The sequence below is a fragment of the Terriglobales bacterium genome, assembly GCA_035651655.1.
GTDB lineage: Bacteria > Acidobacteriota > Terriglobia > Terriglobales > Acidobacteriaceae > DASRFG01.
The window spans coordinates 57672-115342 of sequence record DASRFG010000035.1 but is presented as its reverse complement, the minus strand read 5'-3'; the positions used below and the strand labels follow the sequence as shown (position 1 = coordinate 115342).

At 56.0% G+C, this 57671-nt stretch carries 51 protein-coding genes and 1 tRNA gene (2 of these 52 cut by a window edge); 24 read left to right on the top strand and 28 right to left on the bottom strand.

The annotated features are described in order from the left end of the window. From VFA76_16980 to VFA76_16965, 4 genes are all read right to left on the bottom strand, one after another. A protein-coding gene (locus tag VFA76_16980; protein HZR33541.1) for an FG-GAP-like repeat-containing protein crosses the window boundary here: on the bottom strand, nucleotides 1-902 show its 5' portion. Its footprint begins 2605 nt before the window's first position; only the first 902 of its 3507 coding nucleotides appear in the window; the start codon lies at nucleotides 900-902; the stop codon falls past the left edge of the window. Nucleotides 903-956: 54 nt separating this feature from the next. Then, nucleotides 957-2897, bottom strand: coding sequence for a CRTAC1 family protein (locus VFA76_16975; GenBank protein HZR33540.1), 1941 nt, complete (start codon nucleotides 2895-2897; stop codon nucleotides 957-959). Then, nucleotides 2894-5761 carry a tetratricopeptide repeat protein gene (locus VFA76_16970; GenBank protein HZR33539.1) on the bottom strand — a complete coding sequence of 956 codons (2868 nt, stop codon included), beginning with the start codon at nucleotides 5759-5761 and terminating at the stop codon, nucleotides 2894-2896. The genes VFA76_16975 and VFA76_16970 overlap by 4 nt, the downstream gene beginning before the upstream one ends. Nucleotides 5762-5901: 140 nt before the next feature. Then, nucleotides 5902-6642, bottom strand: coding sequence for a PilZ domain-containing protein (locus tag VFA76_16965; protein HZR33538.1), 741 nt, complete (start codon nucleotides 6640-6642; stop codon nucleotides 5902-5904). 437 nt (nucleotides 6643-7079) lie between these two features. Between VFA76_16965 and dinB the strand changes: the two genes are divergently transcribed. Then, nucleotides 7080-8333 carry a DNA polymerase IV gene (gene dinB, locus VFA76_16960; GenBank protein ID HZR33537.1) on the top strand — a complete coding sequence of 418 codons (1254 nt, stop codon included), beginning with the start codon at nucleotides 7080-7082 and terminating at the stop codon, nucleotides 8331-8333. A gap of 210 nt (nucleotides 8334-8543) precedes the next feature. Next, nucleotides 8544-8882 carry a PilZ domain-containing protein gene (locus VFA76_16955; GenBank protein HZR33536.1) on the top strand — a complete coding sequence of 113 codons (339 nt, stop codon included), beginning with the start codon at nucleotides 8544-8546 and terminating at the stop codon, nucleotides 8880-8882. 146 nt (nucleotides 8883-9028) lie between these two features. On the opposite strand, the gene VFA76_16950 is transcribed toward VFA76_16955, so the two are convergent. The 3 genes from VFA76_16950 to VFA76_16940 all read right to left on the bottom strand — a co-directional run bounded on the left by VFA76_16950 (nucleotide 9029) and on the right by VFA76_16940 (nucleotide 13387). Further along, nucleotides 9029-9373, bottom strand: a complete 345-nt coding sequence (locus VFA76_16950) for a hypothetical protein (protein ID HZR33535.1) — start codon at nucleotides 9371-9373, stop codon at nucleotides 9029-9031. 283 nt (nucleotides 9374-9656) lie between these two features. After that, complete coding sequence (locus VFA76_16945) at nucleotides 9657-12761, bottom strand: type ISP restriction/modification enzyme (protein HZR33534.1); 3105 nt, start codon at nucleotides 12759-12761, stop codon at nucleotides 9657-9659. 230 nt (nucleotides 12762-12991) lie between these two features. Continuing rightward, the gene (locus VFA76_16940; protein ID HZR33533.1) at nucleotides 12992-13387 is read right to left on the bottom strand and encodes a hypothetical protein; all 396 of its coding nucleotides are present in this window, start codon (nucleotides 13385-13387) and stop codon (nucleotides 12992-12994) included. Between the two features lie 286 nt (nucleotides 13388-13673). Between VFA76_16940 and VFA76_16935 the strand changes: the two genes are divergently transcribed. Both VFA76_16935 and VFA76_16930 read left to right on the top strand, forming a co-directional pair. Continuing rightward, complete coding sequence (locus VFA76_16935) at nucleotides 13674-14171, top strand: hypothetical protein (GenBank protein HZR33532.1); 498 nt, start codon at nucleotides 13674-13676, stop codon at nucleotides 14169-14171. Between the two features lie 84 nt (nucleotides 14172-14255). Then, a complete protein-coding gene (locus tag VFA76_16930) occupies nucleotides 14256-15221 on the top strand; it encodes an aldo/keto reductase (GenBank protein ID HZR33531.1) in 966 nt (321 codons plus the stop codon). Here VFA76_16930 and VFA76_16925 read toward each other — a convergent pair. Both VFA76_16925 and VFA76_16920 read right to left on the bottom strand, forming a co-directional pair. Next, entirely contained in the window at nucleotides 15202-16005 is an 804-nt protein-coding gene (locus tag VFA76_16925) for a pseudouridine synthase (protein ID HZR33530.1), read from the bottom strand. The two genes, VFA76_16930 and VFA76_16925, sit on opposite strands and share 20 nt — an antisense overlap. A 9-nt stretch (nucleotides 16006-16014) precedes the next feature. Next, the gene (locus VFA76_16920) at nucleotides 16015-17220 is read right to left on the bottom strand and encodes a glycosyltransferase (protein HZR33529.1); all 1206 of its coding nucleotides are present in this window, start codon (nucleotides 17218-17220) and stop codon (nucleotides 16015-16017) included. A gap of 130 nt (nucleotides 17221-17350) precedes the next feature. Between VFA76_16920 and VFA76_16915 the strand changes: the two genes are divergently transcribed. The 3 genes from VFA76_16915 to VFA76_16905 all read left to right on the top strand — a co-directional run bounded on the left by VFA76_16915 (nucleotide 17351) and on the right by VFA76_16905 (nucleotide 19732). Beyond that, a complete protein-coding gene (locus VFA76_16915; GenBank protein ID HZR33528.1) occupies nucleotides 17351-17974 on the top strand; it encodes a response regulator in 624 nt (207 codons plus the stop codon). A 181-nt stretch (nucleotides 17975-18155) separates the two neighbouring features. Then, complete coding sequence (locus VFA76_16910) at nucleotides 18156-18932, top strand: class I SAM-dependent methyltransferase (protein HZR33527.1); 777 nt, start codon at nucleotides 18156-18158, stop codon at nucleotides 18930-18932. Further along, nucleotides 18929-19732 carry a glycosyltransferase family 2 protein gene (locus VFA76_16905; protein ID HZR33526.1) on the top strand — a complete coding sequence of 268 codons (804 nt, stop codon included), beginning with the start codon at nucleotides 18929-18931 and terminating at the stop codon, nucleotides 19730-19732. Before VFA76_16910 ends, VFA76_16905 begins: the two co-directional genes overlap by 4 nt. A 31-nt stretch (nucleotides 19733-19763) precedes the next feature. Here the strand turns inward: VFA76_16905 and rfbD are convergent, their stop codons facing one another. From rfbD to VFA76_16885, 4 genes are all read right to left on the bottom strand, one after another. Then, the gene (gene rfbD / locus VFA76_16900) at nucleotides 19764-20639 is read right to left on the bottom strand and encodes a dTDP-4-dehydrorhamnose reductase (protein ID HZR33525.1); all 876 of its coding nucleotides are present in this window, start codon (nucleotides 20637-20639) and stop codon (nucleotides 19764-19766) included. A gap of 31 nt (nucleotides 20640-20670) precedes the next feature. Next, entirely contained in the window at nucleotides 20671-21237 is a 567-nt protein-coding gene (gene rfbC / locus VFA76_16895; GenBank protein ID HZR33524.1) for a dTDP-4-dehydrorhamnose 3,5-epimerase, read from the bottom strand. Nucleotides 21238-21331: 94 nt separating this feature from the next. After that, complete coding sequence (locus VFA76_16890; protein ID HZR33523.1) at nucleotides 21332-22828, bottom strand: pyridoxal-dependent decarboxylase; 1497 nt, start codon at nucleotides 22826-22828, stop codon at nucleotides 21332-21334. Beyond that, nucleotides 22825-23172 carry an antibiotic biosynthesis monooxygenase gene (locus VFA76_16885; protein ID HZR33522.1) on the bottom strand — a complete coding sequence of 116 codons (348 nt, stop codon included), beginning with the start codon at nucleotides 23170-23172 and terminating at the stop codon, nucleotides 22825-22827. Before VFA76_16885 ends, VFA76_16890 begins: the two co-directional genes overlap by 4 nt. Before the next feature lie 85 nt (nucleotides 23173-23257). On the opposite strand from VFA76_16885, the gene VFA76_16880 reads away from it, so the two are divergent. The 3 genes from VFA76_16880 to VFA76_16870 all read left to right on the top strand — a co-directional run bounded on the left by VFA76_16880 (nucleotide 23258) and on the right by VFA76_16870 (nucleotide 26777). After that, on the top strand, nucleotides 23258-24715 hold the full coding sequence (locus VFA76_16880) for a PLP-dependent aminotransferase family protein (protein ID HZR33521.1): 1458 nt from the start codon (nucleotides 23258-23260) through the stop codon (nucleotides 24713-24715). Between the two features lie 156 nt (nucleotides 24716-24871). After that, nucleotides 24872-26251 carry a TonB family protein gene (locus VFA76_16875; GenBank protein ID HZR33520.1) on the top strand — a complete coding sequence of 460 codons (1380 nt, stop codon included), beginning with the start codon at nucleotides 24872-24874 and terminating at the stop codon, nucleotides 26249-26251. A gap of 118 nt (nucleotides 26252-26369) precedes the next feature. Continuing rightward, nucleotides 26370-26777: a hypothetical protein gene (locus VFA76_16870; protein HZR33519.1), complete on the top strand. Its 408-nt coding sequence runs from the start codon at nucleotides 26370-26372 to the stop codon at nucleotides 26775-26777. A 42-nt stretch (nucleotides 26778-26819) separates the two neighbouring features. On the opposite strand, the gene VFA76_16865 is transcribed toward VFA76_16870, so the two are convergent. The 3 genes from VFA76_16865 to VFA76_16855 form a co-directional block, all read right to left on the bottom strand. Then, nucleotides 26820-29045, bottom strand: coding sequence for a DUF6600 domain-containing protein (locus VFA76_16865; protein HZR33518.1), 2226 nt, complete (start codon nucleotides 29043-29045; stop codon nucleotides 26820-26822). A gap of 279 nt (nucleotides 29046-29324) precedes the next feature. Further along, nucleotides 29325-29981, bottom strand: coding sequence for a response regulator transcription factor (locus VFA76_16860; GenBank protein ID HZR33517.1), 657 nt, complete (start codon nucleotides 29979-29981; stop codon nucleotides 29325-29327). Next, nucleotides 29960-31456: an MHYT domain-containing protein gene (locus VFA76_16855; GenBank protein ID HZR33516.1), complete on the bottom strand. Its 1497-nt coding sequence runs from the start codon at nucleotides 31454-31456 to the stop codon at nucleotides 29960-29962. The genes VFA76_16860 and VFA76_16855 overlap by 22 nt, the downstream gene beginning before the upstream one ends. A gap of 196 nt (nucleotides 31457-31652) precedes the next feature. On the opposite strand from VFA76_16855, the gene VFA76_16850 reads away from it, so the two are divergent. The 7 genes from VFA76_16850 to VFA76_16820 all read left to right on the top strand — a co-directional run bounded on the left by VFA76_16850 (nucleotide 31653) and on the right by VFA76_16820 (nucleotide 37187). Then, complete coding sequence (locus VFA76_16850) at nucleotides 31653-32489, top strand: Crp/Fnr family transcriptional regulator (protein ID HZR33515.1); 837 nt, start codon at nucleotides 31653-31655, stop codon at nucleotides 32487-32489. Nucleotides 32490-32502: 13 nt separating this feature from the next. Then, nucleotides 32503-32922, top strand: coding sequence for a hypothetical protein (locus VFA76_16845; protein ID HZR33514.1), 420 nt, complete (start codon nucleotides 32503-32505; stop codon nucleotides 32920-32922). A 298-nt stretch (nucleotides 32923-33220) separates the two neighbouring features. Continuing rightward, nucleotides 33221-34714 (top strand): DegQ family serine endoprotease, encoded by a 1494-nt coding sequence (locus VFA76_16840; protein HZR33513.1) that lies wholly within the window; start codon nucleotides 33221-33223, stop codon nucleotides 34712-34714. A gap of 34 nt (nucleotides 34715-34748) precedes the next feature. Beyond that, nucleotides 34749-34970: a hypothetical protein gene (locus tag VFA76_16835; protein HZR33512.1), complete on the top strand. Its 222-nt coding sequence runs from the start codon at nucleotides 34749-34751 to the stop codon at nucleotides 34968-34970. A gap of 72 nt (nucleotides 34971-35042) precedes the next feature. After that, entirely contained in the window at nucleotides 35043-35648 is a 606-nt protein-coding gene (locus tag VFA76_16830; GenBank protein ID HZR33511.1) for a hypothetical protein, read from the top strand. Between the two features lie 31 nt (nucleotides 35649-35679). Continuing rightward, nucleotides 35680-36198 (top strand): PRC-barrel domain-containing protein, encoded by a 519-nt coding sequence (locus tag VFA76_16825; protein HZR33510.1) that lies wholly within the window; start codon nucleotides 35680-35682, stop codon nucleotides 36196-36198. A 275-nt stretch (nucleotides 36199-36473) separates the two neighbouring features. Next, complete coding sequence (locus VFA76_16820; protein HZR33509.1) at nucleotides 36474-37187, top strand: response regulator; 714 nt, start codon at nucleotides 36474-36476, stop codon at nucleotides 37185-37187. Nucleotides 37188-37455: 268 nt separating this feature from the next. Here the strand turns inward: VFA76_16820 and VFA76_16815 are convergent, their stop codons facing one another. The 5 genes from VFA76_16815 to trxA all read right to left on the bottom strand — a co-directional run bounded on the left by VFA76_16815 (nucleotide 37456) and on the right by trxA (nucleotide 39955). Beyond that, nucleotides 37456-37638, bottom strand: a complete 183-nt coding sequence (locus VFA76_16815; GenBank protein HZR33508.1) for a hypothetical protein — start codon at nucleotides 37636-37638, stop codon at nucleotides 37456-37458. 141 nt (nucleotides 37639-37779) lie between these two features. Continuing rightward, the gene (locus tag VFA76_16810) at nucleotides 37780-38490 is read right to left on the bottom strand and encodes a hypothetical protein (GenBank protein HZR33507.1); all 711 of its coding nucleotides are present in this window, start codon (nucleotides 38488-38490) and stop codon (nucleotides 37780-37782) included. A 39-nt stretch (nucleotides 38491-38529) separates the two neighbouring features. Next, nucleotides 38530-38853: a co-chaperone GroES gene (locus VFA76_16805; protein HZR33506.1), complete on the bottom strand. Its 324-nt coding sequence runs from the start codon at nucleotides 38851-38853 to the stop codon at nucleotides 38530-38532. A gap of 133 nt (nucleotides 38854-38986) precedes the next feature. Further along, the gene (locus VFA76_16800) at nucleotides 38987-39352 is read right to left on the bottom strand and encodes a hypothetical protein (protein HZR33505.1); all 366 of its coding nucleotides are present in this window, start codon (nucleotides 39350-39352) and stop codon (nucleotides 38987-38989) included. Between the two features lie 156 nt (nucleotides 39353-39508). Beyond that, nucleotides 39509-39955 (bottom strand): thioredoxin, encoded by a 447-nt coding sequence (gene trxA, locus VFA76_16795; protein ID HZR33504.1) that lies wholly within the window; start codon nucleotides 39953-39955, stop codon nucleotides 39509-39511. 274 nt (nucleotides 39956-40229) lie between these two features. On the opposite strand from trxA, the gene VFA76_16790 reads away from it, so the two are divergent. Next, nucleotides 40230-40814, top strand: a complete 585-nt coding sequence (locus tag VFA76_16790) for an HdeD family acid-resistance protein (protein ID HZR33503.1) — start codon at nucleotides 40230-40232, stop codon at nucleotides 40812-40814. A 13-nt stretch (nucleotides 40815-40827) separates the two neighbouring features. Further along, the gene (grpE, locus tag VFA76_16785; GenBank protein HZR33502.1) at nucleotides 40828-41397 is read left to right on the top strand and encodes a nucleotide exchange factor GrpE; all 570 of its coding nucleotides are present in this window, start codon (nucleotides 40828-40830) and stop codon (nucleotides 41395-41397) included. A gap of 47 nt (nucleotides 41398-41444) precedes the next feature. Here grpE and VFA76_16780 read toward each other — a convergent pair whose 3' ends face one another. Continuing rightward, nucleotides 41445-42089, bottom strand: a complete 645-nt coding sequence (locus tag VFA76_16780) for a sensor histidine kinase (protein HZR33501.1) — start codon at nucleotides 42087-42089, stop codon at nucleotides 41445-41447. A gap of 146 nt (nucleotides 42090-42235) precedes the next feature. Then, nucleotides 42236-43027, bottom strand: a complete 792-nt coding sequence (locus tag VFA76_16775) for a response regulator transcription factor (GenBank protein ID HZR33500.1) — start codon at nucleotides 43025-43027, stop codon at nucleotides 42236-42238. Between the two features lie 439 nt (nucleotides 43028-43466). Here VFA76_16775 and VFA76_16770 point away from each other — a divergent pair, with 439 nt between their 5' ends. Next, nucleotides 43467-44108 carry a DUF308 domain-containing protein gene (locus VFA76_16770; GenBank protein ID HZR33499.1) on the top strand — a complete coding sequence of 214 codons (642 nt, stop codon included), beginning with the start codon at nucleotides 43467-43469 and terminating at the stop codon, nucleotides 44106-44108. Nucleotides 44109-44148: 40 nt separating this feature from the next. Continuing rightward, a complete protein-coding gene (locus VFA76_16765; GenBank protein HZR33498.1) occupies nucleotides 44149-44814 on the top strand; it encodes an Hsp20/alpha crystallin family protein in 666 nt (221 codons plus the stop codon). 494 nt (nucleotides 44815-45308) lie between these two features. Here VFA76_16765 and VFA76_16760 read toward each other — a convergent pair whose 3' ends face one another. Genes VFA76_16760 through VFA76_16750 form a run of 3 tightly spaced genes read right to left on the bottom strand, consistent with a single transcriptional unit; the run spans nucleotide 45309 to nucleotide 51296 of the window. After that, the gene (locus VFA76_16760; GenBank protein ID HZR33497.1) at nucleotides 45309-48470 is read right to left on the bottom strand and encodes a TonB-dependent receptor; all 3162 of its coding nucleotides are present in this window, start codon (nucleotides 48468-48470) and stop codon (nucleotides 45309-45311) included. A gap of 58 nt (nucleotides 48471-48528) precedes the next feature. Beyond that, nucleotides 48529-49869, bottom strand: a complete 1341-nt coding sequence (locus VFA76_16755; GenBank protein ID HZR33496.1) for an amidohydrolase family protein — start codon at nucleotides 49867-49869, stop codon at nucleotides 48529-48531. Nucleotides 49870-49904: 35 nt separating this feature from the next. After that, nucleotides 49905-51296, bottom strand: coding sequence for an amidohydrolase family protein (locus tag VFA76_16750; protein ID HZR33495.1), 1392 nt, complete (start codon nucleotides 51294-51296; stop codon nucleotides 49905-49907). 319 nt (nucleotides 51297-51615) lie between these two features. On the opposite strand from VFA76_16750, the gene VFA76_16745 reads away from it, so the two are divergent. Beyond that, complete coding sequence (locus VFA76_16745) at nucleotides 51616-52452, top strand: MurR/RpiR family transcriptional regulator (protein HZR33494.1); 837 nt, start codon at nucleotides 51616-51618, stop codon at nucleotides 52450-52452. 134 nt (nucleotides 52453-52586) lie between these two features. On the opposite strand, the gene VFA76_16740 is transcribed toward VFA76_16745, so the two are convergent. Then, on the bottom strand, nucleotides 52587-55904 hold the full coding sequence (locus tag VFA76_16740) for a carboxypeptidase-like regulatory domain-containing protein (protein HZR33493.1): 3318 nt from the start codon (nucleotides 55902-55904) through the stop codon (nucleotides 52587-52589). A gap of 179 nt (nucleotides 55905-56083) precedes the next feature. Between VFA76_16740 and VFA76_16735 the strand changes: the two genes are divergently transcribed. Next, nucleotides 56084-56524: a TOBE domain-containing protein gene (locus VFA76_16735; protein HZR33492.1), complete on the top strand. Its 441-nt coding sequence runs from the start codon at nucleotides 56084-56086 to the stop codon at nucleotides 56522-56524. A gap of 212 nt (nucleotides 56525-56736) precedes the next feature. Here the strand turns inward: VFA76_16735 and VFA76_16730 are convergent. Beyond that, nucleotides 56737-56812: transfer RNA gene (locus VFA76_16730), tRNA-Lys, on the bottom strand. Between the two features lie 786 nt (nucleotides 56813-57598). Here VFA76_16730 and VFA76_16725 point away from each other — a divergent pair. Then, nucleotides 57599-57671, top strand: the start of a protein-coding gene (locus tag VFA76_16725) for a response regulator (protein HZR33491.1). Its footprint extends 353 nt past the window's final position; only the first 73 of its 426 coding nucleotides appear in the window; the start codon lies at nucleotides 57599-57601; the stop codon falls past the right edge of the window.

The following is a 57671-nucleotide window of genomic DNA, read 5'->3' as shown; positions in this document are numbered from 1 at the left end:
TCGGGATGGCCGTCGCCGTCGAAGTCAAAAACACACGCTCCCGGCGGCAGAAAAGTTGAAGCACGGTCGAGGCTTGGTTTTTCCTGGCCGGCAGATGAACTCCCCAAACCGGCATGGGCGCTGACATCAACGAGGCGGACCGGGATGGCGGGCGGGACGGGCTCGGGAGTCGCTGAAGAAGTGGCTGCCAGCGACAGTGGGCCTTGTTCGCCATAGGCCACGCTCATCGGAGTTCCCAGTTTTATTTTCGTGATCTGCTGGAAGCGCGCCAGGTGCTCGCGGGCGTGCGCCAGATCTCCGGATTGCTGGTACGCCCGTGCAAGGCCGAACTCCGCCGAGGCATGATAAGTATTCAGCTTCAGCGCTTGCTGGAAAGCGGCGATCGCCTGTGGATACTGTTTCAACTGCATGCGCACGGAACCGAGAAAATAGAAGGAGTCGGCGTCGGTACGATCGAGTTTCGTGACGTGCTCAAAGGCATCTGCCGCGGGCTCTGCCTGGCCTTCACTCTTGTAGAGCAGGCCCAGGTTGTACCAGGCGCGGACGTTTTGCGGATCGTGTTTCACGATGTCCAGCAGGATGGCGGTGGCTTGTTCCATGCGTTGCAAATTCAACAGAGCGATTGCTTGATTGAGGCGTGCGATGGTTAATCGAGGCTGCAGCGCATACGCCCGCCGAAAATATCCGAGCGCCTTTTCGAACTGCTGCTGGTTCATATATCCGACGCCGAGATTATTCAGGCTATCGGCTTGAGCGGCTCGCGATGTGGCGGGGGAGGTTGACGCGGATTGTTTGGGTATTTTTGGGGAGGCACGTTTAGTTTGGCCGACAAGGGTCAGTGCGGCTAGCGCAAAAAGAACCATCAGCACCAGAAGAAAAGCAACGCGTCGCGGGGATTTCAAATTCACCATGAGCCGTGGATATTTCGTTCGAGGTGAGCGGCAACAGCTTACCAACTATTGCGATCTTTTGGAAAAAGATCGTGATGCGCTGAGACCTTTGCCTTCCTGAATGGTGACCGTCTGATCGGCGGCCACGTTCGTGAGCTTGTCAACCTGTCCGCTCGGCCAAGTCACCTCTATCGAATCAACCTTGGTTCGCGTCCCCAAGCCGAAAGTCAAAACCAGCTCACTTTGCGAGAGATAACTGGAGCCGCTGCGCAACATTTGCCACTGCTTCTCATCCCCGGCAACAATCCGCACAACTGCACCAATACCGTCGCGGTTGGATTTTGTCCCTGTTAGGCGGATGCGCAAACTGTGGTTCGTGGCCCCGTCGTTACGGAACAAGTAGGTGCGGCCGCCGTTAGTCGTCATGAGAAGGTCGAGGTCACCGTCATTGTCAATATCGGCATACGCGGCCGCACGACCGACTTTGGGAGAGCTGAATGCTGGTCCGAGAGAACTGGTCACCTCCTCGAACCGGTGGTTTCCAAGATTGCGAAAAAGATGTGGCGGCTCGGCGTATTTCACACGCTTCTGCACGCGCTCAATTTCATTCTCAATGTGGCCGTCGGCGACGAAGATGTCGGGCCAGCCGTCGAGGTCGTAGTCGAAGAAGAAGCATCCGAAACCCAGGGTGAGCAACGAGGCGCGACCGACTTCCGATCGCGGCGCTTCGTCCACGAACAGGCCATTTCCTTCGTTGTGATAAAGAGAAACCATTTGGTTGGCAAAGTTGGTGATGAGAATACTCGGCCGCCCGGAGCGGTCGTAGTCGGCGGCATCTGCCCCCATGCCAGCACGCGCCACACCGTCTTCGCTGAAGGCCACGCCGGCAGGCAGTGCGCGTTCTTCGAAACTACCGTTCTGCTTGTTCAGGTAGAGCTTGTTGGGTTGCGTGTCGTTGGCGATCAGAATATCCGGCCAGCCATCCTGGTTGTAATCAAGAATGGCCAAGCCAAGGCTCTTCGACGTGGGATCAAAAAAGCCCGCCTTCTGGGTAGCGTCTTCAAACTTGCCATTCCCGAGGTTGTGCCAGAGGCGGACGGAGTCGCCCTTGTACGACTCCGGCGTGCAATAGGACTTGTGAGTGCCATCAAGAGTACAGAACAAATCGTTCTGCTGCGACCACTGGACGTAGTTCGCGACAACCAGGTCGAGCCGCCCGTCGCGATCATAATCCACCCATGCCGCGCTGGTGCTGAATTGGTTCGGGCCCAACAATCCGGCGGCCTTGGTTGCGTCCGTGAAAGTGCCATTGCCGTTGTTGTGAAACAACCGGCTCTGGCCAAGGGCGGTGACAAAAATATCGTCATAGCCGTCGTTGTCGTAATCGCCGATCGCAACCCCCATGCCGAACATCTCGACTGCCAGGCCGGCCTTCGCAGTGACGTCGGTAAACGTACCGTTGTGGTTGTTGTGAAAGAGCTTCAGCGTGGAATGGTGAATATGGTGGCCGGGCCAATCCTGGCCGTTGATCAGGAGAATGTCCGGCCAGCCGTCGTTGTCGTAATCAATGAACGCGCATCCCGGACCCATTGTCTCCGGCAGATATTTCTTTCCGAAGGCGCCGTTGTTGTGGGTGAAGTGAATGCCCGCGGCTTGGGTGATATCGTGAAAGCGGATGTTGGAGTTCTGGGCAACGAGGGGAGTGGCAAGCGTAAAGATTGCAAGCCCCAATAGAACGACCCCCGATGCCGATCGTGCCACCGTGGAAGCGCACGGCTTCAGCCGTGCGATAAGCCGCCCCAAATCTTGGGCTTTAGCCCCTGACGATGAAAAAGAAGATTGGGCCTGCTCGTTCTCTTCCCGATATTTCCTCCGGCCAGCCCCCGATACCGATTGCACCACCGTGGAAGCGCACGGCTTCATCGCACCCCCGTGGAGGCGCACGGCTTCAGCCGTGCGATAAAGCCGCCCCAAATGTTGGGCTTTAGCCCCTGAGAAGAAAATCACCGGCCCGCTCCTGATGCGGCCGACGTTCTCAACCCACCTGGTTTTGCTTTTAAAGCCGCTAGCGGCACCGAGACATGCTCGTGAATCGGCTGCCGCTCGTTGTTGTCTTCCGGGTGCAAGCGCCGATAGGGTCCGGTGATTGTCTGCGCAGCCTCGTCTGCCTTGAAGCGCAGATAGCGTAGCTGGTGCTCGCGTGCCTGTTTGGCGTCACCCATTCCCGTGTAACAAAGCATTAGGTTGTAGTGCGCCTGCAAATCCTCGGGATCAACCGACAACACTGCCTGGAACTGCTTCACCGCGTCGCCATAGCGGCGTTGTAGAAACAAAATTCGCCCCAAGTCATTGCGCGCGACGCGGTCACGCGGATATTGCTCGAGCACGGTCCGTAGATGCTGGGCTGCTTCTTCATAGCGACCATCATTTCGCAGCACCTTGGCGTAAAAGAAGTTTGCGCGTGCGAGATTGGGAGCAAGGGCGAGTGCTTTCTCGAGCACCACTCGGGCACGTTCCATGTCGCCTTCCTGCTGGGCCACTCTTCCGATGTTGACCCAACCGTCTGGATTTTTAGGATCAATCTGCGTGATTTTCTCGAACCCGGCGGCAGCGCCTTTCAAATCTCCTTGCAGCAGTAGGCCGATCCCGTAATCGTTCCAGCGCGTCCAATCTGCTGCCTGGAGTTCTACCTTGGGCTGCGGCGTGGGTGCTGCCCGGGGCGCGACCTGCAACGTAACTTCGTCTTCGGCCACGGGCACGATGGGCAGGTCAGGAATTTCCTGTTGTTTGGCGGAGACGTCTCGCACCGGGCCTTTGATCGAATAGTGTGTGTCGTCGTATTCAGGCGTGGTAAGCGGGTGTTGCGGATCAGAGACTTTGGACTGCTTGGGATCGGGCACACCAGCAAACGCGAATTGCGTGTTCCACCAGGCGAACTTGCGATAGCACAGCCGGGCCTGCAGTTTGATCTTGTCGCCCGCATTATCAGGAATGTGTAGGCGAAAGTGAGCGGTATCAGCCGCGCCCGGCGGAATCAAGTGGACGTAAACCAGCGACCTGGTGGCCCAGGCATTACGCTTATTGATGGGATTGCCGTGCGCGTCCACCTGCAAGGAGCGATAGAAGTGCGCTCCAGCTTCGACCGGGCCCTTGCCGTTGTCTTCCACCATCCCGCTCCAGAACAGCGTCTGCCCGCGATCATCGGTGGCCTTCAGTTCCAGCCAGACATCGTAAGCATCAACCGTTCCGCCGGGGAAAAAGTGTCCCACCTTGCGCGTGCGGACCACCGTGTCCACCAGCACATCATCGCCGCGGCGAACCACCGCCTGAACGCGGTTAAGCGGCGCAGTAACCGGAGCGGCGGCGCCTGACTCACCTTTGGTTGGCTTGGCCTCCGCTTCCTCACCTACTGCAAAAGTTGTCGCCAGTTCGGCCTGGGGAGCCATGGTCGCTTCGGCTTTGGAGCGCGCGGGCGAGACTGCGAAGATATCCACGCTCATGGCGTTGTTTTTCAGGAAATTTTCTGTGAGCTTGAGCTGTGCGGCATCTTCATTGGCGGTGGGAAGCGCAGTGTTGGCGGCAGGAAATCGGTGGGAGTGCACAAACCCAGCGATATTGCCCGCGTCCTTGGAGGCGGCGAGCGGCATATGGCAATCGGCGCATTGCTGCGGCTTGGCGGGATAGTAAAACGACCGGGCTCCCTGGCCGGAGACGCCGCTGGCCTGCCAATTGTCGTACTCGTTGAAGCCGCGGATCCAGCGATAATGATTCACCGGCACGTCGAGATGGACTTTGTGGCAACTAGAGCAGAATTCGGCGGTCTGCTGCCGCATAAATGGCTTCAGAAACACTCTGCGGTGCGGTTCCGGATTCAAGTTGACCAGGAAATCATGGACACGGCGAGCGAGCGGATTCTTCGTAGCCGCCAGTTCGTGAAGCTTGGGGTATTCCAAGTAGAAGTCGCCCTGACCCATGGTGCTTTTGACCTGCGCGATGGAGTGGCACATCATGCAGCCCAGTCCTGCCTGGGCTTCCGGAGTATGGATGATCTGCCGGATCGGCGTATCCATCATCCCGCTGTAGAGCACCGCCGGGTCATGGCAGCCGCCGCACCACTTTGAAGGCCGCGTGCCGACTACGTCCTGCATATATTCAATGCTCTTGCGATACCACTGATTGTTGAAGGAAGAAAAATGGTGGGCCGAGCTGTACCACTGGTTGTAGATATCTTCATGGCAGCGCTTGCAGGAATCCGACTCCATGAAGAACTTGCTGGGAATCTTTCCCCCACCCTTGACCTGGGCTGAACTGGGAAAGAAGGCACCCTGGGGGCCGTCGCCCTCAGCGTCCATGCTGGCGGGAGGAATGTCCGGATTCTGAATCCGCGCGCTCCGCTGCCAGACCGCTGTGCGGGTGTACCAAGCCGCAGCGCCCAGCCCAGCGAGCAACGCGAGCACCGCGATACTGCGTACCACTGTTGCTGCCGGAACATTACGTAGCCAGCCGCGACGGCCGCCCCAATCAGCCAGCAGAAAGCCCACTCCCGCGGTGCACAGCACAATGTGGAGATACAGCCGGTTCCAGTCGCTGCGTGGGGTGCCGGTATAAATAAGGACCAAACCCAGCGCAGCGCCAGCCACAAGCAGCGCCCAGCCAAGCCGAGCAATCGCGGTTTCCTGACGCAACTTCCGCCACACCGTAATAGCCAGGACAATGCTGGTCAGCAGTCCCACCACGACGTGCAAGACCACGACTCCGGCATAAAAGATGTTGGGCTGCGGCCACGCAAAGAGATAAACCGCCGAACAGAACAGTAGAGCGAGGAGTACGGTCAGCAGTTTGTGAAAGCGAGGCCTCTCGGGGAGTGACATTGGACCAGATAAACTTAAATGGCTTACACCCAACTTGCTCCGCGCCTTCTGGATGTTGGGGAGACGGGACAGCTTAGCTGTTTTGAGGTGGTTGTGTCGAGGGCCGGGGTGGCTGGCCACCGGCAGGAATGTGGTTCAGCCTAACGGTATCCGCCCTGCTTGGCCGCCATTGCGCGGGCTTTCGTACGATGCCCATTGGCAGGAACCGTCCGTCCCTTCTCGGATTGAGTGGTTACCCAGTTCTTCAGTTCGCGACGGTCGCGTGGCGCAAGCTCCAGGAGTTGAATGCCAGCCCGGCCTTGGGTATCAGCCCAAGTAATTTCGCCTTTAGCTTCGATCAAGGTTCCTGGAAAAAGAAGTCGTACCTGCACGGGACCGGCTGCAGAGATTGGGCCAGCGGCCTGGATCGCCACTCCCCTTTCATTCACGTCGATAAGCAGGGCGGGAGAGGGCGACTCTTTGTCCCAACTGATATATGCCAGCGCCTCCATGCGATGGCGCGCCAACTCGCGGCGCTCCGGACGCATGAACCCGCGTGCCGCGCGCAAAGCTCGGCCTACCTGTTCCCCGGTCAGCGGTTTGTAAAGCACAAAGTTGGCGCCTAATTCGAAAGCGCTGCCGGTTGCGGTGCAGCGGCTGATGGCGGCAAAGATTACTGATTTCTGATGGGTTGATGTCATACGAGCTGACGCCAACAGTTGGGCCGCGCCGCGGGTATCGAAATCGAGCACGACTGCGCCGAAATGGCGGCGCTCCATCTGATCCAGTGCGTGTTGCGGCTCGGAGCAGATTTCGCTGGCAATGTGCAACTCCTCAAGCACCGCGCCCAAGGCGCGAATCGAAGGCTGGTGCCGCGAGACCACTAAACATTCAAGAGGCATGATTGCGCTCGACATGATGGCGCAACAGTACGGCCCTTCGCGATTACGGTAAAGTCTCGTAGGTAATAAGGCGAGGTTACGCGCCGCGTGGCGTTGTGGAACGCTCTCCCTGCGACTAACAGAAGATGGCTTGCAGAAACTACCTATTACCTCCGTTACCTTGCCTGAAATTTGAGCGACCGCTAGGATTCGCTGCAGTGGACGGGCTGGAATGCCAGTGATTGGCGTCAGCGCCTCTGGATTTGAGGCTACCGTCATCGAGAATTCGAGAGTTGAAGTCAACGAGTTTGGCGAGTACCTCGGGGGAGGGTGCGAGCCAAGGGGAGCGACGGGCAACCGTCGCTCCCCTCTTAATTTCTGCGCCAAATTTCACTGCCGATGCGCGGTTGTAGCAAACCATTTTTGCGATAAGCTAACCTCCACGGTCCGGAAGTCCCATGTCCTCCCCTGCCTTTACGCGCACCATTTTCCACCTGGACATGGACGCCTTCTTTGTCTCGGTTGAGGAGCTGTTTGATCCCGGGTTGAAGGGCAAAGCGGTCGTTGTGGGGGGTCAGCGGGACGAACGCGGCGTGGTCTCTGCGGCGTCGTACGAGGCGCGCAAGTTCGGAGTGCATTCGGCCATGCCGTTGCGCACGGCCGCGCGGCTCGCGCCCCATGCCATCTTTGTTGATGGCCATCCCCAGAGGTATCGCGAATACTCCGACCGAGTTTACGGCGTGCTGCAGCACTTCTCCCCCAAAGTAGAGATGGTCTCGATTGATGAGGCCTATCTCGACATGACCGGCACCGAACGTCTTCATGGACCGCCTTTGCGGGCGGCGGCGAACCTGCATCAGGCGATTCAGGCGGAAACAAAATTGAACTGCTCGATTGGCATCGCAACCTCCCGACTGGTGGCAAAGGTCTCTTCCGATCAAGCCAAGCCCAACGGTGTGCTCTGGGTCTTGCCCGAAAACGAGGCGCGCTTTCTGTCGCCACTGGAGATTCGGCGTATCCCGGGAGTCGGCAAGGTAACGGAGCAAAGCCTGCATGGGCTTGGCATTCGCACCGTCGGCGATCTCAGTCGCTTCGATGAAAATTTTCTGCAAGAGCGCTTTGGCAAATGGGGATTGGCACTGGCCGGCAAGGCGCGCGGCGAAGACGCCGGAGGCTGGTTCGATTCCGAGGTGGGCGCCGACGAAGATCCCAAATCTATCAGCCACGAACATACCTTCTCTGTGGATACCGCCGATCCGCAGGTTTTGGAATCCACCCTGGCACGCTTGACGGAGATGGTGGCGCGACGGCTGCGCGAGGCAAAGCTGCACGCTCGAACCATTCAACTCAAGTTGCGTTACTCCGACTTCAGCACCTATACGCGGGCGCATTCTTTGCCGCACTCGACGCAACTTGATACAGAAATTCTCGAGCAGGTGCGCGGGCTTTTCCGTGCAAACTGGCGAAAGGGAGCGGCGGTGCGGCTCCTGGGAGTGCAGGTCTCTTCCTTCGGCGACTCTGAAGGCCAGCTGGACCTGCTCGATGGCGAGCGCAATCAGCGCTGGCGGCAAGCACTCTCCGCCGCGGACCACCTGCGCGATAAATATGGCGAATCGGCGGTGTCGCTTGGCGGCGGCCTGAAGGCGCGTTTCCGCGAGCGTGTGCACGAGAACCCTGCGGGTTTGCCCGGCAAAAAACCGAAAGGCCAATGAACACCCGGACGAGCGTGGCCTGGCGAAGCACTCGCTTGACACTCTCTGTCATTCCGCAAACCGCATTTCGCTCACGTTACCAACGGCAGAAACAGTCGACCTCCGAGAAGCTCATCCAATCAGTCACTTACGCCCTCCCGGAGATTGGTACCCCAACTGCACTCTCCACTTCCGGTGTAAGTCGTTGAGTACTTCGGAGCGAGGAACCAAATGTCCGCGTTGCAATCCGTGCAGCAATACTCCACTACTCGTCGTTTCCCGCGCTACGTGGTTGATCGGTCCGTGAGCGCGCTGCTGCAGTGGGAAGGCTCTCCCTATCTGACGCTTGCCGGACGCTGCCGGGTGATGAGCGAAGGCGGCATGGGAATCGTACTGCCGCAGCAGCTGAACATTGGACAAGTAGTGTTTCTGGAGTTGGCAAATGCACTGCGCGTCTATGGGGCAGTTCGCAATCTGCATGGATTCACCCACGGCTTCGAATTCGTTCTGCTGCGAGATGCGCAGCGGAGCTCGATTCGACGCCTGTGCGGCTCGTGGAGCACATTGTAAGGCCGCGTAATTGCGGAATCGGGTAATTTGACAGCCGATGTCATCCACCCCAGCCCCGCAGGGGCGGAACAGAATTTAGCCCAGCGCGTAAGCGCTGGGTAGACCGCCACAATTAACCCGAGCCCCGGAGGGGCGACACCCAACCGCTACTTCGCCTCGGCGCGTCGCTCGGCGCGCATATCACGCTTATTCATGCAGGCGATCTGGAGCGCGAAGAGCATGAGCGAGGCGGTTTTCGGATTCAGCTTGTTTCTAAGGAGCTCCCGCAGGATCTGCATCAGCGCAAACTGGATAGAAATGGCGTCCTCCAGGATGGGAAATTCAGTCATCTCCTCCAACGTGCGAAACCCGCGTGCACGGGCGGAGCGGGTAAACGAGCCCCGGCCGGGGTCGTGGAAGTAGCAGAATTTCTTGGTACGGAGCGCGGGCGAGCCGCACGGCACGCCATTGGGCTTGATGTGCTGGCAACTGGGAATTACGACCTCTGGCATAGTCTCCTTCTTTCTTCCTTCAAGCATTTACTTCAAGCAAAAAAAACAGAGGGCACGATCGACGGGCAGGCGGTTGGGAATGGCAACCAACGTGTGACGCATACCCCCCACCCCCCTCCCCTGTCGCCGCAGTGGAATCAAAGATTTGGAGCATGGTCGGGGTGTAAATCTTTGGATCGAGAGCGCTTGCTGGAAAACCTTGAGCGACAAGCAGTTAGTCTTTTCCAAAAATAGGTACACGAGCAACGTAGCGATTTGCGTGGATATTGTGCAAGGGAAAACTTCACTGAACAGTTTGCGCTTGAGCTTTATCTTCGGCGGGGAGTCCCAAATCGGGAAGGCCCTTGACAACCTTCATGGTTTCCAAGCTGATAGTGATCACTTGGCCGATCAAGCGGACGATATATTCGGGATCATCAACTCGGTTCGGGTCATTCACAATGCCGCTACGCTGGTCGGTGCTGACCTGATACTGATCAATGATCCATTCCAAGGCTGAGCGGTTTCCGAGGCGGTACTCGAACGCTTCCGAAGGAATACCCCTCAAAGTCAGGAACCGGTTGTAGAAGACAGATGTTTTGTCGCGACTTAGCCGCATTTTTTCAACACGCCAGTCGAGTTTTTCTCCTGGCTTTTCCATCTTTTCTAGCGGATATTCTTTCTGCTTTTGGTAATTAATATGCAGGCCAGCCAGGCGCTCGCCTGCATTGGAGAAGGCATTGAAGTCAGGCGCAAAGGGGATATGGGGCAGTTCTCGTTTTAGATTCGCTTGGTAGCGCTCGCGATATGCTGGATGATGCAGAATGGCATAAACATAATAAAAGATTTGCCATTTGTTGATTGAAGCGTTGTAGTGGGAACGGAACTGGTCCAGTGCCCAGTCCGTGATGTTCTCCCGGCGGTTACCGCCACTTTCAGCATAGGTATAGAAGGGAAAGCACTGTGCTTTCTCGAATGCGAAATCTAGTGCCGGAATGCGAGCCGTTACAAAACAGCTGTATCCCATACGGTTGCCAATGCCGGGCAAACAGATAGCCCGGTTCTCTTGCTCCGAGTTCTCGTCAGGAAAAATGGTCGGGAACTGATAGACACTGTTGTTGAGTAACCTGTCAAAATAGAAGGTGCATTCGGTGAAAGGGCGGTACAATGCCCTCCTGATCCGAGTCGTAGTGTACTCAGCAAGCTCGCCGCGCTTAGCAGCAGCTTTTAGATCCCCACTCCAACCGATGCGTCTTGGATCGGGGTCCAGAAACTCATCGATATTCTTTGGTTGAGGATTCGCATGGCGGAGCCGAATGACTTCCCGATTATAGTTTTCGACCATGCGCTGCATGTTTGCTTCTAGATTACTACGCGAAAAATTGTAGACCCACGCGTCGCGGTTGGTTTTTACGCCGTTGCTAAATACGCCATATATTGTGCGCCCTTCGTCGGAAAATTTGGTTTCTTTATTTCCGAGGGGCAGGAACAAGCCGAACTCTTTCCGCAGCCCGGTCGTAAGCCAGTTGAACTTCGAGTCCGGTACAATTCGGCTCCAGTCAATGCGTGCCCTGGCTCCTGCGGCATCGAGAAAATTGTATTTTTGCTCTTTACGCCACCATTCGTCCACTCGGGCGTACCATAATTCATGTTCCTGACTCGCGGACATTTTGTGTCGTATGAACAAGCTAATTCCTACACCGACCTGGATTCCGAACACGTTGTTTATCGTTCCCGAGAGCTTGGGGTTCTTTCTAACGTTTCCGCCCAAGTCAAGAAGATATATCGAGCTGAAATCCTGGGCCAGGTGTTTGCGCATTCCATCAAAGGCAGCTTGATCTATGAAGCTGTTATTGGTCACAAATGCCACGATCCCCTCTTCGCCGATGCGGTCAGATGCCCAGCGTATTGCCTTTACATATGGGTCATTGACCGCGATGGTAAGACCTGCCTTGGAATCTTTCCGGTACGTGGAAGATATTTTGGCATCCAGCGTGCGATATTTTCTATTTTTGTTGTTATCGTTTTCGTCCACCTGCCAGGCGTTATAAGGCGGATTGCCCAGAATGACAAAAATCGGAGATTCTTTCTGTCGCCTCACGCGTACTGCATTTTCGGCGGTCATAAATCCGAGCGATGGCTGCTCTGGCTCAGCAAGCTCGAATGTGTCCACAAGACAGATTCCAGGAAATGGCTTGTACTCACCTATGCGCTCCAAATATTCGTGTTCGATATTCATGCTGGCAAGATAGTAAGGCAAAAGCATGACCTCATTGCAGTGGAGTTCATTTCCGTACTTATGCGGCAGGGCGGAGGTCTTAATTTCCTTCATCACGCGCATGATGAAATTGCCAGTGCCCACGAATGGGTCGAGAATATGTACTTCCTTGTCGCTTAAGGAGCGGCCAAATTCCTTCTGCAGGATTTCCTCGACACTACGCACCATAAAATTAACGATGGGTTGCGGCGTATAGACAATTCCATGGGTATCTGCTTCTTTAGGCGAATAGCCCTGGAAAAAGCGCTCGTAGACCGTGTTCAAGAACGTTTGTTTTTCCGAGTAGTCCTTGGCATCTTGGGCGTTTAGTTCGATGGCCTTGTAAAAACGATCAAGGTCGCGCAGGAATGCATCCCGGTTGAAAGCCCGCGCGGTGAGGGTGTATATGACTTTTTCAATCTCGACGGCGATGACATTGCGGCGCGTAAAATCAGGATTATCGAAAATTTTGCGGAAGATGCGTTCCGTGAGAAGGTGCTGGATGAGCATTCCTTCAACTGCATCTTTGCTGAGGTTGGGATTGATTGTTTGGCGGCAGAGTTCATAAAAAGCATCAAAGCTCTCGACGAACGCTAGATTGGTACGCCTTTCCCTTTCGATGAGTGCTTTTGCAGCGTCTCCAATCTCAGGCAGCCGAGATGAAAAATCTTGAACCGCGTCCTCCCATTCCTGATGGTGGGGCTCGCGGTAGTCGAAGAACTGTTTAAGAACATCGACCAACGCCTGCGGACGTGATATATCTTCGTCGAGTTTGCGAACACCGCCCTGCCAGAGAATGGCGCGCTCGGGCGCTTGGAATAGCATGTTTGTTCGTGGGTAACCGAGCTCGAGCTTCCTTTGCGCCTCCTTGGCGAGGTCGTCATGTTCGTCCTTGGCTTCCCAGTAGCCACGGGCAAGACGGAATGTGTCGAGCAGGGCGCCGTCAACCCGAAGCGGTGACGCCTTTGGCCGCTTGAATAAGTATTCCGGAACTAGTGTCCAGTCAAACTGACGGGCGCACTTCTCCAGTAGGGCACCGAAGGCGGAGCGAACTGCCATTTCGTGGTCGACGTACAGATGTCCATATTGACCAAGGGCGGCGTAATAATCTTTAACCGGCTTGTGGTTGGGCTTGAGATTCAGGTGTTGCATATTAGATGGTGGGCACAGTCTAGCATTGGAATAGGGCGCGGGGGTTGTTTTAAGGATTCCGTTCCGGTTCTAGTGGTCAGGTGTTAGCTGGGCGGCTCGTTGGAGCTAAACGCAAGGTCCTGACGTTCGGCGCTCTTCTTTTTTAGTCGCGCCTCACTCAGGATGACAGGGTGTTAGCAGTTGGGCAAAACGCGTGCAGAAGTCCGTAACCGGAGGACTTACGTGTATCGCTAGTCACCGGCTCTTGCCTGTGGCTGCCAGTCGGCAAACACCCTAGCCACTTCTTCAGCCCAGCACTTCTCAGGGTCATCTACGTTCCGCCCGAGCTCCCGTGCTAGCGCGAAAAATCCTCGACCGGGATGGCCGTCCGACTTGTGAACTACAATCGCAGTTATCATGCCACGGCCCGCAGCATCTTCCTCGAACGACAACTGTCCGAGAAAGTTTCGAAACTCCGTACCGTGCGGGTCGAAGGAGATACGGTGCAGCTCAGCAGCGAATTCACCGTATTGGATCATAACGCCGCCGCGCGCTCTGAGGATGAGAATCGCGAGGCCTTCCTTCTTGGCAGCGTCCCACAATTCTCTTGGGTACCCAAACGTTGCATTTAGATCCGATGTAATCATGCGATCACCGGGTGACTTCGACGGATGTCGCCACCATCCTGATGCCAAATTATCTTACTCCTAGCTCGGGCGGCTTGCGAGAAAGGGCTGCGATCCTCCGCTGCTTTTTGTAAACCGTAGGTGTAGGTCCCTGGACGGGCGTTGCCCAGCTGGAATTTCCCTCTCCACTCCACTTTCCCCTTGCTTAATATCCCGCGATTTCTCCAGACTACTTCTGTGCTCTGCTTGCGAGCACCGTCAGTTTTCTAGACCACTTTTTTGTAGACCACAGGGGATAGGTTCCGCAATGCAATTGCCAAAGTCGGTGCCACGTTGTTCTCACAAACACATCAATGGACTGCGCTGCGGGTCGCCCGCGATGCGCGGCAAACTCTACTGCCACTTCCACCAGAGTTTCCGCCAACGTCCGCGCCGTCGCACGAGCGCTCGTCCTGTAGGCACTATTCAGCACCCCATTATTCAGCACCCCATTGCACTGCCGCCGCTGGAGGACGCTGCCGCCGTCCAGGTCAGCCTGATGCGCGTGCTCGAAGCCATCACCACCGATGCCCTCACCGAGCGCAAAGCCGGCCTCATGCTTTACGCCCTGCAAACTGCTGCCCACAATCTGAAGCAGATCCAGCCCGACGTCGCCGAAGCCTTGGTTCGCCAGGACTATCCTGAGACTGCTGGTGAGCTGCTCTCCATCAAGCAACACGAAGAGTTGAACGCCAACGGCGGTAGCCTGGTTTCCGTCCTGCTCAAACGCCTCGACTTGGTGGAGGAGGACGACCCGCCGATCTAGCCTTGGAGCAGAGGCCCCCAACCGCCTGCGATAAACTACAGGCGCGCCCGCGCTGGTATGAGCGGCGGACGCTGAGAGCGAGCGATGAAATATCGGCAACTGGGCAGGACGGGGCTCGAGGTGAGCGAGATTGGTTACGGCGCCTGGGGAATTGGGAAGAGCGAGTGGATGGGCGCCGAGGATGAAGTCTCCCTCAAGTCGCTGAAAGCGGCGCGCGATGCCGGGGTGAATTTTTTCGACACGGCACTGGCCTATGGCATGGGCCACAGCGAACAACTTCTGGCGCGTGCATTCGGAAAATCCAAGGACGTGGTTATTGCCAGCAAAGTGCCGCCCAAGAATTTCGTCTGGCCGGCACAACGAGGCACCCCGCTGGAGGAAGTTTTTCCAAAAGAGTACGTCCTCTCCTGCCTGGATAAGACCCTAAAGAACCTGGGACGCGAACACGTGGATGTGTACCAATTCCACGTGTGGACCGACGAGTGGGCGAAAGAACAAGAGTGGCTGGACACGGCCCGCGAGATCAAGAGCTCGGGCAAGGCCAGGTTCGTAGGGATATCCATCAATGATCACCAGCCCGACAACTCGCTGAAAGGTCTTGAGACCGGACTCCTTGATACGGTGCAGGTGATTTACAACATTTTCGATCAGGCTCCTGAAGACAAGCTGCTTCCCTACTGCCAAAAGAACAAGATTGGGGTGATCGCCCGTGTGCCCTTCGACGAGGGCAGCCTAACGGGCAAGATTCGGCCGGAGACGAAGTTTCCGGAGGGCGACTTTCGGCACCAGTATTTTGGGGGAGACCGCAAGCAACAAGTATGGGAGCGCGTGCAGCGGCTGACGAAAGATCTTGGTATTACTCCGGAGCAGCTGCCGGAGATCGCGTTGCGCTTCTGTCTGAGCCACCCGGCGGTTTCGACGGTGATACCGGGAATGCGTACGCCGGCTCACGTGGGCCCGAATGCCGCGGCGTCGGATGCGGGGCCGCTGCCGCCCGCGGTGCTCCAGAAGGTCCGAAAGTATCGCTGGATCAGGAACTTCTACGAGTAGGGGCGCGGGCGACTGACGACGAGCTTCGGCTGCGTTCCCGAGGTGCGAGAGCCATGGCCTCATCCAGAGCCCGCTTCTCGCCGGCGGTAAGCAATCGAGAGCCGCGCTTGGGTAGGTCTCCCAATTGAAGTGGTCCGACGGCGATGCGCACCAGCCGCAGAACGTCGACGCTGAGATGCGCCAGCAGGCGGCGGATGTGGCGGTTCTTGCCCTCATCGAGCACAATCTCGAGCCAGGTATTGCGCTGGCCGATGCGAATCATACGGGCAGCTTTGACGCGGAGAAAGTCGCGTTGATCGCTGACGCCCTGGCGCAGAGTCGTGAGCAGCCTGGCGTCTGCTATGCCGGCGATCTGCACGTGATAGGTCTTTTCGAGGTGACTCTCCGGCGAGGTGATGCGCGCCGCCCACTCTGAATCGTTGGTCAGCAACAGCAGACCTTCGCTGGCTTTGTCCAGGCGGCCCACGGGCGCGAGCCATGGCAGGTTCGGGGAGAGGAGTGAATAGACGGTGTCGCGGCCTTTTTCGTCGGAAGCGGTCGTGACGACGTTACGGGGTTTGTTAAGCATGAGGTAAGTCTTGGGGCCGGCAGCGATCGGCTGGCCGTCTACTTCGATTGCGTCGTCTTGCAGGTTGACGGGAGTTTCCGGGTCGTGACGGACGGCGTGGTTGAGCTTGACCTTGCCATCGCGAATTAATCGCGCGGCCTGGGCGCGGGAGCAATAACCAAGTTTCGAGATGGCCCGGGCCAGGCCGATCCGTCGCTGAGTGTGGGGGCGCGGCATAGGGTTCCGCTAGAGTGGATTCAGGCTTCGCTTCTCCAGTGAGTCGGTTATTTTCTGGTCCTGTACTCTTCCCTTCCACTGACCTCCGCGGCCCCTCCAAAAACTCACGGCAGAATGCAGGGTGGCGGCCATGTAGAACAGAGCGGTCACGGGCAGCGTCAATGCCCAGAGCGGATGCAGCCGGTAAAACCTTACGAGCGGAAAATATGTGATTGTCATCAGCGCCCACGCTACGGCCGCGAGCAACGCGGGAAGCGGCCGGGTCGCGAATAGCAACGCCGGAGGAAGAAGGTAGGTGATGGTGAGTCCAAGTAGCGCAACCGCGAGCAGCAGAGTCGAATGCCGCAGTTGGCTGAAGGCGTTGCGCGAGATCATGCGGCCGATCGTGCGAAACGAATCATAGGGGCGGATACTTCTGGCAGAATCTGTGAGCCCCAGCCACACCTTGCTGCCGCTGCCTTTTACGGCTCTGGCGAGAGAACAATCGTCAATAATTTCATTGCGAATGGCTTCGAGTCCTCCGGCGCGAGCCAGGGCTTCAGGGCGGATGAGGAGACATCCCCCGGCGGCTCCGGCGGTGGAGCGCTTGGGATCGGCAATCCAAGAAGGCGGGTAAAGCTGAAAGAAAAAATATACGAATGCAGGAATTAGAAGCTTCTCCGCGAAGCTTTGGCAATGCAATTTCACCATGAACGATGCGAGGTCGTAGCCTCCGGCCTGAGCGATCGCCACCAGAGCAGCTACGTTTTCCGGGCGATACACAATGTCGGCATCGGAAAACATGAAGAATGTGGGATTGAGCCGGCAAGCCGCTTCGATTCCCTGCTGCATGGCCCACAACTTTCCCGACCATCCCGGCGGAAGCGGCTGGCCTTGAATGAGGTTGAACGATGCCGGGCCGCCTCCCTGGCTTACAATTTTTTGAGTTGCCTGGCGAGCAATGTGGACGGTGGCGTCAGTGCTGCCATCATCAACCAACAAAATGTGAAGCGAGCGGTTGCAGGTTTGTTCCAGTAACGATACAAGGTTTGGCTCGATGAAGGCGGCTTCATTCCTTGCCGGGATGATGACCGCAACACTAGCTTTGAGTTCCCCGACTCTTTCTGGTGCTTCTACGCCGACCCGCCAGAATCTTCCGCGCCCAACCAGCAGGTAAATCCACATCAGGCAAACCAGCGTTGCTGCTGCCAGGGCGGCCGGCGTAAAAGGTTGCATGGCGAAAAATTACCACGTTTGCAGCGTTGGGACGGCGGCTTACAACTCCGCTCTCAGCGGGAGCAACCTACTTTATAAGACATAACTGGTGCGGTTACGACGCATTTGCAAGGGATTCAGAGACGGAAAAATGAAGAAAAAGAAAAACCATCGAGGCCTGACACCGCAAGCATTCGGGTTATTCAAAGGAGTGTACAGCCGCGTAGCACGACAACTTGGGGTCGACCGTTCGTATGTAAGCCGCGTGGCACAGGGTGAGCGGCGCTCACAGCGGGTGGAAGATGCCCTGAAGGCAGAGCTGCGGCGCATTCAAAAAGAGCTCCGGGTAGTCGGAAAACCGACGACACGCGGGACCAACGGTCACAAACAGAGCGTGCTGGTAGTGGATGATGAGCAAAATATCGCCAATACTATTGCGCAGATTCTTGATGAACACGGATTTAAGACCCAGGTCGCTTATGGCGGGCGGGAGGCGATCCGGCTGGTACTGCAGGATTGTCCAGACACCGTTCTCGCCGATGTGCTCATGCCACAGATGAACGGAATTGAGACCGCAAAGGCGATCCATGAGATGTGTCCCGACGCGCGAATATTGCTGTTTTCGGGCCAATCGGTTACCAGTGAGTTGCTGAAGACGGCGCTGGCACAGGGATATTCCTTTGAGCTGCTACCAAAGCCGATCGAGCCGGACGTGCTTGTGGGCAAGCTACGGGAGTCTTCGTCTGACGCGTCTTCAGTACTGCTGCCAAGCTGAGGTAACCTCTTCATTCACAGCTCTGAACATTCACCGCTCTGAACCAGCGTTGCAGCGGGTATCGGTGCAGTGACTTTTCGTCGAGCGTCATGTTAGAGTCGCAAGACAAACGTCATTAAGAACTATTGCGCACACACAAGTGCGACTTCCGTTAGTTTTTTAGCGGAATGTGGTGTGAAGCATGGGCTCTCACCCAATTTCTGGCGACCAAGGTCCAAGCTGGATGGGAAACGCGCTACCAACCTCGGAGTCGGCCGCACTCCACTCAAGCTGGGCAGCAGTGCCGTATCCGGTAAAGAAGGACCGGCATTCCAGCCACTCTGTGATCGTTGCGCTGCTCGGGGAGGGAAAGGGCCAGCGTCTGCTCGACGTGGGCGCCGCGCAGGGCGATATGGCGCAGGTGCTTACTACACATGGATACGAAGTGACCGCTCTTGAAGGGGATCCGACCCTGGCAGAAATGGCGCGCCGAAAGTGCCATAAGGTTATTGTGGCTGATCTAGACTATTCACTTCCGAATCTGGAGGGACCATTTGACGTGGTGCTGTGCGCGGACGTGCTGGAGCATTTGAAGAATCCGTTGCGGGTGCTTGTAGATTTGCGGCAACAGCTTAAACCGGAAGGGGTTGCAGTGGTTTCCGTGCCCAACGCCGCGCATCTCTGGGTGCGCCTGCAACTCTGCCTGGGAAGATTCGATTATGCGGAAAGAGGCGTGCTCGACCGCACGCACCTGCGCTTTTTCACACTATCTTCATTTAGACGGCTGTTGCGGGAAGCTGGATTGACAGTCCTCAAGCTAACCACGACACCGGCCCCACTGCCTTTAGTAGTGCCCGAACGTTATCATGGGAGAATGTTAGACACGGTGCATGGCATGAGCGCATTTGTGGCCCGACGCTGGAAGACAATGTTCGCCTATCAATTCGTCGCCCTGACGCGCAAGGGAGCCGCGCAATGAATCCGAAGGTTGTGGTGGTGATGCCGGCATACAACGCGGGCCGCACGCTCCGGATGACTTACGAGGAACTCCCCAAAGACCAGGTGCACCTTGTGATCCTGGTGGATGACGGATCAACTGATTCAACGCTGGACATCGCAAGCAAGCTGAATCTGGAAGTTTTTGTCCACAATCGTAATTACGGTTACGGGGCCAATCAGAAGACCTGTTACACAGAAGCCCTCAACGCTGGCGCTGAAATCGTGGTGATGGTGCATCCGGATTATCAGTATGATCCAACGCTTTTGCCGCAAATCATAGACCCAATTTTGAGCGGCAATGCCGATTTGGTGTTGGGGTCGCGACTCAAGCAGGGATCTGCCGTCGGCCAGGGAATGCCTTGGTGGAAGTACATTGCCAACCGCTTTCTGACGAATTTAGAGAACTGGGCGTTTGGACTCAATCATAGCGAGTATCACACCGGATATCGTGCATTCCGACGCGACGTGCTGGAGACGGTGAATTTCCAGATGAACTCGGATGGGTTTGTTTTCGATCAGGAAATCATTGCGCAGGCAGTGGCGGGACAGTTCCGCATTGGCGAGATTGCCGTGCCGGTGCGCTACTTTGCGGAAGCCTCATCGGCCAGCTTTTTTCAGAGCACGATATATGGTCTGAAGATTCTATGGTTGCTGTTTCGTTTTATGCTCCATCGCTCGGGATTACATCGTTCCCGGCAATTCGAAAGCCTTAGGGCGCGTTATCGCCGGCTGTCCAGTGAGGATCCGGCGGCCGCCGCGATGGGGTCTGCGCCGAAATAATCTGAAAACCCGATAAGCTGCGGGAACTTGATCAGACCGGCGTAGCTTTTTTTTGTCTCCGTGCGGCCAGGTATCGCCGCAGGCCCTCTTCCCAGGCCGACATTTTAATTCCGAGTCGAGAGACCTTTTCCTTGCTCAGAACGGAATAGCTGGGACGGCGCACCGGACTGGCGAACTCGGAACTCGAAACCGGCGAGAGCTTGGGCCGCAGCCCTTCCAGTTCGAATATTTTTTGGGCGAACTGGTGCCAGGAACATTCGCCTTCGGCGGTCACGTGGTAGAGCCCATAGGCATCGGTCTTAATAAGCTGGGCCACGGCTTCGGCCAGATCGCCGGTGAAGGTCGGCGTGAGCACCTGATCGCTCACCACACGGATTTCCTCGGCAGCTGCACCTTTCTTCAGCATAGTTTCGACGAAGTTTCCGCCTTTTCCGGCGCTGCCCGCCACGCCATATAAACCGCATGTACGAACTATGAAGTGGCGCTCCCAAGTGAGCGCCAGCATGTACTCGCCCGCCAGCTTGGAGACGCCATACACATTCAGGGGAGAGGGCCGGTCTTCTTCCAGGTAGGGCTGGCGTTTGGCGCCATCGAAAACATAATCAGTGCTGAAGTTGACCAGCACCGCATTGTGGCGGCGGCAAGCGAGCGCCAGATTGCGGGGAGCGATGGAGTTCACAGAAAACGAAGTCTCTGGTTCGGTCTCGCAAACTTCGACTTTGTGGAAGGCGGCGGTGCTGATCACCGCGTCTGGCTGGGCGGAAGAAATCACGTTCTCGATCTTCCCGGTGTCGCGGACGTCGAGATCGTTATGAGTGAATGGTTTGACTGAAGTTCCCTGAGCGGCGAGCGTGCGATTCAGATCTGTACCCAACTGGCCGTTTGCCCCGATCAGCACTACTTTCATCTGAGTTCCCGCATCTGAGTTCCCGTCGTCCTTAATAGGTGAAGCGATCCGAATCTGGCGACTTCAACCACTCCTGCAAAGTCTGGGCCTGCGCGTCTTTGGGAGAGAGCAAGGGTTTCTCGATGGGCCAGGTAATACCCACCTGGGGATCATTCCAGCGAATGCCGGATTCCGCCTTGGGGTTCCACAGGGCGGTGCACTTATACTGGACCTCCGCAAAATCAGACAAAGCACAAAATCCGCGAGCGAAGCCGGGCGGCGCCCAAACCTGCTTCTGGTTGCCGCTCGAGGCGATGACGCCGAACCATTGTCCCAGAGTCGGAGATCCCTTGCGGATGTCCACAGCAATGACGAATGCCTCTCCGTACGTGACGCGCATCAGCTTGCCCATCGGTGGATCCCACTGAAAGTGCAGGCCGCGAATCACGCCTTTGCGCGAACGCGAATGATTGTCCTGCGGAAACTCTGTAGGCAAGCCAAGCTCACGGAACTGGTCGGCGCGAAAACTCTCCAGGAAGAAGCCGCGTTCATCCTCGAAGACCTGGGGAACAAGCACGAGAACGTCGCGCAGTTGCCGTGACTCAACCTGAATTGCCATGGAGAAGAAAAAGAATAGCAGTAGCAGCAAAGCGAGGCAAAGCTTGCAAGAATCAGGCGTGCATCAAACTTTTACTCCCAAGGGGTGGGTTCCGCTAGGCGGATTCGCTCAATGAGAGTGCTTTGTTCTCCGGGTTGCTGAAGCGCTGAAGAAGCTGATTTCCCAAGCGCGCTACTTCTCTCGCAAGCACGTCGAAATCCTGGAAGCGGCTGCGGTGATTGCTGATGGCCACGCGAATGGCAAATTTTCCGTTCAGCAAGGTGGAAGATGGCGCTGCAATGCCCTGCTCTTGCAATTGCAGAAGTATCTCTTGGTTGAGCTCATTAAGCGACGCTTCGCTCAGCCTAGACTCTTTGAAGCGGAAGCAGACTATGTTCAGCGGCGCGGGCGCCAACACCTCAAGCTGAGGAGAGGAGTTCACGAGGCCGACGAGATACTGTGCCTGAGCAACATTTTGCTCCACGAGCCGGGCATACTTTCGGATACCGTGCTCCTTGATTGACATCCAAATCTTCAGCGCACGGAACTGGCGCGAGAGCTCAATTCCATACTCACTGAACCACGTATCACCGGAGGCAAGACCACGTGTGCCATGATTCAAGTAGCTGCTGGCGACAGTGAAGGCATCGTGGTGGGCCTTTGCATGGCGGACGAGGGTGCATCCGCCGTCATACTGCATGTACATCCATTTGTGAAAGTCGAAGGCGAGCGAGTCGCCGCGTTCCATTCCTGTGATCTTAGGAGCCAAGGCAGGAGAAATTGCTGTTATTGCCCCGAAAGCCCCATCCACATGGAACCACATATCTTCGCACTGACAAATGTCGGCGAGAGCGTTGAGATCGTCAATCGCGCCGGTGTTAACGGTTCCGGCGTTGCCGATGATGCAGATGGGCTTAAAGCCGCGGGCTTTGTCGTCGGCAATAGTTTTCTTCAGCTCTGAAAGGTCAATTTCGAATTCCGCGTTCACTGGGACGAGACGCAGGGACTGCCGTCCTAATCCGAGCAAGCCCATGGCTTTGTGCACACTATTGTGGGTTTCAGTTGAGCAATAGATAGTGAGCGGCGGTGCTGCTTGCAGCCCGCGATCATTTACGTCAACTCCTGCCTTGGTGTTTCGCGCCACCGCCAGTCCAACCAGATTGGCCATGGACCCACCGCTCACCAGAATCCCGCTGGCATCAGCGGAGTAGCCGAGCATTTCCTTACACCAGGAGATGACTTGCTCCTCAACCTTCACTGCTGCCTGGGCAGCGCCGTGCACGCTGGAGTTAATGCCACCCAGAAGCATCTCCGCCAGCATCCCACCGACCGTGCCCGTGCCACATACCCATGCCCAGAATCTGGGGTGAATGTTGCCCAGCGGATGGGGGAGGACGTCTCGTACGAAATCTGCATATGCCTGTTCGAGCCCTTCTCCCTCTTGCGGTATGGGCCTTTGAAAATGCTGCGCCAGTTCTGCGGGCAACGGCGCCCAGACTGGCCGTTCGCGAACGCTTTGAAGATAGGCGAACAGGTCGTCCAACATTTCATGGCCCAATTCGCGAACCGGTCCCCAAGCCTGGGGATCGAGTGTTTCCTCTTTAGGACTCATGCGTGCTCCCCAACGATGGCAGAGATCATATCTTCAATTGAGTGCGCCCTTTCGAAGCCGGATTCGTGGAAGACTTCGGCCACTTCCATCTTGTAGTACTCGTACCAGCGCTGGCGTCCTGCGCTCTTGGCTTGCAAATGGCGGGGATCATGCTGCCATTCTTTCAGGCTGATGCGGTCCTTCCACCAGACAATGGTCAGGCGTTCGCCATCTTCCGCCTGGAAGCTCTTTACCGCGATAAAACCGGGATAAGTTCTGACGCGGCGGCTCAGCTCAGCGTCCATGGCAGCGTAATCTTCGCCGGCGGCGGATGTAAGTTTCGAACGGAAGACGATGACGACCATTTTTTCGCCTCCGCGCTGTCTCCTGTTGAAACAGCAGCGAAATTCTTCTGAGTAATAAATAGCAATTGTGATAGGATCGGCACAGATGCAGAAAGCGACTATATCAACCGATACAGATTCGGGCTCCGGGAATCTGCCTCTGTACCTGCAGCTGGCGGGCGACGTTCGCCAGCTTATTGAACGTGGTGTGTTCAAAATTGGAGACCGTCTGCCGTCGGTGCGGGACCTGCGACGAAAATATCGGGTGAGCGCCGCGACCGCCGTGCAGGCCTACGTGTGGCTGGAGCGCGACGGGCTGGTGAAGTCGAGGGAGCGATCGGGGTTCTATGCCGCACAACCGATTGCGTATCCAGAACCGAAGACGAGGCGCGCGCTAGTCTCGCCGGTGGGAGTGGGCATTGGAGTTCAGGTGCTGGACCTGCTGCGCCGGATCAACGATCGCAGCCTGGTTCCGCTGGGGGTAGGCAGTCTTGGGCCCGAGCTTTTGCCGGTGATGCGAGTGAATCGGGCGATACGGCGGGCGGCTGCGCGGTCGCCCTTGCACAGCGCATTTTATGGGACCATCAACGGGGCCGCTGAGCTGCGGCGGCAGATTGCGCGCTTGCAATTTGCCGGAGGGTTTAGTGGCGATCCGGACAACATCGTGGTGACATCTGGCGGGCTTGAGGCGCTAAACCTGGCCCTAAGAGCGGTAGCAAAACCTGGCGAAGTAATAGCAGTTGAGAGCCCGACATACTTTGGAGTACTGCAAGCAGCGGAATCGCTGGGCGTTAAGGTTGTGGAAGTGCCTGCTCATCCGCGCTCGGGAATTGATCTTGACCTGTTGGAACGTGCTATCAAGCAGAACAAGATCAAAGCCGTGATCGTGATGCCGAATTGCCATAATCCGCAAGGAACGGTGATGAGCGATGACGCAAAGGCGGAGCTGGTGGCGCTTACTCATGGTCATAACGTCGCCGTGATTGAAGATGATATTTATGGTGAGCTGGCGTATACCCAAACGCGGCCGCGGACAGCAAAATCTTACGACCGCAAAGGATTGGTCCTGCTTTGCGGATCATTTTCGAAGGTGCTGGCGCCGGGACTACGGGTGGGTTGGATCGAGCCCGGGCAGTTCCGCACGGAAGTCGAGACCTTGAAAAGCATTACCTCATTGGTGACGGCGACGCTGCCGCAGCTGGCGATCGCGGAGTTGCTGGAGAGCGGATTCTACGAGCGTTATGTCCGCCGCTTACGAATTCGGCTGGCCGACCGCGTCTCGCGCTATGTGAGCGCTATCACAAAATTCTTTTCGCCGGGGACCCGAATGACTCAACCTTCGGGCGGAAACTTGTTGTGGATCCAACTCCCCAAAAACAGTGACGGCACTCTTCTCTATCATCGCGCCATGGAAAGCGGGATCAGCATTTTGCCGGGAGAGATTTTTTCTCCATCCCGGAAGCACCAGGGCTTCATCCGGGTGAGCTGTGGCGCGCCCTGGTCGCCAAAAGTTGAGGATGCAATTGAGACTCTGGCCGAGCTTTGCCGCCAGACGCTGGACTGAGATCCCACAGCCATTTTCGGGGTGCCGAAAGTACATAGCAGCTGTAGAAATGGCCGTACTCTTGCTACATCGCGACCATGTCCTTCCGCTGTGAAACTTGCTGTAGCCACGCTGCTAGAATGGCGCTAATTTGTGAGCGGGGGGAGTACCGATCCCATGGGTGAAGATTGGAAACGGTGGCAGGGCCGTGTGGTTGATGGTCACGTATTGGGCCAGTATTTGGGAGGGTCTGACCACAGTGCTGTCTTCCTCACGGAACGGAGTGAAGCTCCAGGTTCAAAGTTCGCAATAAAACTGATCGCGGCCGACCCGAAAGATGCGGAGGCGCAGCTCTCGCGCTGGAACTGGGCGGCGAAACTCTCTCACCCTCATTTGGTTCGGCTTTTTGAAATGGGTCGCTGCCAGTTGGACAAGAAACAGCTCCTGTTTGTAGTAATGGAATATGCGGAAGAGAATCTGTCACAGATCCTGCCGAAGCGTTCGCTGACGCCAGGGGAAGCCTACGAGATGCTTGCGCCTACTTTGGACGCATTGTCATTCATTCATCGCAAGGGATTGGTGCATGGCCATCTGAAGCCTTCCAATGTTCTAGCGGTCGGGGAACAGCTGAAACTTTCGAGCGACGGAATGTGCACCGTAGGCAGTGCTGCGAAAAAGCCGGCACAGCCTGGCGTGTACGACCCTCCCGTGAGTCGCGACCCGGCACTCTCACCGGCGGATGATGTCTGGTCGCTTGGGGTTCTAATTTGCGAGGCGCTGACGCAACGCCTGCCGGTGATCACCCCAGAACAGGATGTTGCAGCGGTTCCAGCGCAGATGCCGATTCCGCTGCTGGAGGTGGCGCGCCTTTGTCTGCGGGTCGCACCCCAGGAGCGCGGGAGCATCGAGCAGATTACTCTTCGCCTTTCGCAGAGGACGCCGGCGCGGGCCGAACATTCGGTAGTGCATCATCGAAACACCTCCAACATGGGTTACGTGGTGACCGCGATGGCGGTGGTGGTGCTTATAGCCGCGTTGGGTATCCCCAGGCTGATGCGAAAACCCGTGAAAGGGCAAGTGGCGGTTGCGACATTGCAACAGCCGGCAGCGGTGAAAGCAGCAGAATCCAGATTTGAGCAGAAGCCGGCCGCGGGAAAAGTCATTCCGAGCGGGCATATGCGGCAGGTTTCGACTGGCACGCCTGCAGCTGAGAGTTCTTATGCCGCTGACGTGCGGGCAGGAAAGACCCCGAACGCCGACGGGCAGCAAAAGGTGGTGAGCCGGGTTGTGCCCAGTGTCCCTAAATCGGCGAGAGATACCATTCACGGCACAATTCGGGTAAAGGTACGAGTGCGGGTAGATCCTTCGGGGAGCGTCACCGGGGCAAAGTTTGTTTTGCGAGGACCCAGCAAGTATTTTGCGCGGCTGGCGATGGAGGCCGCGATGCAGTGGAAATTTGCTTCCGAAGGCGGCCGAGACGCCTCGCGGGAATGGATGCTGCCTTTTGAGTTTGGACGGAACTCAACTCGAGTGGTTCCCGTCGAGATGTCCCGCTAGCGTAATGTTTTTCTCAGGGGCTGAAGCCCAAGGTTATTGGGCCGGCTTATCGCACGGCTGAAGCCGCGCGCTTCCACGGTGCTGCAATCAGCATTGGGCTTATCGCACGGTCGAAGCCGTGCGCTTCCACGGTGCTGCAATCAGCATCGGGCTTATCGCACGGCTGAAGCCGTGCGCTTCCACGGTGGTGCAGCCCGAATGTTCTCCATCGTCAGGGGCTGAAGCCCAAGGTTTATTGGGCCGGCTTATCGCACGGCTGAAGCCGTGCGCTTCCACGGTGCTGCATTCAGCATTGGGAGCTTGCGCGGCGAAATATGAAGGAGCGGGGAGCAGCCCGAATGTTCTCCTTCGTCAGGGGCTGAAGCCCAAGGTTATTGGGCCGGCTTATCGCACGGCTGAAGCCGTGCGCTTCCACGGTGGTGTAATCAGTCCGAATGTTCTCCGCTTTCCACGTGGTGCAGTCAGCATCGGGCGCTTGCCCGACCCGCAGAGCTCCAGCAGATCTGAGTACAACAAGTATCTGTGAGAAGCGCTTCAACTCGTATTCTTAACTACGGGTTCTTAGGTGTCAGTGTTTATTATCCCCGTGCGCCTTGTCTTTCGTGTCTTTTCCATGTCCAGCTGGTGGCGCACTGGGAGCGGGCGATTGCGCTGGGCGTCCGCCACCGCTGGGGGCTGATTGCGCGTGAGGAGCGGGCCGATCTGCGTGAGCCGGTTCAGCATGCGGCCGGGATTCAGTTGGACGCGGCGCGGGGGCAGCAATCGGGCTGCTCGGACCACGATCGGGTGCAGATTGTGGGCGTGGAGCAGTCATCTGGTGGTCCGGACGACGCGGTTCATTCATTCCGGATTCATGCTGTGTGGCGTCACGTGGAATGGGAGCGGTGTTTGCTGGCGCTTGTCGCACGATGCGAGGTTCGCCTTGCCGCGGCGAGCTGACTACCGGCTGGTAATTAGGTTGAGGTGCGCTGTTGCGCTGCGGCGGCCGCGGCACAGCATGCCCCTGTGGTCCTTGATTCTGGGGAGCTTGAACACCGTGACCACGCGGCTGCGCTTCGCTCTGCATGGCAGGTCGTTGGTCGGGTTGGTGTGAAGCCGGGTTGCGCGTTGCAGCGGGTCCTGCTGGTCTTTCTGCTTGAACAGGCTGCTTTTCCGCCATTCTTCCCGGAGCATTCGACTGCTGCCGTGCCACTCTTTCCCTTAATTGCTTTTCTGTGTCGCGATCCAACGGGCGGCCATGATTATGCTCCAGCGCTTCCTGTTTAGCGGCGAACGGAATTGGTTTCGGCGGGGCCGCGGTCCTCATTACGATCGGCCTGGAGATCCCTTGTCCTCGCGGCATGGAAGCGGGACGGCCAGCTCTCTCCCCAAGGACGCTCTCTCTTGAAGGCGCGATCGGCGGAGCTGCCCCGACCGGTGCCTTTCTCCATTCGCTTGCCGGCACGTGCACCGCCGACTTTGCTACCGGCTGTGAACTCGCCATTACATTGCCGGGTACGGCGGTTACTGCTCCGGGGACGTTCTGGTTCGCATACCGGATGTGCACATTGTTGTGGTTGCCGTTAACGTGAATGCTGTTGTTGGCAACGTTGGTCGTCCGGTTGTTGGTGATGTTCGTTGTGTTGTTGTTGATGATGGTGGTGTTGTTCTTGGTAATCGTCGTATTGTTGTTGTAGTAGTTGTTAGTAACGTTGGTGATGTTCGTGATGCGAGTGTTGGAGACGTTCACATTTTGGAAATAGTTGCGGCTTCCTCTGTACGGCGGGATATACGGCTCACCATAACTGAGTGGAAACCATCCGACGGTCGGGGCTTCACCGATGGTCACGCCGACGCTCACACCTCCACCACCGACCCAGGCCACCAAAGCAGGCGCATATACGGGACGAGCTGCCACGGGTCCGGGACACCAGGCCCAAGTTCCACCGTAGTGCACCCACCGGCCATAGTGGCTGGGAGCAAATCCCCAGGGAGCATCGTCAACCCAGGTCCATCCCCAGGGCTCAACCCAGGCCCAGTGACCGTAGTGGTAAGGAGCCCAGTCGGGATCTACCCGAGGCACCCACATGGCGCCGTACTCAGGCACCACACGCCAGGTTCCGTACTCGTCGAGGTCCTCGGCGCCAATCACGCTCGGCGAAACGTAGCGTGCGGATTGCAAAGAAGCCTGGCGCTTGTCGCGAACACGGCACCAATCGTCAAAGCCATCACGTTCGGGATCATCAGAAATCTCGTGTTCGAGAGATGCGCCGCCGGTAAAGCGGGCGCGCCGGTCACCTTTCACTCTTACGCTGCGGCCTTCGCCGGTGGCTTCGCCTTCGCCGCGCCAAACCGTAACTAACGTGCTGTCGCCATTTGGATCAACATCGAAGCGGTAGTTGCCGGCTTTCATTACCATAAACGCAAGGTTGGGTGTATCCACCTCGTAAATTTCGCCGTGGTAGAGACGGCGGACACGTAAATTCAGCGTGCCCTGGTCGAGTTCGACCTGCAGAGTGCCATCCGTGAGGTTGGTTAGCGTAAGGCTGGTTTCTGCGTTCACGCGCATGGTGGCGGCGCCCAGATTCAGCTCGGCGCGCGACTCTTTGTCGCTCCACAGACGATCGGCAGTAGTCAGCGGGCGATTGTTTACCGCTTCAACCCAGTCGTTTAGGCCACCGGGCTGCAACGAAACTTGTCCGGACATGTATTGCAACCTGGCCACGCGGCCCGGCGGATCGTCGTCCGCCATGGCGGCTGCGCATAGCAGCGCTATTACAAGAAGTCCCGCTCCGAACCTCACTAAGATTTTCATAACTCTTTCCCTCGACTCGTGCTGCGTGTGCAGCTTTGGGCGGCGCGCAGAGTTTCGAAGGCGCGCTTCAACCAGAAACTCTCTACTTCGGCGAAGGAGACCGCTGCGGAGGCTGTTCTGAGTTGCCTCAGGGAAATTAGCCTTAAAGAGCGCGGCTGTTGAAGTTACTTTAGCGGCTGAATAAGTGTGTACTGGTTTGGTTGCAAATACTTAGAAAGCAGGGTGAGCAAACTTTAGTTTGGTACAGTTCGCGAATTGGTGGGCGAAGAGGCTAGAGTTCTAAGCTTGAACGATTTTGTTTCGTACGGCGTATCGCACCAGGTCGCTGACAGAGTGAAGGTCGAGCTTGTTCATGATGTTGGCGCGATGAGCTTCCACGGTCTTGGTACTCACACCCAAGGAACTGGCCACCTCTTTATTGCTTTTGCCTTCGGCGACAAGCTGAATCACCTCGCGTTCACGTGGAGTCAGCCGGTCAGCGGAGTGGACATTTGCTCCGAGACCCGCATCTTCGCCTACATATTTTTCCAAAACGAGCTCAGTTACATGAGGAGTCAAGAAAGGCTTGTGCCGGCTGAGCGTTTCCACCGCTGTGAGCAGCGCATTGTCGGCATCCGACTTCAGCAAGAACCCACGTGCGCCCGCGCGCAGCACTTCACGCGCTACTTCTTCGGAACTGTGCATTGTCAGGATGAGCACCTCGGTGTGCGGCGCCTGCTTCAGGATTTGCCGGGTGGCTTCCAGGCCATTCAATTCCGGCATAGTCATGTCGAGTATGACGATGTCCGGCTTCAGTCGCCTGGCGTGTTCGACAGCCTCCCGGCCGGTGGCGGCATCACCCACCACCTGCCAGTCTGGGCGGGATTCAAGCAACGAGCGAAGACCTCGGCGGACAACCGAGTGGTCATCGGCGATCAGGATGCGAACTCTTGCCACCTTACTCCGTTCATCGGCAGAGTCACCTTGATTGTGGTCCCGTATTTGTCAGACCGGATGTCCAGCCGCCCGCCCAATTGGTTCACTCGCTCGCGCATTCCCGCGATACCGACCCCCACCGTGACCGGCGATTCCGCGCCTTTCTTTACCTCGACAGCGCCCATTCCCCGGCCCTGGTCTTTTACCTCCAGTTCCACGTGGTCAACATCCTGTCTGAGCGCGATAGTGGCAGTGGCGCTGCCCGAGTGACGGTGAATGTTGGTGAGGGCTTCCTGCACGATGCGAAAGATTGCGGTCTCAACTTCCTCAGGCAATCGACTGAGGTCAGGCGGGAGATTCAGGTCAGCGGCAATCCCGCTGCGTTCAGCAAATCCAGTGGCATACCACCTCAGGGCCGGACCCAGCCCCGCCTCGTCCAATAGAGGCGGGTGGAGCAGGTAAGAGAGGGTCCGGATCTCCTTCATGCACTCTTCTGCCAGCGCAATGCTTTCCGCGAGGGCTGAATTCGTGTTTGGATCGCGCACGCATTCGGAGCGGCTGATCTTCGCCAGGTTCATTTTCAAGGCCACCAGCGTTTGGGCCGCGGTTTCGTGCAGTTCTCGTGCAATGCGTCGGCGTTCCTCGTCCTGTGTGTGCAGGAGGTCGGCGGAAAGTTGGTGGAGCGAGGCTTCCGCTTCCAGGAGTTGTCCATAGCGTTGTTCACTAAGCTGCAACTGGTCGGCTCGGAGCGCAAATTGCCGATCCACGATGCAAGTCAATATTGCTGCACCCTGGACGACGAGTGTCGCGAGAGCGATGGCGAGCGCGCCCAACAGCGAAATGTCAACGCTGTGGGAGAAGTTGGGAGCGAGCGGCGAGGGCGTAAACCTGGCGGCCGCCATGCCAGTGTAATGCATTGCCGAAACGGCAGTACCCATTACCAAGGCAGCGTTGATCTTTCGCAATCCGATTACTCTGGGATCTTTTCTGAAGAAGAACGCCAGTCGCAGCGCAAGAAACGAAAACAGAACTGCAAAGGCAATTGAGAGGAGCACAAGCCGGTGGTTGTACGTGCGCACGGCGGGCAGACGCATGGCTGCCATGCCTATGTAATGCATGCCGGAAATGCCACTGCCAATGATGAAACTGCTCGTCCAGGCGGGAACCGCCTTCAAGTGCCCCCGGCTGACTATATCCAGGGCCAATGCTGAACAGATGATCGCAGTCAACACCGACAGAAGCACGGTCGGCCAGTGGTAGCGCACCTCGACAGGCAACTGGAAAGCCAGCATGCCAACGTAGTGCATCGCCCAGATGCCCAGGCCCAAGGAGACGGCGCCACCGGCCAACCACCACAAACGAACCCTGCCGCGCGCGACAGTGATCCGCCCTGCCATATCGAGTGCGGCGAAAGAAGAGGAAATGGCGATGAAAACCGAGAGCGCCACCAGCGGGTGGTTGTGCGACCCCGTTAAAACGACGTTGGAGGATATCAAGTACTCTCCGCAACCGGGGAGCAATCTTGTGGCGTTGTCATTATAGGCCGCGCAGCCGCGATGCGGTTCAAACGGGGGAAGGCCGTCACCCGCCAGAACCCTTAGGGGTCTCTAAAGATTCGTCCCTCAACGCAGCTAGTGCTCCACCCGATTGTGCAGTTTCAATGGCCCGGCTAGCGTACTGAATAGGGACCGTATGGGCTCCTTCAGCTTTACACGTTGGGATACATCGAAGATTTCATCCAATGAACCCAGTTGCTCCAGAGCAACGACAGAAAAAAACAATCCAGATACCCTCCCCACCGATACAAGAATGAAAGCGTCGGGCCTTTTAGGGAGGGCAACACGATCGGGTCAAGTGGATGGGAGGAGCGAGCTTTTTCATGGCCTCTCCGAGAAACAAACAAAAGCCATCCTGAGTCTTGGGAAACGCCGAAGAGAGGAGCGAGGCAACTTTTTCTTCCAACAAGGGGACCCAACGGAAGGCCTTTATCTCCTGGAAAGTGGCCACGCAAAGGTCTTCCATGTCACCGATGAGGGAAAACAGACGGTCCTCGGTTTTGTTGGCCCAGGAAGGATTTTTGGAGTCTCGGCGCTTTTATCCGCTCCACATTATTTCGCAAGTGCTGAAGCCGTAGCCCCCACTGAAGCAGTGTTCTGGAAGCGGGACGTTCTGAAGCGGGTGCTGCGTGAGCATGGCCGGTTTTCATTCAACATGTTGATGCTCACCGCCTATCACCTGAGTAAACTTCGTGAGAGGTACGTGTATTTGACCACGCAGCGAGTGGAGCGCCGGATCGCCTGGGCGCTGACCACTCTTGGGCGACAAATTGGAAAACAAAAGAACGGTGTGTACGTGATCCCGGAGGGATTTAGCGGCGAAGATCTTGCCGACATGGCGGGGACGACTAAGTACACGCTGAGCCGGGTACTTGGAGGTTGGGAGCGGAAGGGCTGGCTGACAAAGAGTCGAGGGCGGATTGTCGTCCAGCGTCCTGAGAGCCTGACGAAATTTAGAGACGATATCGAGTAGACAAGGTTGATGTATGTTTCCAGAAATCAGCTACGAAAGCTCTAGAAAGGCGACTGTGCTTTGTGCAGATGAGTCAAGCCACCGCCTTTTTTCTTTTTTGCATGCAGCACTCGATGGATTCTCAATCCTCCTGGCTGATTCGGCTGCTCACTGTATTTCCCTTTGCGGAAGCTATCAGCCCGACATGGTGCTACTCAGCGAGGGCCTGATGGAGGTGGACCAGTGGTCCATTCCCGAGTTGCTGCACCTGGTCAGTCCAAAAACGACGCTAATGCTGACCGTCGAAGACCCGCAAGAGTGGCGGGAATTGCCGCTCTTTATCAGCGTCGTTGTCAAAAGAACGGACCCCGAGAGCGTCATTTCGGTTCTTGAGAAAGTTCGCCGCGAACGATTTATGGCAAGAAACGATGCAAACGATCTGATCGCAATGTAATAGGTGTAGGGCGGACACTGCCGCACGCTACACGAGTTCTTTCTCGCCCCCTCCGCCAAAAAACACTCAACCCACTGCGGACCCTGATTTCACTTCTGGAGCAGTGCTGAGCACTAAACTCGCGGAGAGTTGCGCCCGTTGCTGTCGGGCATTGTCTGAAGTTGACGTTGGTTGAGCCCTCCTCCGTTCATGGCGCATTGCAACTAAATCGTAGTTAGGGGAAATCCTTTCAGGACAAACATGAGGAGCGCGTTACTGCTCACTGCAATTCTGCTGACTGTTTTTTGAAAGGAGAAATATGCAAGGAGCATTCTACGTGCGCCAGCCGGTTGCGGTCTTCCTCCTCGCCTCCGTGCTCGTCATGGGTGGTTTAGTAGGAGGCGCGCTTACTTCGTTGGCGGGTCGTCCGGTATTCGGAGCCCCCCGCGAAGTGCCCGTATTCATTGAGCAAGGTTCCAAGAATCAAGAGCTGCGCGACAACACCTCCGGATTTGCGCAAGTCCTGAAACCCGCCTTGCCGGCGGTGGTAAACATTTCATCGTCGAGGGTTGTAAAGACACCGAACGAGCCATTGTTCAACGATCCCTTCTTTGGCCGGTTTTTCGGAGATCAATCACCTCAGCCGCCTCGCGAGCAGCGAATGCGGGGGCTGGGATCGGGGGTAATCGTCAGTCGAGACGGGTACATACTCACCAACAACCATGTGGTAGAGCAGGCCACGGAAATTAAGGTAGTCCTTGCGGACAAAAGAGAGTTCAGAGGCAAGGTAGTAGGAACAGACCCCAAAACCGATGTAGCCGTGGTGAAGATTCCGGCTACTGATCTGCCGACCCTGGCGCTGAGTGATTCCTCGAAAGCACAGGTCGGCGATTTTGCACTGGCCATCGGAGATCCATTCGGCCTTGGCGAGACCGCCACCCTTGGGATCGTCAGTGCGACGGGGCGCGGCAACCTTGACATCGAGGATTATGAAGACTTCATTCAGACCGACGCCGCCATTAATCCCGGAAACTCCGGCGGCGCTCTCATCAATGCACATAGCGAGCTCATTGGCATAAATACCGCGATCCTTGCCGGTGCCAGTGGAGGCAATCAAGGTATTGGATTCGCCGTACCGGTCAACATGGCCCGGTATGTGATGGAGCAAATTCTGAAGCACGGCAAGGTGGTGCGCGGCTACCTGGGAGTTGTGATCCAGGAAGTCACGCCCGATCTCGCCAAGGCCTTTAAGGTGCCGCCCGGCAAGGGGGCGCTAGTCGGTGATGTGTCCCCCAATGGCCCAGCTGCGAAGGCCGGGCTGAAGAAAGGGGATGTAATAGTAGAGCTAAACGGGAAGCCGATCGATGGACCGAATCAGCTGAAGTTGCAGATCGCGTCCATGGCTCCCGGCAGCGTAGCTCACCTCAAGATCTTGCGTGACGGCCAGCCACAAGATGTCACGGTTACATTGGGTGAGCTGCCGGAGAAAAACGCGGAGAGTGCGCCTGGCGGTGGCTCCGCGGAGAACAGCCCGTTACGAGGAGTCCAAGTAGACGAGATGACCGCCCGCGTGGCGCGTGAGCTAGGGCTGCCCGCGACTACCAAAGGAGTCGTGGTGACGGATATTGACCCGGGGTCGCCTGCCGCTGATGCAGGCCTTCGTCCCGGCGACGTGATCCAGGAGATTAATCGGCAACCGGTAACTTCAGTTTCCGAGTACCAGCGCATCGTACGTCAGGCAGGCAAGCAATCGCTTGTCCTGCTGGTAAACCGTCACGGAAATACGGCCTTCGTTGCTGTACCTGCGGACTAAGGTGCGCGAAGGCATGGGGGATTGCGAAAACGTAATGCGGGTTTCCGCCCAAGCCGTGATTGCGAGTCTGCTGAGCGAAGCGCTCATATTGGCCCCCGTGTGCAGCCTCTGGGGCGCAATGAATGACTACATTACGGCCCAGAGCACTGCTTCCAGTCGGTCGGAAAAGCTCAAGACAGATCAGGCCCGCCAGGGTGCGCTGGTCGAATTCAAGTCGCTGGGCTCGCAAACGGCAACCGAAGTTTTGCCAGAGTGAACACCTGATTCGAGAAGCTGCATGATATTCAAGGACCGAGCGGAAGCGGGCCGAGCTTTGGCAGCGAGGCTCATGCAATTCTCGGGACGATCAGACGCGGTGGTTCTCGCCGTACCACGCGGGGGTGTTCCGGTTGGCTTCGAGGTCGCACGCGCGCTAGGTTTGCCCCTGGATATTTTTATTGTCCGCAGCCTGCCGGTCCCCGGACACCCCAACCTTACGATGGGATACGTTACTTCCGGAGACGTGCTGCTGCTGTATCCCGATGTGGTACATGGCCTAAGGATCTCTGAAGAAGAAGTCCAAGAAGTTGCCGGTCGCGAGCAGCGGCAACTAGAACAGATCGAGCGACTGTACCGTGGAGAGCGAGCACCGCTGGGGGTGCATGGGCGTACTCTGATTTTGGTAGACGAGGGGTTGGTCCCTGGTTCGAGCATCCGGGCCGCCGCCCTCGCACTTCGGGATAGGTCACCAGCCTGGGTAACGGTCGCCGTTCCAGTTGCTGCCCCCGGCACCTGCACAGAACTTGCGAGAGAGGTGGACGAAGTGGCATGTGTCGCCACTCCCGACTCTTTCATCTCCATCGCCCACTGCTATCGCGAGTTCCCTGAAGTAAGTGATGAACAAATTCGCGCTTTGCTCGAGCGCTCCAACAACAAGGTAGCCCGCGCGGCATAAGCTGGTACGTGTTCGATTCCGAGGAGACTTTATGCCTTTTTACAGCACCTTACGCGATTACCACTTTCAGGATGAAAACGACGACATTCGCGGCACATGCGTTTTCGATCGCTCTGGACAACAGGAACTCGGGTCAGTGCACGACGTGGTCATAGACGTGGATGACTGTGAGATCGCTTACGTGGTGGTTCGTAGCGGCAAGCGTGAGGTCTTGCTGCCGGCAGACCGAGTTCACTTGTGGGGCGAAAGCTTGGTGGCAGACGTTCGGAAGGACGAATTCGACTCCTTGCTTGACTTTGACGACCAAGTCCTGGATAACTCGGAGCAGTGGGACGCATATCGGGATCTTTACGCTGAAGCATTTATGAAAATCGGCCAAAGGCCCTCGCTGGCGCCCGTCGAGGTTCCCGGAAAGGCGTCTCCCCCTACTCTCGATCAAGACCCTTGGCAGCAGCTCGCACGAGCCATTCGGCTCGACCGTTCAGAGATCCTTCGCCGCGAAGGCGAAATTCGAAATCGGCTAGGGCCCATCCTCGCCAGGGACAAGTGAGAGGCTGGCCGTTAAAGGCGAAGAAGGTCCGTAATCCCCACCTTAGTGGTACCGCGACGCCAGTAGCGACGACCTCCAAAAAATCGTGAGCCGAGGTTTCACGAATTGTTTTGATCAAATACAAATCACAGGCCAGACGTTTGACATCCAACACGGTTAGGGCTGAGGATGATTGCCTGCAATTGTTTGGGCTGATATGTACCGCCAAAAGACTTGCCCACGAATAGTGCGCGACACTCCAACCTGCCAGCAGAACCCGCCTATCGGAGTACATCATGTCTGAAAAAGAGTTCCTTAATTCCTGGAAGGAAGTTGCCCAATACGTCGGCCGCAGCGAACGCACTATTCAGCGTTGGGAAAGGTATCTCGGCTTCCCCGTGCATCGTCCCGCAGGCAAGCTTCGCAGCTCTGTAATTGCTCTTCCTGCGGAGATCGACAAATGGATCAAAGGGACGCCGACAATGCGTGCTTCCGAAATCGAAGAACCTCAAGCGCCCGGTCCGATTGCCGTTCAACCTGCGCCGGAAGGAAGCCCTCGGGTTGGACCCCTGTTGCTTTGCATTGCTGATCAAGGACGGGCCGGAAAAGTCCGCATTGCATTTTTAGAAGCTCAGGGTTATCGGGTGCTGACGTCACGTGATGGACGCAGCGGGGTGGCCCTGTTTGAGCAGCATCGCGTCGATCTGGTGGTGCTTGAGACAGGTGTCAAGGACATGGAAGCAGAAGTTGTTTTGCGCATGTTGAAGCGGCGCAATTCGAAAATCCCTGTCGTCGTCTTGTCTGGGGAAGAAGAGTTGTCCGTGAGAGTACGCCAGCTCGCAGACAGCACACTGACAAAAGCGGCAGGTGCTACTGTTCTCCTGTCCACTATCCAGAGCTGGGTAGGCATACCTCCGAAGCTGGTGGCAAAGGCAGTCATTCGCATGGAGCCTCTTACAAAAACATGTCCCGCACCGGCGCAGGAACCCAGAATGCGTCGCTCTGGATAGCGGAGAAGGCTCCACTTTCCATTTACTCGAAGCTCATATCACCTATTGTTGCAGGAGTCTGTCGGCCAACGTCGAGTACTGACAGAATTTGGCGGTGCATGGAACTTGTCCGAAGGCCAAGGCAGCGTTCTCATGAATGGTTGGCCGCCACGCGCAATGCACGAAACTGCGATTGGCCTGGCTACTTTCCCTCATGAACGCTCTCGCGCAGCCGCGGGTTGAGTTGTTCAAGAAGGATTTGGAGGTTCGCAGGCAAGAACTCATTAGCTCACTTGGCAGTTTGGAACAGGAAAGCAGAAGCTTCGATCACAGCGAACCCCAGGATCTCGGTGACCGTTCTAACACCACCTACACCAAAGAGTTTGTTTTTCAGCGAAGGGCTCAGGCCAGACGGCTCTTGCGTCTTATCGAAGGCGCGCTCGATCGAATTGACGATGGCACATTCGGTCAATGCACCAATTGTGGACGTGAAATAGGTGAAAAGCGCTTGGAAGCTATCCCCTGGACTCTATATTGCCGTGACTGTCAGGAACAATTCGAACGAACGCCGAGTGAAGGACCTGGGAGCTAAGGTCAGGTTATGCGAATCAGGCTATGCGACCTTGAGCGTTTGACCGAGAGTAGCGGCCGTAGCCGTGTGTTTGCCCAGGTCCACTAAAGTGAAGTCGCCGTGCTCAAGCCCGCCAACCGTCACCAGCAGTGAGGTCCCCAGCAATTCCTGACTGGGCGCTCGTCCCCCGGACAGCGCAACCCGCGGCTTGTAGGTCTTGATTAGCTCCGCTACAACCGAGCTGCCTTTTTGATGATGCCCCTTGTGTTCGGGGGGAGTGGCGAACAGGAATACTTGTTGATAGTCCTTCAACTCACGGAGAAACTTGAGCCGATACTCGACTTCCCAGCCGGGATAGCGAAGAGTCTCAGTCTCGTCGCGTAAAGTGTTGGCTTCATCCTCAATCGCGCCGCCCATCCCGGCAAACAGTAGGTATCCCGAGGCAAAAGCAAAGGTGCCGTGAACGCCATGGAGATTTGGACAAACGACCTCGATATTCGCGGCCTGGTGGAGAAACTCGGCAAAGGGAGCATCTTCACGACCCGGAATGTAAAAGGCGGGGAGTCCGGGGGTGGACAAGGCTCTGAGCACCCGGCCGTACTCTCTTACCTTGGCATTGTTGTCGGTCAAACTTCCCAGAAGCACAATCGCGTCGGCTCCAACGTTAGCGGCTTCCTCCGCAAACTGCTGCACCGCTTCGATGTTACCGCGAGCGTCAGCAGCAGCCAGTATTTTCGATACTCGTTTGCGCAAGGTTCCTCCTGAAATTGCCGGTTACATGATGCCCGATCGCTATGCTGCCTCTCGGGCCCGCTTGCTACTCTTCGCCAATAATCCCAGCACTTCATCTTCTCGCATGATTAGAAGATCTTCGCCTTCCAGAATAATGTCGTTACCCGCGAATTTTCCGAACAGAATTCGATCTCCGGCTTTGACGTCCAGAGGAAGGACCTTACCATTTTCGTTGGTTTTGCCCTTGCCGACCGCTAAGACCTCGCCTTCTTGCGGCTTTTCCTGCGCGGTATCTGGAATGATGAGTCCACCCCTGGTGGTTTCCTGCTCTTCAATACGGCGCACCAGGATGCGATCGTGCAGTGGAACGAAATTTATGGCCATGCGTCAACTCCTTACGATCCGACGAATATCTTGAAGCCACCGAACCGGGCGGAAATTCAGTTGGGGTGGGGCGCGTGATGTTGCAGACTTTCTCAATCACAACGCCCCGATGCTACTTGCTGTCTGGTCAGCTTCACCGCTGTGGAGTCGGTGGCGCCTCCAGCTGAATTATGTGGATGGTATTGGTGTCAGGATCCACATGAACTATGAGTCCTACCTCCTGGCCTTCGTGACCTTTCAGAGCGTCAGGATTGCTTACCTTGTAGGTCTTCTTGTCATGACTGTCAGTAAATGTTTTTCCATTGTCGCTGACTTGGCCCGACATGCTCTGTTGAGAGTTTTGGCCGCCTTGCTGTGATTGGTCGCTCTGCTGAGCTTGACCACTCTGTTGTCCTTGTCCGCCTTGCTGCGACTGATCACTTTGCGAACTCTGGTATCCCCATGCCGCGATCGAAAGCGAAAGCACTACTGCGAATAGACTCGACATTAACTTCTTCATTGGTCCGCTCCTTCGTGTTGTGGTGACGTGTCTTGACTCCTGCACATCGAGCCTACGGGCATTACACGACGCGCACAATTGCCCCGGAGAATGAATTGAAGCTACAACTTATGCGGTAGGGACTGCAGACGTGAATAATCTTTATCTCTGCTGCACTCAAGCCGCGGGCGCCCATGCGGCGGACTTTAACAAGCTTTCCAGTTGCTGATGGTCCATGACTCCCGCCTGCTGTGAAACGGGACGGCCTTTGAAGAACACCACAAAATTCGGTATGCCGCGGACGTTGTAGCGGGACGCCAGCTCAGGATAACGTTCGGTATCCACCTTCATGACCACTGCTTGTCCGGCCAGGTCGGAGGCAGTACGAGCGACCTCAGGTGCTGCCATATGGCAGGGTCCGCACCATGAGGCCCAGAAATCAGCTAAGACGGGAACGCGAGCGTTGTGCACGATCTCCTCGAACTGCTCACGATCGACCTCCAGCGGCTCACCTAGCGGAGGCAGTTGAGACTTACATGCGCCGCAGCGGCCGCTGTCTGCAAGGTGTGCTGCCGGAATGCGGTTCTTGCGTCCACAAGTCTTACATGATCGGATCACCGGCATAAAGCCCTCCGCTAGATGGACCATTCTAACTGATGCAAATTAAATGTTACCTGCTGCGAAAGCGCTAGATCCTGCTACCACAGCCGAGCAAGCCTGGCGCCGCCATCTTGTCTAGTCCTCTGTTCATGCTCTAGAGGAATTGATGCGGCACCACCCCTCAGCTAGATTGTTTGCCAGAAGAGGCATGCCGTGCGCATCCGGTTTGAAAGTAGAAACTTGGGACAAGCAGGGCGCGCCATTCAAACTATAGAGATCAGTTATCTCGCGAGGCCATATGGTTACAACGCCATTGTCAATTGAAGTAGAGAGTTTGCGGCGCAGGTGGGGATGGTTCCTGGCACTCGGAATCATGATGGTGGTTCTGGGAACTATTGCATTCCTCATTATTCCCGCAGCCACCCTGGGAACTGTGCTCGTGCTGGGTTGGCTACTGGTGGTGAGTGGCATCATCGAGGCTATACATGCGTTTCGCGTCCGACGTTGGGGCGGCGCCGTGCTTCATCTCATCGCTGGAATTTTGGGAACGCTCGTCGGCTTACTGGTGGTGACTCATCCCGTTGCCGGCGCCCTTGCATGGACGCTTCTTTTTGCGTCGTTCTTTACCGCGTTTGGTTTACTCCGGTTGATCACTGCAATTCGCTTGAAGTATCCCAACTGGGGCTGGGCAGTTTTTGATGGGATCGTTAGCCTGGTGCTAGGAATCCTACTTTGGGCAGAGTGGCCATGGTCGGGGCTATGGTTCCTGGGACTAGCTGTAGGAGTGTCACTAATTCTGCGCGGTTGGTCATACATTATGCTTGCGCTCGCGATTCACAACCTGCGAGCACCTGCACAAGCACAAGTGAGACAAGCAGCTTAATTGATGGGTTGCAATGGCTGAGACTAAGTCACAAATACCGGAACCGGCGGATGCAGAACAAACCTCACTGGGACAAGCGTCAGAAACTCGGCAGCCTGCACAGCAAGGCACGGATTCAACGCAGAATGAGGTGGAACAAATAAAGTCAGAGCGCGACGTACTTCTCGATCGTGTCGCCCGCGTGCAAGCGGAGTTTGAAAATGTCCGCAAGCGCAATGCCCGGGCACAACAGGAATTCAAGGAATTTGCTCTCGAGGACGCTCTCAAGTCCTTGTTGCCCATCCTGGACAGTTTTGATCGCGCCCTGCAAGCACCTGCCGTGAATCTGCAGGACTTTCGTTCTGGCGTGGAGCTGATCCGCAAGCAATTACACGATGCGCTCAGCAAGCTCGGGCTCAGGCGAATACCATCTCGGGGTGAGCCTTTCGATCCGCACCTGCACGAAGCAGTTGAGATGTCAGAAAATGCAGTTGGCGACGAGGCCCACGTCGAGGAAGAACTTCAACGTGGCTACAAACTCCGAGACCGCCTGTTGCGTCCTGCAATGGTGCGGGTGGGACAACGTCAGAAGAAAGCAAACTAAAACAGAAAATTCGAGTGGCAGCCGCCCAACAACAGAGAGAAAAAATCCTAGTCCAAAGGTACACGTGCCATAACGCGCGTTCCTTTGCCCGGCTGGCTTTGAACTAAAAGCGTTCCCCCCTGACTCTCTGCTCCTTGACGCATGCTAGTAATGCCAAAGCAATCTCGCGGTGCGGCAGAATTATGGATCCCAAGGCCGTCATCGTGGACGCACAACAGTGCTTCTCTTTTTTTGTAGAGCAGCTCAATGCGGACGTTAGTCGCACGTGCGTGCTTTACGACATTCGTCACCGCTTCTCTTCCGACGTGCAAGAGCAAAAGCCGAATGTCTGGTCGGACCGATCGAGCCATTTTCGGAATCAAGAGCTCGAGTTTCAGAGGTGTCTCCGCTAAAAGGTCCTTCGCTAATAGGGACAAGGCTGTCGCCAGGTCCTCTTCTTCCGACGAATCATGAAAGAGTCTCCAGATCGTGCGCCGCGCTTCGCTTATACTGCTCCCCGCCAGCTCGTGTGCGCGGCGTATGTGCCGTTGAGCGATGTCCAAGTTATGCGGAAGCTCTTCTTCGGCCGCTTGTAGCTGAAGAATGATAGCGCTCAGGCTTTGACAGAGTGTGTCGTGGATGTCGGCCGCTAATTGCTTGCGTTCTTTCAATACCATTTGCTGACAGAAAGATTGCAAACTGGGGTCGCTCATATAATGACGCCTGGGGAGAACAACGCTCAACTTCCGCAACCTGGAAAATGGTTTCAATGACATGAAGTGTCTGCTTCCTTGGGAGCTTGGCGCGTCAAAGTGTTTGAACGATCAAATTTGGCCGCTGCTATTGGACAGAGGTGCATTCAAGCCGCAATCCCCGAGCCTAGATGTACCAGGCCCCTCTTCGCAGCCACATTTATGGCCTCAGTACGGCCGGCGACTTTGAGCTTTTCCAGGATGTGCGTGACGTGCACCTTCACTGTAGCTTCACTGATGTTAAAAGCTGATCCAATCTCCTTGTTGCTTTTGCCAGTCGCCACGGCGTGAAGGACCTCTCGTTCGCGGTTCGTCAACTCGGGATCGGCGACCCGCTTTGCCAGCTTGGCGCCAACGTCTGGTGGGATCCACGTACGCCCTTCACCAATCGCGCGGATACAGGCGAGCAGCTCGTCGGCTGGGGCCTCCTTCAGCACGTATCCTTGTGCTCCTGCTCGTAACGCGCGGTAAATGTCTTCCTCGCAGTGGCACACCGTGAACATCGAAATCCGTGCCGTGGGGTCTTCGTGGCAAATAGCCATGACCGTTTCTACTCCACCCATAACCGGCATCCGCAGATCGAGCAGGACAACATCCGGCCGCTGAGCAAGGAATTTTTCCACGGCTTCTTGGCCATTGCTCGCCTCAGCGATGACTCGCATATCCGAACGGCGATTTATAAGTGCGACTAAGCCTTCGCGTACCACCGGATGATCATCCACCACCAGAATCGTGAAACTTCTATTTGCCTTCACCTGACCCTCTCGTCCTGCTGATTCCAGTTGGGTCGCCTCAGTGATGCCCTCCAGGGCAGTACCGGAAATAGGCCGCAAATTGCTGTTATGCTGCCAGATCTCCTGGACCTTGGTTGCAGGCCAATTTTCAGCACCAGATCGCATTTCAGTTACTGGGGAACGACGTCCAGTTCGGAAACGATCGTCAGGGTTTCTCCCGTTCGTTGCCATCGCATCTCCTAGTGGTGAGGGCGTTTATAGTTCCCGCGGACTTGTGGTCTAGCTCGCGTGACCTATTGGGATTCTTTACTACTATCGTGGAAGGCAAAACCGTCAATTTCCGACATAGGTTGACATCAATAGGCAATCTGCTCCATTTCTCGCGACATCCAGTGCTACTGACGGCACCGCTGTCCTAGCTGCAGCAACTCCTACCAGCCTAGGGCCACATCCGACAACCGGCAGATCGCTGGCTAGGCATTCTTTCGAAGGTCAGGCTCGTCCTCATGAGGAATTGCCTGGACACAATGCCCTCGCTAGCATTCGCAATAGGCGTTAAGTCACGTGAGTGCAGCTTTTTATTGCTGACCGCTGGAGGGGCAGGATGGACAGGGCAGCTTCCGAAACTCCATTCAGAGCAGAAAACCCAGGGAGTCGGCCAATAGCACGTGCCTCGTTGGAGGCTCTGCCTCGCAGTTGGTCCGCCCAGCTCGGTGCCGCTCTGATCCTTGTCGGCATCGTTGCACTTAGTACCACTCGGACCCAGACATTTGCGCCGGAGATGCTTTTTGCATGGCTAATCGTGTTCAGTGGAATTGTGGAAGCCGTGCACGCTTTTCACGTACGCAGGTCAGCTGAATTTTTCTTGCACATCACGCCGGCAATTGCAGGCGTTCCCATCGGGTTGTTAATAGCCGCTCATTCCGCTGCTGGTGCGATCGCCTGGATGCTGCTGTTGGCTTCTTATTTCACAGTGATTGGTCTCTTTCGCATGATTGCCGCATTTCGACTTAAATTTCCGGGGTGGACCTGGATGGTCTTCGACGGCGCTGTCACGCTCTTGTTGGGGACCATCTTGTGGACCGCATGGCCGTGGCTAGGACCGCAGTTCTTCGGCCTGGCCCTGGGCCTATCGCTGATAGCTAGGGGCTGGTCGTCGATTATGTCAGGGCGAATTCCCCACAATTTTCGGAGCTCCAATTCGCAGGGATATACCGGCAGTTTGAGCGCGAGGCGTTATCAGTAAGCTTCTGAGCACTTTAAATAACTCAAATAAAGGAGGGGTGATGTCAGCACAAAAGTCAAACCAGCAATCAACTTCACAGACCAGCTCTCAGGGGGAAGAAAGAGGACAGCGAGGTCAACAAACCACGTTGGCCCGTCGCGGTGGCGCGCTTCCCAGTCTTCCTTCACTCTTACTAGATCCTTTTGCCATCTTCGACGATAGCCCCTTCTCAATAATCAGCAGGATCCAGCAGGAGATGAACCGGGTGATGGGGCAATCAAGGGCCGCCAATGCTTCGGGTCGAGGCGATGACCTGAGCACTACGGCATGGACGCCTGCGGTTGACATCGCCGTCCAGGATGGAAACCTGGTTGTGGCTGCTGAACTGCCGGGCCTCAAAGAGAATGACGTCAGAGTGGAGATTGATAACGATGTCCTGGTCATCCAAGGGGAACGCCGGGACGAGCGAGAGGAAGGTGATGGCGGAATTCGTCGGATTGAGCGGAGATATGGGCGTTTCTATCGCGCTATCGCCCTGCCCGACGGGGTCAATCCTGAGCAGGCCCGCGCCGAATTTCGGGATGGCGTGTTGTACGTAACCGTACCACTTCCTCAGGATCAGAATAACGTGCGGCAAATACCCGTTCAAACGTCAACATCGCAACAAGAACGGGGACAGGGAGGCGAGCAGAAGACGACTGAAGCTCCCGCACAGAAGGCAGCCTGAACGATTGCAATCATGGAGGCGCAGGTCGCTTTTCTGATTGGCAGAATATTTTTCGGCGTGTATTGGCTCATGGCAGGGTTTAATTATTTCAAAACTCCGAAGGCATGAGCCAATACGCGAAATCAAAAGGATACCGTCCGCATCTCTATCCGCTCACATGTTCCGGTGACTGAGCCCTTCCTGGCATAATCACGTCACAGTGGCGCAGGCCAAAGTTGCAGGTGATTGAAAAGATTGTGAGCGCAAAAGGAATCGAACCTTCAACAGACTGTGGGAACTCAGTTAACTTTCGCCCACAACATATAACCGGCAATCACAGCTGCAAGGCCTATAACAGCAACCATCAAATAAATGGTCCACTCTTCTCTTCTTGAGGGGGTCAACTCACCACTCACGAACTCACTTTCGTCTAGTTCGAAGGGTCTCTTTGTCATGCAGGGCTCGCGACGGTACTGCGGAGCAGCCGTAGCGAGGCTGCTCCCGCATCGCAACCGTTAGAAGCTTAGCTTCAACGCAAACTGGATTTGGCGAGACGTAGTGACAGTGCTGAATATCTTGCCCGCATTGCCGACCGGCGTCCCGCTGGCATCTGCAAAGACTACGTCGCCCCGACCTCCCGCCCCGGTTGGATCTCTTGTGTTATTAGGCGCGGCGAAGTTGGGATGATTAAAGACATTGAACAGCTCCGAACGAAACTCTAGTCTGGTCCTCTCGGAAAAACGAAACTCCTTCCTTAGCCCTATATCCTGGGTGAAGAGACGCGGTCCGCGTAGAGGGTTGCGGGGGGCGTTGCCGAGGAAGCCTGCCGCAGGCACACTGAACCCCGCGGGATCGTACCATTGATTCGGATTGCCGAGGATTCGCAGCTTGCCGGGGACCACATCAGGACGGCACGGCGTATCTACTGTCTGGCAACGGTCGAAACCAAGAAGGACGGTAAACGGGCCACCGCTGATCGCACTCGTGATACCGGAAACCGACCAACCTCCGGCAATAGCATTCAAGACACCAGGCCAACTCGCTCCGAATTGCTTCCCCTGACCGAACGGCAGCTCGTACACGAGGTTGGCCGTGAGCGCATGGGTGTGGTCGAAGGAGGAGATCGAACGGTTATCGCGCAAGTTGAATGGGTTTTGGGGAACAGCAGGGTCAGTGGTCCAATCAGTAGGATATGGTCCCGACGCATCATCAATTGAGCGTGAAAACGTGTAGGCAGCCTGGAACTGTAAGGCCCCCGAACGTCGCTCGACCTTGGCCTGCAGGCCGTTGTAAAAGGAGTTAGACCGCATGTGGACATTACCAATCGGCCCGAAATTCGGATTCAGGCGAGGCGCACCAGCCGCGAAGAACAATCTTCCATCCGGCTGCACGGTTGGGGTAGGGGGGTTCACTTGTTCCTGGGTAGGCAAGTGCACTCCACGGGCTCCCACGTACGCCATGGTGAATGCAAAGTTGTGAGAGAGGTCCTGTTGCACGTTCAGGTTGTATTGCATGGCATAGGGCTGGGCCATGTGGAATTGGATGGGCGCATTGATTCCCACTGGGATGGTTGCTCCCGCGCCGGCCAATGCGTCCGGGAATTTCGGAAACAGAAAGAACGTGGTGTGGTAGTACGGAGGCGACCAGCGCGTGTTCCCATACAGGTTCATCCAGATCTGGTCATAGAAGATCCCATACCCACCTCGAATCACAGTTTTACGCCCAGCCCAAGGCGTCCAGGCGAAGCCGATGCGCGGTGAAAACATTTTCGTAGGAGCTTCGTACAGCGGGTCGCCGAGAGTAACTGCGGTATCGTGCAAGGTATCGCGGATGTTGACGATGCGCCCGCGTGCTTCTGTGGGCGTCGTGTTGTACTCATACCGGAGACCCAGGTTAAGAACCAGGCTGGGCCGGACTTTGAAATCGTCCTGAGCAAAGAACCCGAGAGCGGTCTGCCGATAGCCACGGTTTGAGTCGGACGGTGCAACCGCCCCGAAGTACGAGAACGGAGCTGCCTGCAGAAAATCGCTCACCGTAAAGAAGGTGTAAGCGCCGCCGGAGTACAGATCGAACTTGCCGTTCATTTGTACCCGGCGAATGTCGGCTCCAAACTTGATGAGGTGACGAGTGGTGTTGATGCTGAAGTTGTCGATGAATTGAAAAGTGTTTCCCGCGGAAGTAATGGGGAAAAGAACGCTATTACCGACGGCCGAGAGACCCTGAATATCTAACAAACCAAGCGGCCCACTCGGTGCCAGCGCCGAGATGGTGACTCCGGGATTGGAATTGGCGGCATTGGCTCCGTAGACAGTACGGTTGAATCCAAACCGGAATTCGTTCAACAGCTTTGTCGTGAACGTCTGCGTTTCTGAAAGAGTAAAGAATTGGTTACGACGGAATTGGAAAGCGCGGAACCCCGGCACAAAAGTGCTCAAGAAGGGGTTCTCGGTATCGCTTCTGTCGAGGGTATACCTGCCGAATAGCAACCCATTCGCACCCAGCTTCTGATCAATTCTGGCCGTCAAATAGTTTTCGGTAGTGGGCTGCGAAGCGGAGGAGGTCAACAGTCCCGTTCCGTCGCCGAAGTTTTGTCCATTGGGCAATGGGTACAGCGCGAGAAACGGAGCCACTGCCGGATTGACCCCAACGTTGGTGAGTGTTCCTGGATTGTTCGGATCCGGCAAGAATCCCCGATGCGCGAGCGCGTCTGGAACCGTAGCAGTCGCGGTGCGTCCAAGCGCCTCGCGCAGGCCCTCGTAGTTGACAAAAAAGAATGTGCGGTCCTTTGCAATGGGGCCGCCGATTGCACCTCCAAATTGGTTTCTGCTGAAGTGAGGAATCGGCTGTTGCGGCAGGTCGAAGTAATTCTTGGCATCGAAGATACTGTTTCGCAGGAACTCGTAAACAGATCCGTGCAACTTATTAGTACCTGATTGAGTAATCGCGCTAATCGCCGAGCCGGCGTTGCGACCGTATTCGGCGCTCATCGTGTTGGTGACAATACGAAACTCCTTGATGGCTTCTACTCCGAGAAATGCTCCCGAGGCACCCCCGGGAGGGATGTTGTAGGTCGGGTCGTTTACGTCAGTGCCATCAATCGTAATGTTGTTGTACGTGGGCCGCATGCCATTGACGGTAGCCTTCGCGATACCACCCTGACCCCATGGGTTCGGGCCAGCGTTGGTGGCGGGGACAACCCCCGGCTGTAGCATTGTGAGCTGGAAGAAATCTCGACCGTTAAGCGGAAGGTCGCGCATCTGCTTGTCATCAACTATGCCGCTCAATTCGGAAGAAGTTGTTTCGATCACGGGAGGAGCGTCGGTCACCTGCACTTCTTCATTCAGGAGGCCCACGGCCATCTGCATGTCGACAACCGCGTGGTCGCCGACATTCAGATGTATCCCCGGGCGAACAGCCCTTCTGAAGCCAGTGGCGGATGCGCGGAGTTCGTAGTTGCCGGGAAGCAATTGAGGAACGCGGAACGAACCATCTGACGCGGTTGTGATCGTGGTTTCGTTTGCCGTATCTAAGTTTCGAACCGTGACGCTTACATTGGGCATGATGGCGCCCGATTGGTCGGTTACTGTTCCGGAGATTGTCGCTCGGATCTCTTGTGCCAGTGCATTCGACGCAACCAGAGTGATGATGAACAATAAATGAAAGAATACCGTTCTCATGGAAACCTCCCTACCGCAATGTCGGACTCGTATCCCCAAGCTCTCGCAGAGTGAACGACTACTTGACTTGCACGCCCTCTTTGAATATGTGGACAACGTTTTTCATATACGCCATATCTTCGAGGGGATTGCCATCCACCACGATGATGTCGGCATATTTGTTCGGAACGACAGTTCCGAACTCATCAAGTTTCCCCAGAGCCATTGCCGGCCACCGCGTCCCGGCGCTGATCGCTTGCAGCGGCGTCATCCCGTTCTGGACAAACAGGATCAATTCATTCCTGGTGGCATTAGTTTGCCAATTGAGTGGAGTCCCGCTGTCGGTGCCAAGAAGGATGTGATTGGATATGCCGCTGATGAGCTGCTTCCATGCGTCTGGCATAGCCTTAATGCGCTCATGTATGTCTGCAAAGTAGTACTGCAGCCGCTCGGGATGTTCCGTTTGCTCGTGCGCCAGCTTGTAAATGTCGGGGGGAAAATCTTTCTTCAGCTGGGGATCGTCAACCCGCTCCGGAAAGTCCTCTGTGAGCTTGTAGACCCAGCCCTGCATCATGGTGGGCACAACCCAGATGCCCGATTGCGCCATTTTGTTGATCAGTTGGGGCGAGAAGGGACCACTCGCCGCACCGCCGGTATGTTCGATGCTATCTACGTGCGCATCCACAGCAGCGTTGATTTCGGCATCGTTCGTGCCGTGGGTCGCAACCTTCTTGCCTGCCTTGTGGGCCTCTTCGGTGATAGCTTTCAGGTCTTCCGCCGTCACTCCCATCCATGCCTTGACCCAGTCAACGCCGGAAGCGATCCGTTTTCGCGTCAGCGCAACCCCTTCTTCTGGGGTAGTGATCTTGTCGCAGTAATAGGTCGAGAGCATCCAGCAATTGCGTGCAATGAACGCTCCTGTTACGAAAAGCCGCGGGCCAACTTCCTTGCCTGAATTGATCGCATCTCGTAACTGAATCGATTCGTCGGTCGGACTCATCACGTCCCGCGCCGTGGTGACTCCTTGCATCAAGAGCTGGTGCGCAGTGATCTTCATTACCTCCATCGCACGCTTTTGACGTTCGAGCCAGGGGAACCACTGGTAGTAATCACCCGCCCCCAAGATGAGCAAATGGGTATGCATCTCAATGAGTCCGGGCATCACCGTCATGCCATGAGCATCAACCACCTTCGCGTTTGCCGGAATCTGAAGCTCACCTTCCCTGCCCACAGCCTGAATCTTCTTGCCCTTGACCAGGACGACAGAGCGGTGTACCGGCGGCCCTCCGTTGCCGTCTACCAGTTGACCTCCTACAATCGCAATCACGTCAGAACTTTGCGCATTCCCTACCCCACAGAGCGCAAACATTGCAAGCACGAGCGCCAACCGCACACCGAACCAAGTTTTCAAAAAATGCATAAGATTCTCCTTGAAATAGCTTCACCCAACGACTGCTACTTATAGATTTCGCCACCCTTAATCACGTGGACTACATTTGCCAAATTGGATATATCTTCCAAGACATTGCCTTGGACGAGGATGATGTCCGCCAGCTTGCCAGGCTCAATCGTTCCCAGCTCGGCATCCTTCTTTAGCATCACTGCCGGATACTTGGTAGCCGACGTGATTACTTCAAGGGGTGTCATCCCGTTGGCGACGAGAAGTTGCATCTCCCGCCGCGTGGAATCTACGTGAAAGTTCATCGGTGTCCCAGAATCGGTGCCCACTAGCATCCGTACCCCGGCGTTGTGCAGCTGTCTCCAGCGCACGGGCGCGCTTTGAATCCAGCCTGGCGCATCAGAGAAATAGGGAAGGGCTGTGAAATTGGCGTAAGACTGCTCCATGTCCTGGACGAGGTCAGGGGAGTAATCTTTTTCTACTTCGGCGTTGTAGCGTCCCTCGGGAAAGTCGGTGGCCTGCTTATAGCGCCAGATCACCATTCCAGTCGGATCCACAAATGTGTTCTTTGCGACGAGCGTTCGGACAATATCGTCAGAATAGGGCAAGGAGCCTGGCGCTAAGCCTGTGTGCTCGACGGAGTCAACCCCGGCAGCAAGCACTGTTGTTAGTTCGTTTTCGTCCATACCGTGAGTTGCTACTGTTTTCCCGGCTTTATGTGCCTCGTCCACGATGGCCTGGAGTTCCGCCGGTGTAAGTTCGGTTGCTTGTATGACCTTGATGAAATCGACTCCCGCTGCAACCAACTTCCGCACCTTGGCACGTGCGTCTTCCGGGCCATCGACAGTCCAACGAAAATCTGCCTGGATCTGCATGTTGTAGTGAAACGCCACTTTGGGGAGCGTCTTTTGCAGAAATGGACCGCAAATGAACAAACGAGGGCCGGGAAGCTCTCCGCGATTTACACGATCACGGACCGACAGAATGTCCTCAAGATTCGCTCCCATATCGCGGACGCTGGTGACACCGTGCATCAGCAACTCTTTCGCACTTGCTGGCATGATCTCGTTCCGCATCCGGGAGCGATACTTGGGGAAATATTCGTCGTACTTTCCATGGCCCATGATCAGCAGGTGCACATGAGCGTCGAACAGCCCAGGCATGACGGTCATGCCTCGCGCATCGATCACTTTCGCGCCGTTCGGAATGCCGACGGTGCCGCGGCTTCCGCTTGCGGTAATCTTGGAGCCCTCCACAATCACAACTGAGTCATGGACCGGCGGACCTCCATTACCATCGACCAGCATTCCGCCAGTGATTGCCAGCACGGTGGGTCTATCGGCAGCCAGCGCCAGAGGCCCCAGGACAGAAAGCGCAAGGATCATCAGACCGAAAGTCAGTCCGACCCATACTGCAACGCTCATTGCGGCATGTGGCTTGCGAACCATGTTCAGCTCAGTCCTTCCTTGGGTAGCGGTTCGTCCCGCAACATGTGTTGCGGCCGGCGAACATTAGAAGCTGTCTATATACTCACGACAAACCTGAGCTGTCAATAAAAAACGCAGCTTCTTGATTTCCAGTGCGCAACAGATGTTGCTATATGGCACAATTCTTTCCCTCGAACGTCAAAAAGTGAAATTGGGGTAATTTCCAGAATTGGGGTCGCATATAATTGCGGGCATGGGCAAGGGTTCCAGTTCACTCCGAATTTATGCTGGTGCTCCGACACTGCAGCCGCTTTCCGGCTTGGACTCGCGTCGAAAGGAGATGGTCCGGCCTATTCTTGAATCGCCTCGTAAGTACGTCCTACTGAGCCTCAGGAAGTTGGCGCGGGTCGCAGGGTGCGATCCAAGCACATTGCTGCGCATCCTTCGCGAAATGGGGTTCAGTGGCTATCACGAGTTCCAGCGCTTTATGCATGAACAATCGATCGCAAGCACCACATCGCTGGACTTAGTGGAAACCGCGGGAGCGGTGAAGCGATCTGCGCTGCTGGCAAAATGCATGCGGCAAGACTTAGAGAATTTGCGCATGTTGGGAGAGTCGCTCGAGGAAAAGCGAGTAATCCACGTGGCAAAGCGGATACATGCGGCTCGGCGGATCATGATTTTCGGAGGCGACCTTGCTACCAACCTCACGGGGTTCTTACACCATGCCTTGTTAGTGATCGACCTGCCCAGTTTTCTGGGAGAGTCTCCAGGCCATGCGGCGTATCTATCGCAGCATGCAACCCGAGAGGACCTCGTATTCGCCATCAGCTTCCGGAGAGGATTACGACAAACCGTAGATAGCCTGATAGCGGCCAGGTCGAACGGCGCCTATTGTGTCGGCATTACGGACAACTTCGTCTCTCCGATTGCTCGCTATGCAAATGAATGCTTCATTATTTCGACAGAAAGTACGTCGCTTGCAGGTTCCTATGTTGCACCCATGGCTTTTCTCAATATGCTTCTCGTCGCCTGTGCCAACGCTCGGAAAAAGCGGACGATCCGCCTTCTCCGAATGGCAGACCAGGAACAGCGCACCGGTTCCCGCTGGGCTCCGGAAAAACTTGAGAAAAGAGGAGCAGGAGCAGATGAGGCGTCTCGGCGACATTCACGCTAAGGTGGAGCCTTCTCCTGTAGTCAGCACGAGAACAACGAGGGCCCGCGCCATCCGCAAGGTGAGTTCAGAGCTTGAGCCTTGACCGGGATGCTAGTGATCTTCGGAGGTACGTGCGAAGCCACAGATAAGTCACGTCAGAAGTTCAGCTTAACTCCAAATTGAGTCACGCGAGGGTCTGTCGCGGTAGCCGTGATTGTCCCGAAGGCGCTACTCCCCACCACACCATTCGGCTGAGCAAAGGCCGGTGTATTTGTAAGGTTGAAGATTTCGGCGCGAAACTCCAAGTCAGTCCCTTCCCGTAATTGCGTGTGTTTGATCAAGGCAATGTCCGCATCCCTGTAGTTGGGCCCCCGAACCGGATTTCGGGATGCGTTGCCAAGCGTGAATTGCGGCGCTACTCGAAACGCATTAGTGTTGAACCAGTGAGCTGGGGTGCGCTGGTTCGAAGGCAGGTCCGGTGAAGTCACGACATTGGGCCGCTGCACGCCAAATCCGGCAAAGGCATTGAAGTTCGTCGTTTGGGTGATGGCGAAGGGCATGCCAGACTGAAGCAGGACAATTCCTGTCATCTGCCAGCCATTCGCCAGTACACCCCAAACGCCACCGGGATTCAGGTCGTGTCCGTGGCCAACCGGAATTTCCCAGGTGGAGCTCGCCACAAAAACGTTTGGAATGTCGCCCGTCGACGAATCCCGTTCACGACGAAGATTGAAGCTGTCGGCAACCGGAAAGTTCGCGATCGGCCCGGTGAGGATTGAGGCATCAAAGACCGAGGATGCTGTATCGATCAACTTGGAATGGGTATAGCTGACGAGATAGGACAGGCCGCGAGAAAGCCTCTGTTCCAGCTTTGCCTCAAATGCATGATAGACCGTGCTGCCGACGTTGTTTCGGTAGGGCGCTACGGTCAGAAATTCCGGGAACGGTTTCAACAGCTGTGCAACCGCGATTTTCGGGTCTCCTAACGATGACGATCGCGGTATCTGCCCAAAGAAAGGGTTCGGCACCTTCTTCAATAACGATGATCCTGCTGCCAACTGGTCCACTGTGAGTTGGTTAATGTTGACGTCGGGTATACCGACATGCGTGATATGTGAACCCACGTACGCCACTTCAAAAGAAATGTTGCGGGTCACTTCGCGTTGAACACCTAGATTCCATTGTTGTGCGTAGCCCGAACCGAGATCTCGATTGACGGTAAACACGCTTTGCCCGAGGCCAGCATCCGGGGTGAGAGGAATTGGAGCGACACTCGGCCCACTCGAAAGGACGAAAGCTGGGTTAACGTTGTCTAAACTGCGCTGGCTTGTCGTCTGCAGGAACGGAAATTGTGAAATGGTGAATGGGGTAGTGATGCCGGTTTGCTCAATCCAGACCAGTCCGTATCCGGAGCGAACCACGGTCTTTTCACCGAGCATGTACGACAGACCGATTCGCGGGCCAAAATCATGCCAGTGCAATTCGCGAGCGGTGCGCGGATTGTGATTTTGTCCCAGATAGTCCAGCTGCTGAGTCCTTAGGTTGAAGATTGCGCCTTGATTGTCAACTTCGGTTGACGGGAAGTTCAGTGTCCAGCGGACTCCTGCATTCACTGTGAGGCGACGCGTTGCCTTCCAGTCGTCCTGGACAAAATATTCCTGGATGTGCGCACGGGGCCGAACAGCCTTTCCTTGGAGGTCAATCGAGAACTGCTGCACCTGTCCCAGCAGGAAGCTCGCCAGCGGATCGCCGGTTCCCTTGGCGCCGGATTTGTCGGTGAACAACTGTGAAAACTGGAACACGCCGGTGGGGTTGGGCGGTTGAATGACATCGAGGCGCTCCCAGCGAAAGTCGAGTCCAAACTTCATCGCATGACTGCCCATTTGATGGGATACGGTGTCCGCTAACTGCGTGACATCCGTGCGGAAATTCGAGTTCGTGTTGGAAGGCGATCCTATCTGTTGGTAGCCAGCGATATTGAAAACCGGGAGAGCATTGTTGAATGCCCCATTTGACGGGATCCCCGGAATGTCCAAACGCTGCGAAGGTGAGGAATCGAGTTGGATTCCCCGGCGTTGAAATGAGCGCCGAGTGTAGCCAACGCGCAAGTCGTTCAGCGTTTTCGCGCCGAATGTATGCAGATAATTGCCGACAGCTTGTTGACCCAGGGTGTCAGCCAACCCGATGACTCCTGTGGTTATATTTCCACTTCCATCGGGGAGGAAAGGCACGGGCTGATCGACGTCGTGGAAGTACGAATAACGCCCAAAAGTCTGGTCCTGATCGGAAAACTTGTGGTCCACGCGAGTATCAAACTGGTTTTGATGGTCCTGATCGTTTCCAACGAGACTGAAATTATTGGCGGTTCCCAACTTGGTGGGCAGCGGGTAGTGATTGAGCACAGCGAGTGCGGCTGGATCTATTCTTGTTAAAGAAATGATGTTTGTAGGTGAGAAAGGTGAGCGTGTGAAGCCGCTGGAGGTCTTGACAGTCGTTGCCGGGTCAAACAGCACTGGGGTCGTGGTGCCATAGGGCTCCGTGAAATTGCCCTGCCGTTCGAGCACGGTGGGTACAGTCGAGATGCGAACCGTCCCGATGGCCTGCTTGACACCCTGGTAATCGACGAAGAAGAACGTACGGTCCTTCACAATCGGACCGCCCAGCACAGCTCCGTACTGATTGCGGCGAAATTCGGGCTTCGTCTGTTTAACGGGGGCAAAATAGTTCCGAGCGTTTAAGGCTTCATTCCGGAAGAAGTCAAAAATGCTGCCGTGAAATCCGTTCGAGCCGCTTCGCGTGGACAGGTTGACTACCCCTCCGTTGAACCTGCCAAACTCGGCTGGAACCGCATTCGTTTGGACGTTGAATTCCTGGATTGAGTCGATAATGGGGAAGAACACCACCTGGCCCGGTTCCGGCTGAAGTGCACTGATTCCGTCGAACAAATACTCGTTCGTCCGGGGCCGACCGCCGTTAATTCTGGGCAATAGCGTGCCCGGTGGAAGGGTGACGCCAGGTGACAACGTCGCCAGTTGCACAAACGTCCTGCCATTCAATGGCAGTTCTACAATTTTCTGATGGTCGATGGACTGACTGATACTTCCCGATTCTGTTTGCAAGAGAGGCGCGTCTCCCGCAACCGTAACACTCTCCTTTACACTCCCCACCACCATCGTCAAGTCGAGGCGGGTCCGTTCGCCGGTTGTGAGAGTGACACCGCTTCGCACTAGCTTTTGGAAACCAGCGGCCTCGGCCGTAACCGCATAAACGCTTGGACGTAAATTCGTGAAGACGTAGACCCCACCGAAGCTCGAAGTTGTCTCAGTGGAGACGCCGGTTTGTGTATCACTAGCCGTTACCTTCGCAGCCGTCAGGAGCGCCCCACTGCTGTCTGACACTACTCCAGTCAAATCCGCGCTACCAACCTGGGCGACCACAATCTTTGTTGGCAACCAGAGCAGGAGCAGAGCCACAGCAACAAAACCTCTACGAAACACCGGAATTCCCTCTCAACTAGTGGTTGAAGCTCGTCAATGTATCGTCAATGCGACTATACTGTCAATTCGTATACAGTTATATACGGATACACAGACAGCGGGAGAATGCGGATTAATTGACGAACCCAAGACCTGACACTAGGATTCCTGTTCAAATGCCTAAACCTAAGAGCCGACCCCCGAGAGGTAAGAACGGCGAGTTGCTAAAGCTGCGCGAGGCAGCTTTGGAACTTCGGATAAGCTTTCCCACGATCAAGCAGTGGATTTATAAGCGCAAAATTCGGAGTGTTAAGACGGCCGGGGGCCACCACCGCATTCCGCAAAGTGAGGTTGACCGCTTCCTGTTTCGGACCAGAGCGACAACGCAACCAGAACGAGACCGTCTTGTTCGGAGTGTGAGTGGAAGAAACCAGCTAGTAGGTCGAATCCACGGGGTCCGCATCAGCGGATTGCTGGCGGAGGTAACACTATCTATCGGCGATCAGCAAATCACCTCGATTATCACCGCAAGCTCGGCCCGCGAAATGAATCTGAAGCCTGGGCAGACCGCCGCAGCTCTCATCAAGGCGACCGAAGTCATGATTCTCCGGGTGTGACCTGAAGCAAGGTTGCCACCGCCACTTGACAATTCAAGAGTACTTAACCAGCTTCACTTGTTGTTGGACGATGTTTCTGAGCAATAGCCTGCGGGCGATCCCTTGAACATCGCTTCCGGCGGATAGAGCCATGATGTGCAGCAGCACGAGCAAGCGCCCAACAGCCGAGGGTAGGCAGCTTGCGGAGGCTGGTGCTTAATGAATTGGTTAGATGGTGAGCGCGGAAGGAATCGAACCTTCAACCTACTGATTAAGAGTCAGTTGCTCTGCCAATTGAGCTACGCGCCCTTCAAGGATTTACAACGATACCAGCAGGGACTGTAGTAGAAACTGTAGTAGCTTGCTCCCCTAAGTATAACAGGGACACCCACTCTGGACAGCCGATAGAGTTGTGATATCCCTGAGGCGCTATAAACCCTTTCCGAGGTTCAAGCCGAACTGCCTCATCGAATAGAAGCAAATTGACGCTATGCCTTGTGACGACGTCCCTCCGCTGCCCCAACAGAAGGAGCACAAGCGTGTCACGAAACTATTACCGTTGGCTCTCTTATAGAAACAACTGACCTCGCGGCAGGTCCCGGAGTCCGTAGACGAGAACACTTGTCTTAAGTTTCATTGCGCCACACAAAAAATCAGCGTTCGATTGCTGCATTGAATTAACGAAAATGGAACACGTCCCAACAGTGAGCATGCGCATACCACATATGTGCGTCACAACAACCATCGGATCACGCCCGTTAGCGACTCTGATTAATCCGGAAAGTCATTGTTGGGACAAGATATAGTGCCGCATCTTGCACTCCTTTAATGGTTTGGAATCAGAGTTGCTGGCCAGAGTAACTGGTTATGGCTTCCCCTGCCGAGCCCCCCGCCGTGGCCGCCGGCCCCCAGTAGTCCCCTGGAGACAGTCGCAATGAATAGCCAGCGTGAGGACCTCCTCTATATCTTGCAAAGCAGTTTGGCCCGGCAAGTCACCCCCCGCGGAGTTTGAGTTCCTAACACATTATGGGAACACGTCACCGGGGCAATACGCAACTGCGTAAGGTGTGGGTGCGCGACGCATGGAGGCTTTGCATGGCGACGGTATTTTGTTTTGCCGAGAAACGACATCGGGTATCCCAACTTTCCGGCATTTTGCGGACAGCTC

Excerpts from the sequence above, each read along its gene's own strand:
- VFA76_16925 (HZR33530.1), bottom strand. The coding sequence starts at position 16,005 with ATGCCGCGCCCCCACACTCAGCGACGGATCGGCCTGGCCCGGGCCATC.
- grpE (HZR33502.1), top strand. The coding sequence starts at position 40,828 with ATGGCTGAGACTAAGTCACAAATACCGGAACCGGCGGATGCAGAACAA.
- VFA76_16875 (HZR33520.1), top strand. The coding sequence starts at position 24,872 with ATGGGTGAAGATTGGAAACGGTGGCAGGGCCGTGTGGTTGATGGTCAC.
- VFA76_16830 (HZR33511.1), top strand. The coding sequence starts at position 35,043 with ATGCAATTCTCGGGACGATCAGACGCGGTGGTTCTCGCCGTACCACGC.
- VFA76_16945 (HZR33534.1), bottom strand. The coding sequence starts at position 12,761 with ATGCAACACCTGAATCTCAAGCCCAACCACAAGCCGGTTAAAGATTAT.
- VFA76_16845 (HZR33514.1), top strand. The coding sequence starts at position 32,503 with ATGTTTCCAGAAATCAGCTACGAAAGCTCTAGAAAGGCGACTGTGCTT.
- VFA76_16780 (HZR33501.1), bottom strand. The coding sequence starts at position 42,089 with ATGAGCGACCCCAGTTTGCAATCTTTCTGTCAGCAAATGGTATTGAAA.
- dinB (HZR33537.1), top strand. The coding sequence starts at position 7,080 with ATGTCCTCCCCTGCCTTTACGCGCACCATTTTCCACCTGGACATGGAC.
- VFA76_16850 (HZR33515.1), top strand. The coding sequence starts at position 31,653 with ATGGGCTCCTTCAGCTTTACACGTTGGGATACATCGAAGATTTCATCC.
- VFA76_16735 (HZR33492.1), top strand. The coding sequence starts at position 56,084 with ATGCCTAAACCTAAGAGCCGACCCCCGAGAGGTAAGAACGGCGAGTTG.
- VFA76_16820 (HZR33509.1), top strand. The coding sequence starts at position 36,474 with ATGTCTGAAAAAGAGTTCCTTAATTCCTGGAAGGAAGTTGCCCAATAC.
- VFA76_16950 (HZR33535.1), bottom strand. The coding sequence starts at position 9,373 with ATGCCAGAGGTCGTAATTCCCAGTTGCCAGCACATCAAGCCCAATGGC.
- rfbD (HZR33525.1), bottom strand. The coding sequence starts at position 20,639 with ATGAAAGTAGTGCTGATCGGGGCAAACGGCCAGTTGGGTACAGATCTG.
- VFA76_16825 (HZR33510.1), top strand. The coding sequence starts at position 35,680 with ATGCCTTTTTACAGCACCTTACGCGATTACCACTTTCAGGATGAAAAC.
- VFA76_16765 (HZR33498.1), top strand. The coding sequence starts at position 44,149 with ATGTCAGCACAAAAGTCAAACCAGCAATCAACTTCACAGACCAGCTCT.
- VFA76_16965 (HZR33538.1), bottom strand. The coding sequence starts at position 6,642 with ATGCCTCTTGAATGTTTAGTGGTCTCGCGGCACCAGCCTTCGATTCGC.
- VFA76_16970 (HZR33539.1), bottom strand. The coding sequence starts at position 5,761 with ATGTCACTCCCCGAGAGGCCTCGCTTTCACAAACTGCTGACCGTACTC.
- VFA76_16890 (HZR33523.1), bottom strand. The coding sequence starts at position 22,828 with ATGAGTCCTAAAGAGGAAACACTCGATCCCCAGGCTTGGGGACCGGTT.
- VFA76_16775 (HZR33500.1), bottom strand. The coding sequence starts at position 43,027 with ATGCGATCTGGTGCTGAAAATTGGCCTGCAACCAAGGTCCAGGAGATC.
- VFA76_16790 (HZR33503.1), top strand. The coding sequence starts at position 40,230 with ATGGTTACAACGCCATTGTCAATTGAAGTAGAGAGTTTGCGGCGCAGG.
- VFA76_16920 (HZR33529.1), bottom strand. The coding sequence starts at position 17,220 with ATGCAACCTTTTACGCCGGCCGCCCTGGCAGCAGCAACGCTGGTTTGC.
- VFA76_16930 (HZR33531.1), top strand. The coding sequence starts at position 14,256 with ATGAAATATCGGCAACTGGGCAGGACGGGGCTCGAGGTGAGCGAGATT.
- VFA76_16805 (HZR33506.1), bottom strand. The coding sequence starts at position 38,853 with ATGGCCATAAATTTCGTTCCACTGCACGATCGCATCCTGGTGCGCCGT.
- VFA76_16835 (HZR33512.1), top strand. The coding sequence starts at position 34,749 with ATGCGGGTTTCCGCCCAAGCCGTGATTGCGAGTCTGCTGAGCGAAGCG.
- VFA76_16770 (HZR33499.1), top strand. The coding sequence starts at position 43,467 with ATGGACAGGGCAGCTTCCGAAACTCCATTCAGAGCAGAAAACCCAGGG.
- VFA76_16800 (HZR33505.1), bottom strand. The coding sequence starts at position 39,352 with ATGAAGAAGTTAATGTCGAGTCTATTCGCAGTAGTGCTTTCGCTTTCG.
- VFA76_16750 (HZR33495.1), bottom strand. The coding sequence starts at position 51,296 with ATGGTTCGCAAGCCACATGCCGCAATGAGCGTTGCAGTATGGGTCGGA.
- VFA76_16865 (HZR33518.1), bottom strand. The coding sequence starts at position 29,045 with ATGAAAATCTTAGTGAGGTTCGGAGCGGGACTTCTTGTAATAGCGCTG.
- VFA76_16935 (HZR33532.1), top strand. The coding sequence starts at position 13,674 with ATGCAATTGCCAAAGTCGGTGCCACGTTGTTCTCACAAACACATCAAT.
- rfbC (HZR33524.1), bottom strand. The coding sequence starts at position 21,237 with ATGGCAATTCAGGTTGAGTCACGGCAACTGCGCGACGTTCTCGTGCTT.
- VFA76_16880 (HZR33521.1), top strand. The coding sequence starts at position 23,258 with ATGCAGAAAGCGACTATATCAACCGATACAGATTCGGGCTCCGGGAAT.
- VFA76_16910 (HZR33527.1), top strand. The coding sequence starts at position 18,156 with ATGGGCTCTCACCCAATTTCTGGCGACCAAGGTCCAAGCTGGATGGGA.
- VFA76_16755 (HZR33496.1), bottom strand. The coding sequence starts at position 49,869 with ATGCATTTTTTGAAAACTTGGTTCGGTGTGCGGTTGGCGCTCGTGCTT.
- trxA (HZR33504.1), bottom strand. The coding sequence starts at position 39,955 with ATGCCGGTGATCCGATCATGTAAGACTTGTGGACGCAAGAACCGCATT.
- VFA76_16915 (HZR33528.1), top strand. The coding sequence starts at position 17,351 with ATGAAGAAAAAGAAAAACCATCGAGGCCTGACACCGCAAGCATTCGGG.
- VFA76_16745 (HZR33494.1), top strand. The coding sequence starts at position 51,616 with ATGGTCCGGCCTATTCTTGAATCGCCTCGTAAGTACGTCCTACTGAGC.
- VFA76_16840 (HZR33513.1), top strand. The coding sequence starts at position 33,221 with ATGCAAGGAGCATTCTACGTGCGCCAGCCGGTTGCGGTCTTCCTCCTC.
- VFA76_16940 (HZR33533.1), bottom strand. The coding sequence starts at position 13,387 with ATGATTACATCGGATCTAAATGCAACGTTTGGGTACCCAAGAGAATTG.
- VFA76_16905 (HZR33526.1), top strand. The coding sequence starts at position 18,929 with ATGAATCCGAAGGTTGTGGTGGTGATGCCGGCATACAACGCGGGCCGC.
- VFA76_16955 (HZR33536.1), top strand. The coding sequence starts at position 8,544 with ATGTCCGCGTTGCAATCCGTGCAGCAATACTCCACTACTCGTCGTTTC.
- VFA76_16885 (HZR33522.1), bottom strand. The coding sequence starts at position 23,172 with ATGGTCGTCATCGTCTTCCGTTCGAAACTTACATCCGCCGCCGGCGAA.
- VFA76_16760 (HZR33497.1), bottom strand. The coding sequence starts at position 48,470 with ATGAGAACGGTATTCTTTCATTTATTGTTCATCATCACTCTGGTTGCG.